General features: G+C 67.8%; 34 protein-coding genes and 1 pseudogene. 14 read left to right on the top strand and 21 right to left on the bottom strand.

Translation table 11 applies throughout. The features are described from left to right. Together QZ772_RS16550 and QZ772_RS16555 are read left to right on the top strand one after the other, a co-directional pair. Nucleotides 1–1,188 (top strand): response regulator (locus QZ772_RS16550; protein WP_295528535.1); only part of this gene is annotated, 1,188 nt, incomplete at its 5' end. Nucleotides 1,189–1,467: 279 nt separating this feature from the next. After that, a complete protein-coding gene (locus QZ772_RS16555; protein WP_295528538.1) occupies nucleotides 1,468–2,673 on the top strand; it encodes a urate hydroxylase PuuD in 1,206 nt (401 codons plus the stop codon). Between the two features lie 143 nt (nucleotides 2,674–2,816). Here the strand turns inward: QZ772_RS16555 and QZ772_RS16560 are convergent, their stop codons facing one another. After that, complete coding sequence (locus tag QZ772_RS16560) at nucleotides 2,817–4,211, bottom strand: 8-oxoguanine deaminase (RefSeq protein ID WP_295528541.1); 1,395 nt, start codon at nucleotides 4,209–4,211, stop codon at nucleotides 2,817–2,819. 65 nt (nucleotides 4,212–4,276) lie between these two features. On the opposite strand from QZ772_RS16560, the gene QZ772_RS16565 reads away from it, so the two are divergent. Next, a complete protein-coding gene (locus QZ772_RS16565; protein WP_295528544.1) occupies nucleotides 4,277–5,617 on the top strand; it encodes a glycerate kinase in 1,341 nt (446 codons plus the stop codon). A gap of 26 nt (nucleotides 5,618–5,643) precedes the next feature. Here the strand turns inward: QZ772_RS16565 and QZ772_RS16570 are convergent, their stop codons facing one another. The 5 genes from QZ772_RS16570 to QZ772_RS16590 all read right to left on the bottom strand — a co-directional run bounded on the left by QZ772_RS16570 (nucleotide 5,644) and on the right by QZ772_RS16590 (nucleotide 11,960). Further along, nucleotides 5,644–6,444 carry an EAL domain-containing protein gene (locus QZ772_RS16570; protein ID WP_295528547.1) on the bottom strand — a complete coding sequence of 267 codons (801 nt, stop codon included), beginning with the start codon at nucleotides 6,442–6,444 and terminating at the stop codon, nucleotides 5,644–5,646. 192 nt (nucleotides 6,445–6,636) lie between these two features. Beyond that, a complete protein-coding gene (locus QZ772_RS16575; RefSeq protein ID WP_295528550.1) occupies nucleotides 6,637–7,062 on the bottom strand; it encodes a thioesterase family protein in 426 nt (141 codons plus the stop codon). 28 nt (nucleotides 7,063–7,090) lie between these two features. Next, on the bottom strand, nucleotides 7,091–8,029 hold the full coding sequence (locus QZ772_RS16580) for a tripartite tricarboxylate transporter substrate binding protein (protein ID WP_295528616.1): 939 nt from the start codon (nucleotides 8,027–8,029) through the stop codon (nucleotides 7,091–7,093). Between the two features lie 107 nt (nucleotides 8,030–8,136). Next, nucleotides 8,137–9,795 carry an indolepyruvate oxidoreductase subunit beta family protein gene (locus QZ772_RS16585; protein ID WP_295528552.1) on the bottom strand — a complete coding sequence of 553 codons (1,659 nt, stop codon included), beginning with the start codon at nucleotides 9,793–9,795 and terminating at the stop codon, nucleotides 8,137–8,139. 11 nt (nucleotides 9,796–9,806) lie between these two features. Then, the gene (locus tag QZ772_RS16590) at nucleotides 9,807–11,960 is read right to left on the bottom strand and encodes an indolepyruvate ferredoxin oxidoreductase subunit alpha (protein ID WP_295528555.1); all 2,154 of its coding nucleotides are present in this window, start codon (nucleotides 11,958–11,960) and stop codon (nucleotides 9,807–9,809) included. Between the two features lie 220 nt (nucleotides 11,961–12,180). On the opposite strand from QZ772_RS16590, the gene QZ772_RS16595 reads away from it, so the two are divergent. Then, a complete protein-coding gene (locus QZ772_RS16595; protein WP_295528558.1) occupies nucleotides 12,181–13,104 on the top strand; it encodes a LysR family transcriptional regulator in 924 nt (307 codons plus the stop codon). 12 nt (nucleotides 13,105–13,116) lie between these two features. Here the strand turns inward: QZ772_RS16595 and QZ772_RS16600 are convergent, their stop codons facing one another. Next, nucleotides 13,117–15,045, bottom strand: a complete 1,929-nt coding sequence (locus tag QZ772_RS16600; protein ID WP_295528560.1) for a solute carrier family 23 protein — start codon at nucleotides 15,043–15,045, stop codon at nucleotides 13,117–13,119. A gap of 391 nt (nucleotides 15,046–15,436) precedes the next feature. Between QZ772_RS16600 and xdhA the strand changes: the two genes are divergently transcribed. The 10 genes from xdhA (at nucleotide 15,437) to QZ772_RS16650 (ending at nucleotide 28,381) form a co-directional block, all read left to right on the top strand. Next, nucleotides 15,437–17,014: a xanthine dehydrogenase small subunit gene (gene xdhA / locus QZ772_RS16605; protein WP_295528563.1), complete on the top strand. Its 1,578-nt coding sequence runs from the start codon at nucleotides 15,437–15,439 to the stop codon at nucleotides 17,012–17,014. A 3-nt stretch (nucleotides 17,015–17,017) separates the two neighbouring features. Beyond that, complete coding sequence (gene xdhB / locus QZ772_RS16610) at nucleotides 17,018–19,450, top strand: xanthine dehydrogenase molybdopterin binding subunit (RefSeq protein WP_295528566.1); 2,433 nt, start codon at nucleotides 17,018–17,020, stop codon at nucleotides 19,448–19,450. A 76-nt stretch (nucleotides 19,451–19,526) separates the two neighbouring features. After that, on the top strand, nucleotides 19,527–20,468 hold the full coding sequence (locus QZ772_RS16615; protein WP_234194633.1) for a LysR family transcriptional regulator: 942 nt from the start codon (nucleotides 19,527–19,529) through the stop codon (nucleotides 20,466–20,468). Between the two features lie 45 nt (nucleotides 20,469–20,513). Further along, nucleotides 20,514–21,815: an NCS2 family permease gene (locus QZ772_RS16620; protein ID WP_295528571.1), complete on the top strand. Its 1,302-nt coding sequence runs from the start codon at nucleotides 20,514–20,516 to the stop codon at nucleotides 21,813–21,815. 73 nt (nucleotides 21,816–21,888) lie between these two features. After that, entirely contained in the window at nucleotides 21,889–23,430 is a 1,542-nt protein-coding gene (locus QZ772_RS16625) for an ABC transporter ATP-binding protein (RefSeq protein WP_295528573.1), read from the top strand. Then, nucleotides 23,417–24,556, top strand: coding sequence for an ABC transporter permease (locus QZ772_RS16630; protein ID WP_295528577.1), 1,140 nt, complete (start codon nucleotides 23,417–23,419; stop codon nucleotides 24,554–24,556). Before QZ772_RS16625 ends, QZ772_RS16630 begins: the two co-directional genes overlap by 14 nt. A gap of 89 nt (nucleotides 24,557–24,645) precedes the next feature. Continuing rightward, entirely contained in the window at nucleotides 24,646–25,566 is a 921-nt protein-coding gene (locus tag QZ772_RS16635; protein ID WP_295528579.1) for an ABC transporter permease, read from the top strand. A gap of 56 nt (nucleotides 25,567–25,622) precedes the next feature. Then, nucleotides 25,623–26,789, top strand: coding sequence for a BMP family ABC transporter substrate-binding protein (locus QZ772_RS16640; RefSeq protein ID WP_295528581.1), 1,167 nt, complete (start codon nucleotides 25,623–25,625; stop codon nucleotides 26,787–26,789). Nucleotides 26,790–26,969: 180 nt separating this feature from the next. Continuing rightward, on the top strand, nucleotides 26,970–28,019 hold the full coding sequence (locus QZ772_RS16645; RefSeq protein ID WP_295528584.1) for an adenosine deaminase: 1,050 nt from the start codon (nucleotides 26,970–26,972) through the stop codon (nucleotides 28,017–28,019). Between the two features lie 23 nt (nucleotides 28,020–28,042). Further along, the gene (locus tag QZ772_RS16650) at nucleotides 28,043–28,381 is read left to right on the top strand and encodes a hypothetical protein (RefSeq protein WP_295528587.1); all 339 of its coding nucleotides are present in this window, start codon (nucleotides 28,043–28,045) and stop codon (nucleotides 28,379–28,381) included. A gap of 85 nt (nucleotides 28,382–28,466) precedes the next feature. Here the strand turns inward: QZ772_RS16650 and QZ772_RS16655 are convergent, their stop codons facing one another. The 14 genes and pseudogenes from QZ772_RS16655 to QZ772_RS16720 form a co-directional block, all read right to left on the bottom strand. After that, nucleotides 28,467–30,005 (bottom strand): SpoVR family protein, encoded by a 1,539-nt coding sequence (locus QZ772_RS16655; RefSeq protein ID WP_295528590.1) that lies wholly within the window; start codon nucleotides 30,003–30,005, stop codon nucleotides 28,467–28,469. A gap of 24 nt (nucleotides 30,006–30,029) precedes the next feature. After that, entirely contained in the window at nucleotides 30,030–31,310 is a 1,281-nt protein-coding gene (locus QZ772_RS16660) for a YeaH/YhbH family protein (RefSeq protein WP_295528618.1), read from the bottom strand. A gap of 40 nt (nucleotides 31,311–31,350) precedes the next feature. After that, nucleotides 31,351–33,273, bottom strand: a complete 1,923-nt coding sequence (locus tag QZ772_RS16665) for a PrkA family serine protein kinase (protein WP_295528593.1) — start codon at nucleotides 33,271–33,273, stop codon at nucleotides 31,351–31,353. A gap of 571 nt (nucleotides 33,274–33,844) precedes the next feature. Next, complete coding sequence (dnaJ, locus tag QZ772_RS16670; protein ID WP_295528595.1) at nucleotides 33,845–34,990, bottom strand: molecular chaperone DnaJ; 1,146 nt, start codon at nucleotides 34,988–34,990, stop codon at nucleotides 33,845–33,847. Between the two features lie 89 nt (nucleotides 34,991–35,079). Next, nucleotides 35,080–37,023, bottom strand: coding sequence for a molecular chaperone DnaK (gene dnaK / locus QZ772_RS16675; RefSeq protein WP_295528598.1), 1,944 nt, complete (start codon nucleotides 37,021–37,023; stop codon nucleotides 35,080–35,082). Between the two features lie 104 nt (nucleotides 37,024–37,127). Next, entirely contained in the window at nucleotides 37,128–37,685 is a 558-nt protein-coding gene (gene grpE, locus QZ772_RS16680; RefSeq protein WP_295528601.1) for a nucleotide exchange factor GrpE, read from the bottom strand. A 191-nt stretch (nucleotides 37,686–37,876) separates the two neighbouring features. Next, entirely contained in the window at nucleotides 37,877–38,233 is a 357-nt protein-coding gene (locus QZ772_RS16685; protein WP_295528620.1) for an FKBP-type peptidyl-prolyl cis-trans isomerase, read from the bottom strand. Nucleotides 38,234–38,296: 63 nt separating this feature from the next. Next, nucleotides 38,297–38,638: a winged helix-turn-helix transcriptional regulator gene (locus QZ772_RS16690; RefSeq protein ID WP_017759147.1), complete on the bottom strand. Its 342-nt coding sequence runs from the start codon at nucleotides 38,636–38,638 to the stop codon at nucleotides 38,297–38,299. An 87-nt stretch (nucleotides 38,639–38,725) separates the two neighbouring features. Then, a complete protein-coding gene (asd, locus tag QZ772_RS16695; RefSeq protein ID WP_295528603.1) occupies nucleotides 38,726–39,580 on the bottom strand; it encodes an archaetidylserine decarboxylase in 855 nt (284 codons plus the stop codon). A gap of 125 nt (nucleotides 39,581–39,705) precedes the next feature. Then, entirely contained in the window at nucleotides 39,706–40,299 is a 594-nt protein-coding gene (locus tag QZ772_RS16700) for a DUF3299 domain-containing protein (protein ID WP_295528606.1), read from the bottom strand. 16 nt (nucleotides 40,300–40,315) lie between these two features. Further along, entirely contained in the window at nucleotides 40,316–41,182 is an 867-nt protein-coding gene (locus QZ772_RS16705; RefSeq protein WP_295528608.1) for a tetratricopeptide repeat protein, read from the bottom strand. Nucleotides 41,183–41,293: 111 nt separating this feature from the next. Further along, complete coding sequence (locus tag QZ772_RS16710) at nucleotides 41,294–43,666, bottom strand: MBL fold metallo-hydrolase (protein WP_295528610.1); 2,373 nt, start codon at nucleotides 43,664–43,666, stop codon at nucleotides 41,294–41,296. A 177-nt stretch (nucleotides 43,667–43,843) separates the two neighbouring features. Continuing rightward, nucleotides 43,844–44,836, bottom strand: coding sequence for a tripartite tricarboxylate transporter substrate binding protein (locus QZ772_RS16715; RefSeq protein ID WP_295528612.1), 993 nt, complete (start codon nucleotides 44,834–44,836; stop codon nucleotides 43,844–43,846). Between the two features lie 48 nt (nucleotides 44,837–44,884). Then, a pseudogene (locus tag QZ772_RS16720) lies at nucleotides 44,885–45,389 on the bottom strand (UxaA family hydrolase); the annotation flags it as partial.

Below are 45,389 nucleotides of genomic sequence, written 5' to 3' on the forward strand. Positions count from 1 at the left end.
GCCATCCGCTTCGTCGACGACGGCAGCGGCCTGCGCGCCGACCGCATCCGCGACCGCGCCGAGGCCCAGGGCCTGATCGAGCCCGGTGCGGCGCTGGACGACAACGCACTGGCCGAGCTGGTGTTCCGACCCGGCTTCACCACCGCGGCCGAGGTGTCCGAGCTGGCAGGACGCGGCATCGGCATGGACGTGGTGCGCGCCGAGGTGACGGCGCTGGGCGGCCGCATCGAGACGCGCAGCACGGCTGGGCAGGGCACCGAGTTCCGCCTGGTGCTGCCGCTGACCACGGCGGTCACGCAGGTCCTGATGCTGCGGGCCGGAGACCTGATCTTCGGCGTGCCCGCCAGCCTGGTGGAGCTGGTGCAGCGGGCTGGCGCGGCGGAGCTGGCGCAGGCCTATGCCGACGCCCACAGCGGCTACGGTGGCGAGACGCTGCCCTTCTACTGGGCGGGCGCGCTGCTGCAGGCCACGGACGCCAGCGAGCAGCCCACCGGCCGCGCCAACACCGTCGTGGTGGTGCGCAGTGCCGCCCAGCGCGTGCTGCTGCATGTGGACGAGGTGCTAGGCAGCCAGGAAGTCGTGGTCAAGAACCTGGGGCCGCAGCTGTCGCGCGTGCCGGGCCTGGTCGGCATCACGGTGTTGGCCTCCGGCGCTGTGGTGATGATTCACAACCCCGTGGTGCTTGGCACCCTGCACGGGGGCCAGGCGCGCCGGCGGCAGCGCCTGCCCGTGGAGCGGCCTGCGCCGGACGCGACGAGCCAGGAGGGTCGCGTGTCGGCCCAGGTGCCGCTCGTGATGGTGGTGGACGATTCCATCACGGTGCGCCGCGTGACGCAGCGGCTGCTGCAGCGCGAAGGCTGGCGGGTGGCCCTGGCCGCCGATGGCCTGCAGGCGCTGGAGCTGCTGCAGGGCGAGCGTCCTGCGCTGGTGCTGTCGGATATCGAGATGCCGCGCATGGACGGCTTCGACCTCGTGCGCAACATCCGCGCCGATGCGCAGCTGGCCGACCTGCCGGTGGTGATGATCACCTCGCGCATCGCGGCCAAGCACCGCGCGCATGCGCAGTCGCTGGGCGTGGACCACTACCTCGGCAAGCCCTACGGCGAGGACGAGCTGCTGGCCCTGGTGCGCCGTTATGCCGCGCCGCTGGCGGCGGCCGAACCGGCTCTGGAAGACGCGGCAGGCTGAGGCGGCCCGCCCGCCATGGCGGGCCGGGTGGCATTCGTCCGCGACGCTTGCGGCATGCTTATTGCAGCCGTTGCCGGCATGTCAGTGATAACCCTTGCCGGCCCGCGCACGCTGCGCAGCGCAGCCGGCAAACTGTATACACTCGCGTCCACAACAAAACCGCCGCAGCGGAGCGATGAGGCGCATCGGCCCCCCGATGCCAAGCGTTCGCGGCACCTTCTGCTTACAGCGCCCGCGGTGGTGAGCAGGACAGAACTCTCATCACCTCAGGGTTGAGCGATGGAAAGCTACTACCTCGACTGGGCCAACCTGCTGCTGCGCTGGCTCCACGTCATCACCGCGATCGCCTGGATCGGTGCCTCCTTCTACTTCGTGATGCTGGACAACAGCCTCGAAAAGCCCAAGGACGCCGAGTCGCTGGACAAGGGCGTGGGCGGCGAGCAATGGGCCGTGCATGGCGGCGGCTTCTACAACATGCAGAAGTACGCGGTGGCGCCGCGCAAGATCCCCGAGCACCTGCACTGGTCCTTCTGGGAAAGCTACTCCACCTGGCTGAGCGGCTTCGCGCTCTTCACGGTGTCGTACCTGTGGAACGCCAGCACCTACCTCATCGACAAGAGCAAGATGGACTGGCAGCCCGGCGCCGCCATCGCGGTGGCCCTGGCCTTCTTCGTCGTGTTCTGGATGGTGTACGACGGCATCTGCCAGATCTTCGGCCGGCGCAAGAACGGCGACACCATCGTGGGCGTGCTCATCGCCGTCTTCATCGCTTTTGCGGCCTGGCTGGCCTGCCAGTGGTTCGCCGGCCGGGCGGCCTTCCTGCTGGTGGGCGCCATGATGGCCACGACCATGAGCGCCAACGTGTTCTTCTGGATCATCCCCGGCCAGCGCAAGAGCGTGGCGGCCCTGCGCGAGGGCAAGCCGGTCGACCCGATCCACGGCCAGCGCGGCAAGCAGCGCAGCGTGCACAACACGTATTTCACGCTGCCGGTGCTGTTCGCGATGCTGAGCAACCACTACAGCTTCACCTACACGCATCCGCAGAACTGGATCGTGCTGCTGCTGATCATGCTGGGCGGCGCCGCCATCCGCCAGTTCTTCGTGGTGCGCCACCGCTGGAAGCTGGGCAACGCGAAGAACCCGCTGCCCTACGCCATGCTCGGCATCGCCGTGCTAGGCCTGACCATCGTCTGGATGAAGCCCGCGCCGGTGGCGCCTCAGCCTGCTGCCGCGCAGGCTGCACCAGTGGCCTACGCCGAGGTGCAGAAGGTGTTCGAGCAGCGCTGCTACCTGTGCCACGGCGCCGCGGTGCAGATGAAGAACGTGCGCCTCGATTCGCCCGAGCAGGTGGCCGCGCACGCGCAGGCGGTCTACCAGCAGGTGGTGGTGACGAAGATCATGCCGATGAACAACGCCACCGGCATCACCGAGGCCGAGCGGGCGCTGATCGGGCGCTGGTTCCAGTCCGGCGGAAAGACGAACTGACCCCCAGGCTTCGCGCACTTCGTGTCGCTTCGCCCACCCCCTTGCAGGGGGCACATCCTGCGGCCCGGCCCTTCGACAGGCTCAGGACAAGCCAAAGCCGGTTCCGCGGATGTCCCCGCGTGGCCTGCTCCGCGGCCTGCCGACTACGTGGTGCGCGCTGCTTCCGCCAACTGGATCGCGAGCTTGTTGTGTCGCTCCACCAGCGGCTGCAATTCCACCGTCGCCAGCTGGCCCTCCCGCACCACCACCCGCCCGTTGACCACCGTGTACGCCGCCTGCGGGCTGGCGCACAGCAGCAGGCTGGCGACGGGGTCGTGCACCGCGCCGCCGGCGAAGCCCAGGGTGCGCAGGTCGAACAGGGCCAGGTCGGCGCACATGCCGGGCGCGAGGTGACCGATGTCGCTGCGGCCCAGTACCTGCGCGCCGCCGCGGGTGGCCATGGCCAGGGCGTCGCGCGCGGTCATCTCGGCCGGGCCATGGTCGCAGCCGAAGGCGTCGAGCGATCGCCGCACCCGCGCCAGCAGCAGCGCCTGCCGGGCCTCGCCCACCATGTGCGCGCCGTCGTTGCTGGCGCTGCCGTCCACGCCCAGGCCCACCGGTACGCCGTCGTCGAGCATGCGGCGGATGGGCGCCAGGCCCGAGGCGAGCCGCATGTTGCTGCAGGGGCAGTGGGCCACACCGGTGCGGCTGCGCGCGAACAGGCCGATGCCCGCCTCGTCCAGCTTGACGCAGTGGGCATGCCAGACGTCCTCGCCCAGCCAGCCGAGTTCCTGCGCATATTCGGCCGGCGTGCAGTTGAACTTTTCGCGGGTGAAGGCGATGTCGTGGTCGTTCTCGGCCAGGTGGGTGTGCAGGCGCACGCCATGCTGGCGGGCCAGGGCCGCGGCATCGCGCATCAGCTCGCGGCTGACCGAGAAGGGCGAGCAGGGCGCCACCGCGATGTTGACCATGGCGCCGTGGCTGCGGTCGTGCCAGGTGGTGATCAGGCGCTCGGTGTCACGCAGGATGGCCGCCTCGTCCTCCACCACGCGGTCGGGCGGCAGCCCGCCCTTGGACTGGCCCAGGCTCATGGCGCCGCGCGAGGCGACGAAGCGCATGCCGATGGCCTGCGCGGCCTCGATGCTGTCCTCCAACCGCACGCCGTTGGGATAGATGTAGAGATGGTCGCTGCTGGTGGTGCAGCCCGACATCAGCAACTCGGCCATGGCCACCTGCGTGGAGACCTGCACCATCTCGGGCGTGAGCCCGGCCCAGATCGGATAAAGCCCGCGCAGCCAGCCGAAGAGTTCCGCATCCTGCGTCGCCGGTATGGCACGCGTCAGCGACTGGTACATATGGTGATGGGTGTTGACCAGGCCCGGCATCACCAGGTGGCCGCGGGCATCGATCACCTCGTCGGCCTGCTGCGGCAGATCGGCGGCGGGGCCGATGGCCTCGATGCGGTGCCCGCGCACCAGCACCGAGGCATCGCGGAGTTCGGCCCGCGTGTCGTCGAAGGTCGCGACGCAGGTGGCGTTGCGGATCAGCAAAGTTTTCATCGGTACAGTCCTCTCGCCCAATCAAGGACCCGTGCATGGTCACGGCGTCCATGGAGACAACGAACATGATCGCATCCGACGCAGCCTCCGTGCCCGATCCGCGCCAGCAGCCGCAGGCCTTTCTGGAGCACCTCTACCGGGTGGCCGTGCGCCAGGCCCTGCCCCTGGCACGCATGGCCGAGTACCTTCCCCCGCCGCCGCGCGGCCGTACGCTGGTGCTCGGCGCAGGCAAGGCGGGCGGATCGATGGTGCAGGCGCTCGAGGCCCTGTGGCCGCAGGACGCGCCGCTGTCCGGCCTGGTGGTCACACGCTACGGTCACATCCCGCCGCGTCCCGAGGGCGTGCCGGCGCGCATCGAGCTGGTCGAGGCGGCCCACCCCGTGCCCGACGCCGCCGGCCTTCGCGCGGCCGAGCGCATGCTCGCCCTGACGCATGGGCTCACGGCGGACGATCTGGTGCTGTGCCTGATCTCCGGCGGCGGCTCGGCGCTGCTCACGCTGCCGGCAGAAGGCATGACGCTGGAGGACAAGCAGCGCATCAATCGGCAGTTGCTCGAATCGGGCGCCCACATTGGCGAGATGAACTGCGTGCGCAAGCATTTGTCGCGCATCAAGGGCGGCCGGCTGGCCGCCGCCTGTGCGCCTGCGCGGGTGGTGACGCTCACCATCAGCGATGTCCCGGGCGACGACCCGGCGGTGATCGCCAGCGGCCCCACGGTGCCCGATGGCAGCACCTGCGCGGAAGCCATCGGCATCCTGAAGCGCTATGACATCGACGTGCCCGCCCGGATCATGGAAGGGCTGCAGGGGGGCTGCTTGGAAACGCCCAAGCCGGGCGACGCCGTGTTCACCGGCCACGCGGTGCACCTGATCGCGACGCCCCGTCAGTCGCTGGAGGCAGCGGCCGAGGCGGCGCGCGCCGCCGGAATCGAGGCCCATGTGCTCAGCGACGAGATCGAAGGCGAGTCGCGGGAGGTGGGCAAGGTGCACGCCGCACTCGCCCGCGCGGTGGCCCAGCACGGGACACCCTTCGCGCGGCCCTGCGTGATCCTGTCAGGTGGCGAAACCACGGTGACCGTGCGCCAGCGCCCGCCCGGGAGTGCCAAGGGACGCGGCGGGCGCGCCGGCGAGTTCTGCATGGGACTGGCCGGCGCCTTGATGGGGCAGCCCGGCGTCTGGGCCCTGGCCGCCGACACCGATGGCATCGACGGCGTGGAGGACAACGCTGGCGCCTTCGTCGCGCCCGACACGCTGGCGCGTGCGGCGCAGCGTGGCCTGAAGCTGTCGGACCACCTGGACCGCAACGACGCCTATGGCTTCTTCGACGCGCTGGGCGATCTGCTGGTGACCGGGCCGACCCACACCAACGTCAACGACTTCCGCGCGCTGCTGGTACTGCCGGGCTGATCGGGTGCAGCGCGGTCGGGCTCAGCTCAGGCCTGGCCGAAGATCTGTGCAGCCGGGGCCAGCCCTTCGAAGCGGGGCCTGGCGAACAGGTAGCCCTGCATCAGCTGCACGCCTTCGTGCAGGAAGAAATCGCGTTCCCCGGTGGTTTCGATGCCTTCGGCGATCACGGTGATCGCCAGTTCCTCGCACATGCGCAGGATGCCGCGCGCGATGGCCTGGCGCGGCCGGCTGGTGTCCACGCCGCGTATCAGGGCCATGTCCAGCTTGACGATGTCCGGCTGGAAATCGGCCAGCAGCGTCAGGCCTGCATAGCCGGCACCGAAGTCGTCGATGGCGGTGAGGAAGCCGCAGCGCTGGTATTCCGTCAGGATGGAGGCCAGCCAGGGCCCGTCGCTGACCCGCTCGCCCTCGGTCACCTCGAACACGATGCGCTCGCGCGGAAAGCCGTACTTGTCGGCCGCCTCGAGCGTGGTGCGGATGCAGATCTCCGGCCGATAGACGGCCTGGGGCAGGAAGTTGATCGACAGCCGCGTGTCCATGCCCAGCCCCGCGGCGATGCGGATCGCGTTGACGCGGCAGGCCTGGTCGAAGCGGTAGCGGTTGTCGGCATTGACCTGGTCGAGCACCGTCATCGCGCCTTCCCCCTGCGGGCCACGCACCAGCGCCTCATGCGCCCAGATGGCACGGCCTTGCATGTCGACGATCGGCTGGTAGGCGAAGCTGAAGGGAAAGAGCGGCACTTCGCTTTCCCGGCAGCCCTTGCAGCGCCCGCTGGCGGTGGACCCGGAGCCGCCGGGGGCTGGATGGACGGCGATGGTGGGGAACATGGACACGTGGACCGCGTGTAAGGACGGCAGGGCCGGGGCGGCCATGACTTCAGGTGTCCGACCGGCTGCGAAGAAAAGGCCGCGACTGGCGGCCGTCATTCGTTACAGGATGTTGCCTCGCGATGGCCTGCCAACGTGTAGGCCGGGGTGCCGCGGCTTTGCGGTCCGGAGGCCGGGGTGTGGCCCAACACTTCACTCGCACAAGACGCGGATCTCCTGTGGGATGGGCAGCGCCCGCATCCGCCCATCCGGCCGCTTGCCACCGAAGATGCGCACTTCCTCGCATTCGAGGATCAGCGTCTCGCCCTCGGGGTCGTCCCGCGTCACGCGGTAGGCCTGCACGAAGCTCTTCTCGCGCCATTCGCGGATCTGGACGGCGAATTGCAAGGTGTCGCCATAGCTGGCGGTGCTGACGAAGCGCGCCTTGGTGTCCACCAGGGGCGTGCCGATCACACCCAGCGTGCGTGTCGTCTCCTCCCACCGCGGCACGCCGCAGCTGGCAAAGAAATGACGCGAGGCGGCATCGATCCAGCCGAAGAAGTTGGGAAACCAGACGATGCCGGCAGGGTCGCAGTCGCCGAATTCGACGCGGGCGGTGTAGAGGATGGTCTTGGACATCGCGGCAGGTTAACGGCAGCGCAGGGCTTCAATCGGCCTTGATGCCCCGCTCCTTGATGATCGCGCCGAAGCGCGTCGAATCCGCCATCGCCCGGTCGTGGAAGGCCGCCGGCGTGCCGGGTGCGGCCTCGCCGCCCAACTGCTGGATCCGATCCTTGACCATCGGCAGCGCCAGCACCTTGTTGATCTCGGTGTTGAGCCGCGCGATCACGGGCGCGGGCGTGCCGGCCGGCGCATAGAAGCCGAACACGGTGTCGGCATCGAAGCCTTTCAGGCCCGCCTCGGCCAGCGTGGGCACGTCGGGGAAGAGCGGCGAGCGCTGCGGGCTGCCCACCGCGAGCAGCCGCAACTTGCCGGCCTTGACCTGCTGCAGCGCGATGCCGGGGTCGAAGTAGTAGTCGATCTGGCCGGCCAGCAGATCCTGCAGCGCAGGCGCCGCGCCGCGGTAGGGCACATGGGTTGCGAAGGTGCCGGTCTGCGACTTGAACATCTCGCCGGCCAGATGCGGCGAGCTGCCCACGCCCGGCGAGCCGTAGGAGAGCTTGCCCGGCCGGGCCTTGAGGTAGGCGATGAACTCCTGGATGTTCTTCGGCGGCAACTCGGGCCGAATCACCAGGTAGACCAGCACGCGCGCGGCGGCGGCCACCGGCACGAGGTCCTTGGCGGGGTCGAAAGGCATCTTCTCGTACAGGTGCGGGTTCACGGACACCATGCCGCCCGAGCTCATCAGCAGCGTGTAACCGTCGGCCGGCGCGCGGGCCACCACCTCGCCGCCGATGTTGCCGTTGGCGCCGCCACGGTTCTCCACCACCACCGGCTGGCCCAGCGCCTCCGACAGCGGCTGGCCCACGAGCCGTGCCAGCTGGTCGGCCGCGCCGCCGGGCGGGAAGTTGACGACCACGCGGACGGGTTTGGTGGGCCAGGTCTGGGCGTGGGCGGCGAGTGGCGCAGCCAGTGCCGCGGCCATGCAGGCGGCACCCGCGAGGTGCAGTGCGAGGCGGCGGCGCGGGTTGCCGCGGGTGGGGTGGGGGTGAACGGCCATCGTTGTGTCTCCTTCTGGGTTTGTCTTGAATCTCAGGCGCTCTGGCCGTGAGAACGGGGCGGGCGGCGCATCCAGCGGATGGGCTGCTCGGCCACCGGCCGCGGCGGGGCGCCGTGGGCACGCAGCGTGGCGTCGAGGGCGCTGCCGGCCTCGTCGGCCAGCGCGGCTTCACGGGCACTGGCAATGGCCTGCGCGCGCTCGGCGGGTGTGCGGCCGGGGCTGCGCGCCAGGTGGTCGACGATGTGCAGCAGGTTGGCCTTGCCGCGCTCGTTGGTGCTGCCGTAGCCCTTGATCAGCCGGCCGCACAGCGCGAGTTCATGGCCCAGGGCCCAGTCCTCGCGTGCGCCGGCCTCGACGGCGGCCAGCCAGTGCTCGATCAGCCGTTGCTCTTCGGCGAAGCGGCTGCCGATGGGCCGCAGCCGGCGCAGGCTGGCCAGCAGGCGCAGCGACGCCATGCCGATGACCGAATGGCTGCCCACCTTCAGCGGCAAGGCCCATGGCGCCTGGCCACGGCGCTGGCGGGCGCGGTCCCAGTCCTGCAGCCGGCGGGCGAGCGCGGGCGGCAGGAGGGCGGCGAACTCCGGCACGCCGGGCTTGAAGTGGTCGTAGACGCGCAGCAAGTCGGCTTCTGTGGCCTTGACCTCGGTGCGCACCCGGTCGGCGCGGCTGGCGCGGGACTTGAGCACGGCCACCCGCACGATGTCGTCGAAGGCCATCCACAGGGCCAGCCAGCGGGCCATCTCACGGGTCACGGCCGCGCCGTGCGTGCCGTCGGGGTCGGACGCGCGTTCGGCCTCCAGCACGCGTGCCAGGCGGTCCGCGTAGCGGCGGGCATAGGCCGCGTCCTGGTACTCCCGCGTGCGGGCATGACCCAGGGCCAGCATCTCGTGCACGGCGGCCGGAAAGCGGGTCGCCAGTTCGACGGGCAGCGTCGGCGTTTCGGTGGCTTCCACCGCCGGGTCTTTCAGCAGTGCGTCGACGAAGGCCGCCTGCTGGCGTGGTGCGTTGACAGCTTCGTAGGCCCGGGCGAAGCCGCGCAGGCTGGCCGCCGCCGTGGCGCCGGGCTTCTTGCCCGTGGCCGGATCGTGAATGGCCGCCTCGAAGGCCGCGCGCGGCCAGGGCAGCACGCCACTGCCGGCGATGGCGCCGAACATGATGCTGCTGATCACGGTGCCGCATTCGCGGGCCATCGCCGCCATGTCCAGCACCTGGTGCGCGCGGCTGAAGCGGCGCACCACCTCCAGCAGCTGTGCCGCATCGGCCCGGCCGTCGCCCAGCGCCATGCGCTCGGCGGTGGTGAGGCTGCGGCTGGAGGAGGTGATGACCTGCGTGCGGGCCGGATCGGCCATGCCATTGGCGATCTGGCGTGTGGTCTCCAGCAGTTCGGAGGAGACGATCACGTCCAGCGCACCCGGGGCCGGCACCAGGCTGAACACCGGCTGGCGCCCCTGGAGCTGAACCAGCGGTACCGGAAACACCTCGACGTAGTAGGTGGTGGCGCCGGTGCGCTGGGCCACGCCGGGCACCGAGGTGCTCTGCGCTGGGTAGCCGGCATGGCGGGCGGCCTCGATCAGCCATTCGGTGAGCACGCCGCCGCCTTCGCCGCCCAGGGCGCACAGCAGCAGGGTGAGGGGGCGTTGGGTGTCGGCGTGGGTCATCGCGGGCGCGGCGGTGGAAGAGGGGACCGGCATGGACGGTGTGGTCAGGCAGGACGCAGCGCGCGCACCATGGCGGACTGCAGGCCGTACAGCAGCCGCTCGTGCCAGCGCGGGTTCTGCACCACCTCGGCCCGGTAGAAGCTGGGGCACAGCGTGGCCGCATGCGCATTGGCGCCGCACAGGCCGCAGCCCACGCAGCCGTCGATGACGGTGGCCACCGGGTCCACCTTGAGCGGATCGGGGTTGTCCTTGAGCGTGAGCGTGGGGCAGCCCGACAGGCGGATGCAGGCGTGGTCGCCGTTGCACACGTCCTCGTCCACGCCGTACTTGACGCGCACCACGCGCTCGCCCTTCTTGAGCAGTTGCGCGATCCAGGGCTTGATGCGGCGCTGGCGCTCCAGCTGGCATTCGCCCTCGGCGATGATGACCTTCAGGCCCTCGAAGGACGTCGTGAACGCCTCGGTCAGCGTGGCCCGCATGGTCGCCACCTCGTAGGTGTGGACGGTGCGCATCCACTTCACGCCCAGGCCGCGCAGCGTGTCCTCGATGGTGTGGTTTTTGTGCGCCAGGCTCTGCTGCTTGTCCTCGGCGCGGGCCTTGGTGTCCTCGTCGGGCGTGGAGATGATGTCCTGCGTGCCGGTGGCGCTGGTGTAGCCGTTCTTGAAGATCAGCAGCACCGCGTCGTCGCCGTTGAACAGGGCGCTCTGCACGCCCGTGAGCAGGCCGTTGTGCCAGAAGCCGCCGTCGCCCATGATCGACAGCACCCGCCGCTGCATCATGGGCGAGACGCCCGCGCGGCTCGCCAGGCTCATGCCGTAGCCCAGGATCGAGTGGCCGCCGCTGAAGGGCTCGAAGGTGCCGAAGGCATGGCAGCCGATGTCGGCCGCGATGTGCACCTGGCCCACCTCCTGCTGCGCCAGCTTGAGGGCCGAGAACACCGGCCGCTCCGGGCAGCCGATGCAGAAGCCCGGCGGCCGTCCCGGCAGCGGCTTGCCGAGCAGCTCGGCCACGGCGCGGCGGCGCGCGTCGTTGGCGGCCAGCCAGTCGGTGCCGGCCTGGCCGGCGCCTTCGGGCAGGTAGCAGGCGGCGAAGGTGACCAGGCCGCGCGTCAGCACCTCGGTGGTGTACTCGCCGGCCATCTGCAGGAGGTCCTTGCCGTGCAGTGGCGTCTGCAGGTCACGGCGGCGCAGCAGGGTGGCGATGTCCTGCTCGATGTACTCGGGCTGGCCTTCCTCCACCACCAGCAGGGCGCGCTTGCCGGCGGCGAACTGCACGATCTGGTCCGGCACGAGCGGGTAGGTGACGTTGAGCACCAGGATCGGGATCTCGCTCTGGCCGAAGGCATCAGCCAGGCCATGCTGCTGCAGCGCGCGGATGAGGGCGTTGTAGAGCCCGCCCTGCACCACGATGCCCAGGTCCTCGCGCTTTCCCGGCATCAGCTCGTTCAGGCCGTGCTCGGCGATGTAGCGCTGCGCGGCCGGAATGCGCTCGGCGCTCTTGCGCTTCTCGTGGCCGAAGGTGACCGGCGGATGGGCCAGGCGCTCGTAGTCGAAGCGGGCCGGCTCTTCCATGAGGCTGCGGGTGCTGACGGCCGGCGCGCGGTTGTCCTTGCAGTCGAAGCTGCCGCGCACATGGCAGGCGCGGATGCGCAGCTCCATCATGCAGGGCATGCTGGAGGCTTCGGAGAGGTTGAAGCCTTCCTCCACCATGCGCACCATCGTCGGCAGGTGCGGGCGCGGGTCGAGCAGGCACAGGCTGGACTTGAGCGCGTAGGCATGGGTGCGCTCCTGGATCACGCTGGCGCCTTCGCCGTAGTCCTCGCCCACCACGATCAGCACGCCGCCGGTCACGCCCGGCGAGCTGAGATTGGAGAGGGCATCGGCCGCGACGTTGGTGCCGACGATGGACTTCCAGGTCACCGCGCCGCGCAGCGGGTAGTGGATGGAGGCGCCCAGCATGGCGGCGGCCGAGGCCTCGTTGGAGCAGGCCTCCACGTGCACGCCCAGCTCCTGCATGTAGTCGCGGCCCTGCACCATCACGTCCAGAAGGTGCGACACCGGCGCACCCTGGTAGCCGCCCACGTAGGCGACCCCGGCCTGAAGCAGGCCCTTGGTGATGGCCAGGATGCCCTCGCCATGGAAGGTCTGGCCCGCGCCCAGGCGAAGCGCCTGCACTTCCTTGCTGAAGGAAACTTCCATGGTCTTGTCTCTCCGTCGTGGGGCGATGTGGCCGCGCGCGTCCTGGGGGCGGCGCCAGCGTGCGTCGTCGGGCCAGTCAACCAAAGTCCGTTCGGGCTGAGCTTGTCGAAGCCCGGGCACCCGCCCTTCGACAAGCTCAGGGCGAACGGTTGACTGGCGATCGTTGCGCAGTGTCCGGCGCCTGGGGCATGTCCTCAATGCAATGAAGGCGCTAAGTGATATGAACGGCGTGCATATGGAGAAGCTGGACCTCAACCTGCTGCGCGTCTTCGACGCCGTGCATCGCACCCGCAACGTGAGCCGCTCCGCAGAGGCGCTTGGGCTCACGCAGCCCGCCGTGAGCCATGGCCTGACCCGGCTGCGGCTGGCGCTGGGCGACGCACTGTTCACCCGGGTGGCTGGCGGCGTCGCACCTACGCCCAGAGCCGACCGCCTGGCGTCGGCGGTGCACGCCGCGCTGGCCACGCTGGACCAGGCCGTGGCCGAGCCCGAGCGCTTCGACCCCGCCCGATCGCGCAAGACCTTCCGCATCCACATGAGCGACATCGGCGAGGGACGCTTTTTGCCGCCGCTGATGCGGCACCTGCGCGCCCTGGCACCCGGCGTGCGGCTGGAGACGCTGCCCCTGCGGCCGCAGGACATCGCCCCCGCGCTCGACGAGGGCCGCATCGACCTGGCCTTCGGTTTTCTGCCCAAGGTGAAGGACACGCGGCGCCAGCACCTGCTGAACGACCGCTACATCGTGCTGGTGCGCGATGACCATCCCTTTGCGCGTCGCACCCTGCGCGGCAAGGCACTGCTGACGGCGCTGCAGGGGCTGGAGTTCGTCGCCGTGCGCTCGCATGCCGACACGCTGCGCATCCTGCAGCTGATGCAGCTGGAGGAGCGCGTGCGTCTGGTGACCGAGCATTTCATGGTGCTGCCCGCCATCGTGCGCGAGACCGACCTGGCGGTCGTCATGCCGCGCAACATCGCGCGCAGCTTCGGCGAGGGCGCCGGCTTCGCCATTGTGGAGCCCGACTTTCCGCTGCGCGACTTCGGCGTCGCCCTGCACTGGAGCCGCCGTTTCGAGGACGATGCGCCCAACCGCTGGCTGCGCGGCGAGATCGTGCGCCTGTTCGGGGAAGCGGGCGCACCGTCCTGAGGCGTGGCTGGGTCAGTGTGCCGCTGAAGGCTGCACGTCGAAGGCCCGCAGCCGTGCCGCTGCGATGGGGTTGGCATCGGCGACGAGGTCGTCGAAGCGGTAGTTGGCGATGCGCGCCACCTCGACCAGCCCCGCCGCGCGTTCCACCGCCTTCGCGTTGCCCAGCCGTTCCCAGCCCTGCGCGACGATGCGGGCGTAGTTGGCGTCGCGGGCGCTCACGATGAAGGGAAAGCCGAACTGCGCGCGGTAGGCGTGGGCCATTTCCAGCACGTCGTCCTGGGCGTTGCCGGCCATGCCTGCCTTCTCATGGTCGAGCAAGTAGGCATTGGCGGCGTCGGCCTCGCTGCCCAGGTCGGGGAAGGCGTTCATCAGCGCATCCTGATGCTCTGCCGTGGCGCTCAGCAGCGTGTCCTGGAAGGCAGTGCGCAGGTCGTGGGTGTTGCGGAAGGGGCGCATGGCGAAGGCCTGCTCCAGCACCCAGGGCATGTGCTGCACCACCGGGCCGAAGGTGGCGTCGAACTCCGGACGCGCCATGGCGTTGACCTGCTCCAGGCTCACCAGTCGGCCCGGCCGGCCGGCGACGGCCGTGTGCGGACTGCCACCCAGGTGGTTGAACACGACGTTAAGCACGATGGCGGTCAACGCACCCAGCGTGATGCCGCTGCCGAACACGATCTCGGCCCAGGCCGGAAAGGCGGTCGTGACGAAGGGCTGCGCCGTCACCAGCATGCCCAGGCCCAGGCTGGTGCCCAGGATCACGATGTTGCGGTGGTCGTTGAAGTCCACCTTCGACAGGGTCTGCACGCCCACCACGGCCACGGCCGCGAACATGGCCAGCGCCGCGCCGCCCAGCACCGGATGCGGAATGCCTTCGACGATGGCGGCGGCCTTGGGCAGCGAGCCGAGCACGATCATGATGATGCCGGCGGCCACCACCACCCAGCGGCTCTTGACCTGCGTCAGCCGCACCAGGCCCACGTTCTCGGCGAAGCAGGTGTAGGGAAAGGAATTGAACACGCCGCCCAGGAAGGTGGCGGCGCCGTCGGCGCGGATGGCGCGGGCGATGTCCTCGCTGCCGACGCGCTTGCGCACGATCTCGCCTGTGGCGTAGACGTCGCCCGTGGTCTCGACCATGGTGATGCACATCACGATCAGCATCGAGACGATGGCCGTGATGCTGAAGGTGGGCATGCCGAAGTAGAAGGGCGAGGTGTAGCCGAACCAGGCAGAGCTGGCGACCTTGTCGAAATGCGCATCGCCCAGCACCCAGGCGACCAGCGTGCCGACGACCAGACCCAGCAGCACGGCCACGGTGGCCATGAAGCCGCGGAACAGCCGCTGGATCAGCACGATCAGCGCCAGCGTGCCGAAGGCATAGAGGCAGTTCTTAAGCAGCACCGGGTTCTGGATGGCATTGGGCCCCTTGCCCACCACGATGTCGTTGGCCGCCACCGGCAGCAGCGCGATGCCGATGATCAGGATCACCGAGCCCGTGACGATGGGCGGAAAGAAGCGGATCAAGCGCGCGAAGTAGGGCGCCGCGAAGAAGGTGAACAGCCCGGCGACGAGCACCGAGCCGTAGATCTCCAGCAGACCCGTGACGCCGCCGCCGGCCGCCAGGCCGATGGCGATCATGGGGCTGACGGCCGTGAACGTGACGCCCTGGAGCAGCGGCAACCGTACGCCCACCTTGCCGATGCCCCAGGCCTGGAGGATCGACGCGATGCCGCAGGTGAACAGGTCAGCATTGATGAGGTGGATCAGTTGCTCGCTGCTGAGCCCCAGGGCCCCCGCCAGGATGATCGGCACCAGCACGGCGCCCGCATAGAACGCGAGCACATGCTGGAAGCCGTAGGCGGCAAGTTGGGGAATGGGCAGCACTTCATCGACGGGGTGGACCTGCCGGGTGGCAGAGGAAGAGGGTGTGACAGCGGTTTTCATGGTTTTGCTCTTGGAGCTTCTTGGAGGGAAAAGGACACGCCGACCTGCGCGATGAGAGGCGGCGCCACGGCTCGGCATCGGTGGCGTGCCGGAGGCCGGAGAGGGGAAGGTCAAGTCATATAAGAAATCCCTGATTGGCGTTATATGTGCTCTTATATGAAGTTAAATGTCATTAACGTCGCGATACGCCACGCAAGAGTTGTGCCTCCCAACGGTCGCGCCGTTGGCGTGAAAACTGCTGGGCATCAGGTCGTGTCTCCGGCCGCCATACGGATTGCCAGATGGGCGATATGGTTGGACCGGTATCTACGGACGCGAGACTGCGAATAACTTCACGGCCGCCCTGCGCGTTGCACCGCGGCGGCCCCGCCCGATGCCCCAAAACAGTTCCATGACCCACACCACCCAACCCATCCAGTTCTTCCACCGCGGCCGCGTGGTGGCGGTCGACGGCGTGCATCCGACCCGGTCCGTGCTGGACTGGCTGCGCGAGGACGCACGTTGCACCGGCACCAAGGAAGGCTGCAATGAAGGCGACTGCGGCGCCTGCACCGTGGTCATCGGCGAGCTGGCCGCTGACGGCGAGGCCGGTGCCGTCGGCGGGTTGAAGCTGCAGACGGTCAATGCCTGCATCCAGTTCCTGCCCACGCTGCATGGCAAGGCGCTGTTCACCGTCGAGGACCTCAAGGCGCAGACGGCCTGCGTGCACGACGGCGAGCGGCATTCCAAGCATCCGGTCCAGCAGCTGCACCCGGTGCAGCAGGCCATGGTGGACTGCCATGGCTCGCAGTGCGGCTTCTGCACGCCAGGGTTCGTGATGTCGATGTGGGCCAGCTACGAGCAGCATGGTGCCCGCGGCAGCCGGCCCACGCGCCAGCAGCTCGCCGACGAGCTGTCGGGCAATCTGTGCCGCTGCACCGGCTACCGGCCCATCCTCGATGCGGGTCAGAAGATGTTCGATCTTCCGCCGGTCAAGCTGGACACGGCGCCGGTGGTGCAGGCGCTGCAGGCACTGCGCAGCGAGGCCACCTTCGACTACACCGCGCCCCTGGGCCAGCGCACCGACCACTTCCATGCACCGGTCAGCCTCGAAGCCTTCGCCGAACTGCGGGCAGCCAAGCCGCAGGCGAGGCTGCTGGCGGGCTCCACCGACATCGGCCTGTGGGTCAACAAGCAGTTCCGCGATCTGGGCGACATCCTCTACATCGGCAACGTGCCCGAGCTCAAGCGCATCGACCTGGTGGAGCAGGACGAGCTGTGGATCGGCGCTGCGGTCTCGCTGGAGGACGCCTGGTCCGCCATCGTGCAACGCGCCCCCTCGTTGCAGGATGTGTGGCTGCGCTTCGCCTCGCCGCCGATCCGCCATGCGGGCACGCTGGGCGGCAACGTGGCCAATGGCTCGCCCATCGGCGACTCGCCGCCCATCCTCATGGCGCTCGATGCCGAGGTGGAGCTGCGCAAGGGCCACTGCGTGCGCCGCATGCCGCTGACCGATTTCTACGTGGATTACATGAAGAACCAGCTGCAGAGCGGCGAGTTCGTGCAGGGCATCGCCCTGCCGCTGATGGCCTTCCAGCGCCAGTTGCGCGGCTACAAGATCAGCAAGCGCTTCGACTGCGACATCTCGGCCCTGTGCGCCGGCTTTGCGCTGGAGCTGGATGGCGAGGTGGTGCGCAGCATCCGCCTGGCCTACGGCGGCATGGCCGCCACCGTGCGCCGTGCCACGCAGGCCGAGGCTGCGCTCGTGGGCAGGCCCTGGACGCAGCAGGCGGTGGACGCCGCCAAGGCCGCGCTGGCCCAGGACTTCAAGCCGCTGACCGACCTGCGGGCCTCTGCCGACTACCGGCTGCAGGTGGCGCAGAACCTGCTGCAGCGATTCTGGCTCGAGACGCGCACGCACGAGCCGCTGGAGGCGCAGGACACCAGCGTCTGGACGGTGATGCCCCACGCCCCTGCCTTCGGAGCCTGAACGATGAACAAGCCGATCGACCCCGCCCTGCTGCAGTCCGCCGAGGCCTTCGCCGACTACGCCGCCAACACGGCCGCCCGCATCGACACCCAGGCCGAGGCCCAGGCGCTGGCCCAGGGCGCCCGTGTGGGCATCAGCCGTCCGCACGAATCCGCCCACCTGCATGTGGCCGGCGAGGCCACCTACACCGACGATCTGCCCGAGCTGGCCGGCACCCTGCACTGTGCCCTCGGCCTGTCAGCCGTGGCGGCCGGCCGGCTGGAAGGGCTGGACCTGGACGCCATCCGCGCGATGCCCGGCGTGGTGGACGTGATCGTGGCCGAGGACATTCCGGGTGCCAACGACTGCGGCTCCATCGTGCATGACGATCCTGTTCTGTGCGACGGCGAGATCCGCTTCCTCGGCCAGCCGCTCTTCGCCGTGATCGCCCGCACCCGCACCGAGGCCCGCCGCGCCGCCGCGCGCGCCAAGGAGGTCGCGCGTGTGGTGCCCGCCGAGCCGGTACTGACGCCCCAGCAGGCCCATGCCCGCGGCCAGTACGTGGTGCCGCCCATGCACCTGGCCCGCAGCGACAAGGGGCTGGCCGTGCGCGCCGCCATCGAGGCCGCGCCGCACCGCCTCAAGGGCGAACTCGACGTCGGCGGTCAGGAACAGTTCTACCTCGAAGGCCAGATCAGCTACGCCATTCCCAAGGAAGGCGGGGCGATGCAGGTCTACTGCTCGACCCAGCATCCCACCGAGATGCAGCACCTCGTGGCGCATGCGCTGCACCTGCATTCCAACGAGGTGCACATCGAATGCCGACGCATGGGCGGGGGCTTCGGCGGCAAGGAGTCGCAGTCGGGCCTGTTCGCCTGCATCGCCGCCGTGGCGGCCAACAAGCTGCGGCGCCCGGTCAAGCTGCGTCCTGACCGCGACGACGACTTCCTGATCACCGGCCGCCGGCACTGCTTCTGGTACGAGTATGAAGTGGGCTTCGACGACGAGGGCCGCATCCTCGGCGCCGAGATCAGCATGGTCTCGCGCGCCGGCCATTCGGCCGATCTCTCGGGCCCGGTGATGACCCGCGCCCTGTGCCACTTCGACAATGCCTACTGGCTGCCCGAAGTGAGCATGCATGGCTTCTCGGGCCGCACCAACACGCAGAGCAACACCGCCTTCCGCGGCTTCGGCGGGCCGCAGGGCGCCATCGCGGTCGAATACGTGCTCGACTCCATCGCCCGTCAGCTGGGTCGCGATGCGCTGGATGTGCGCCGCGCCAATTTCTACGGCAAGACCGAGCGCAACGTCACGCCCTACGGCCAGACGGTGCGCGACAACGTGATCCACGAGCTCGTCGGCCAGCTCGAGGATTCGAGCGCCTACCGCGCGCGGCGCGATGCCATCGCGGCCTTCAATGCAAAGAGCCCGGTGCTCAAGCGCGGCATGGCGCTCACGCCGATCAAGTTCGGCATCAGCTTCAACGTGCCGCACTTCAACCAGGCGGGTGCGCTGGTGCATGTCTACACGGATGGCTCCATCCTGGTGAATCATGGTGGCACCGAAATGGGGCAGGGCCTGAACACCAAAGTGGCGCAGGTGGTGGCGCATGAGCTGGGCGTGGAATTCGAGCGCGTGCGCGCCACGGCCACGGACACCACCAAGGTGGCCAACACCTCGGCCACCGCGGCATCGACCGGCGCCGACCTCAACGGCAAGGCGGCGCAGGACGCTGCACGCCAGATCCGGCAGCGGCTGGCCGACTTCGCCGCGCGCCGGCATGGCGGCACGCCCGACGCGGTGGGCTTCGCCAACGGCAAGGTGCAGGTGGCCGGGCGCGAGATGACCTTCGCCACGCTGGTGGCCGAGGCCTACACCGACCGTGTGCAGCTGTGGTCCGACGGCTTCTACAGCACGCCCGGCCTCCACTGGAACTCGCAGACCATGCAGGGCCATCCCTTCTACTACTTCGCCTACGGTGCCGCCGTCAGCGAGGTGGTCGTCGACACCCTGACCGGCGAATGGAAGCTGCTGCGCGCCGACGTGCTGCACGACGCCGGCCGCTCGCTCAACCCGGCGGTGGACATCGGCCAGGTCGAAGGCGCCTTCATCCAGGGCATGGGCTGGCTCACCACCGAGGAGCTGGTCTGGCATCCGGGCAACGGCAAGCTGCTCACGCATGCGCCCAGCACCTACAAGATTCCGACGGCCAACGACTGCCCCCCTGTGTTCAACGTGCGGCTCTTCGATGGGCCCAATGCCGAGGATTCCATCCACCGCAGCAAGGCCGTGGGCGAGCCGCCGCTGCTGCTGCCCTTCTCGGTGTTCTTCGCCATCCGCGATGCCGTGTCGGCCGCAGGGGGTCACCGGGTCGATCCGCCGCTGCGGGCACCCGCCACCAGCGAGGCGATCCTGCGTGCCTTGAACGCGGTCCAGGCCGCGCCGTCGGCCGCCTGATCGCTGCGCCGGGGTCGTGGCCGCCGGACCCCGCCGTGGGGCCGGGCGCCGCCTGTCTCTGGCAGAGTCACGCCCCATGCGAGACCAGGCCCTCTTCGACAAGATCGATCTGCACCTCATCCGGGTGCTCTACACCGTGCTCACCGACCGCAGCGTTTCGCGCGCGGCCCTGCGGCTGGGCATGTACCAGCCGGCCGTGTCGGCCGCACTCAAGCGGCTGCGCGAGCTCTCGGGTGATCCGCTGCTGGTGCGCTCGGGCTCGGGCATGGTGCCCACGGAAGCTGGCCTGCGCATGATCGAGCCGGCGGCCAGCATCCTGCGCGCGGCCGAGATGCTGTTCTCGGACGTGCGCGGCTTCGATCCGCAGACGGCGGCCACCACCTTCCGCATCGCGGCCAACGACTACCTCGACCCGCTGTTCCTGCCGCTCGTGGTGACACAGATCAAGCGGCTGGCGCCCCTCACGCGCATCGAGATCCATCCGCTCTCGTCCGATTCCGACTACCACGCCCACCTGGCCGAAGGCACGCTGGACCTGGTGATCGGCAACTGGCTCAAGCCGCCGGAAGACCTGCACATGTCGCGCCTCTTCGGCGACGAGGTGGTGTCGATGGTGAGCCAGGAACACCCCGCCGTGCGCCGCGGCTGGGACATCGAGACCTGGCTGGAGGCCGAGCACATCGCGCCCACGCCCACGCACCCGGGCGCGCGCGGCATCATCGACCAGCTGCTCGATGCCATCGGGCGGCAGCGCAACATCACGGCGCGTTGCGCACACTTCAGCCTGATCCCGCAGATGGTGGCCAGCAGCCTGCTGGTGCTGACCACGGGGCGCCAGTTCTGCGAGCGCTTCGCGCAGCAGTTGCCGGTGCGCATCCTCGACTGCCCGGCCACGTTGCCGCGCCTGCTCTATTACCAGCTCTGGCATGAGCGCACGCATTCGTCGAGTGCGGCGCAGTGGCTGCGCGAGCAGGTCAAGAACGCGGCCGCCTCGCTGCGTCAGCCCGGCGGCCCCTGATTCCTTTCGCTTTCCTCATCCACAACAACACCGGAGACAAAACCCATGAACGCGATCGAGCGGCTGTTCAAGCTGCAGGAACACGGCACGACCGTGCGTACCGAACTGCTGGCCGGCCTGACCACCTTCCTCACGATGGCCTACATCATCTTCGTCAACCCGTCGATCCTGGGTGATGCGGGCATGCCGAAGGAGGCCGTGTTCGTCGCCACCTGCGTGATCGCCGCACTGGGCTCGGCCATCATGGGCCTGTATGCCAACTACCCGATCGCGCTGGCGCCGGGCATGGGCCTGAACGCCTACTTCGCCTACGGCGTGGTGCAGCACATGGGCTTCACCTGGCAGGCGGCGCTGGGGGCGGTGTTCGTCTCGGGTTGCCTGTTCCTGCTGGTGACGCTGTTCCGCATCCGCGAGCTGATCATCCGCGGCATTCCGCTGTCGCTGCGCTATGCCATCACGGTGGGCATCGGCCTGTTCCTGGCGCTGATCGCGCTCAAGAGCGCGGGCATCGTCGCCGCCTCGCCGGCCACCTATGTGACGCTGGGCGACCTGCACCAGCCCGCGGCCGTGCTGGCGGTGCTGGGCTTCTTCCTGATCGTGATGCTGGACCGGCTGAAGGTGCCGGGCGCCATCCTGATCGGCATCGTGGCCGTGACGCTGGCGAGCTTCTTCTTTGCCGGCAATCAGTTCAAGGGCGTGGTGTCGGCGCCGCCTTCCATCTCGCCCACGCTGCTGCAGCTGGACATCAAGGGCGCGCTGGCTGGAGGCATCCTGAACGTGATCCTGGTGTTCTTCCTGGTCGAGCTGTTCGACGCCACCGGCACGCTGATGGGCGTGGCCAAGCGCGCCGGCCTGCTGGTGCCGGGCAAGATGGACCGGCTCAACAAGGCGCTGCTGGCCGACTCGGGCGCCATCTTCGCGGGCTCGCTGCTGGGCACCTCCAGCACCACGGCCTATGTGGAGAGTGCGGCTGGCGTGCAGGCCGGCGGCCGCACGGGCCTCACGGCGCTGACGGTGGCGGTGCTCTTCCTGGCCTGTCTGTTCATTGCGCCCCTGGCCGGCGTGGTGCCGGCCTATGCGACGGCGCCCGCCCTGTTCTTCGTGGCATGTTTGATGCTGAGGGATCTGACCGAACTCGACTGGAACGAGACCACCGAGGTCATCCCCGCGGCCATCACCGCGCTGGCCATGCCCTTCACCTATTCCATCGCCAACGGCCTGGCCTTCGGCTTCATCAGCTATGCGGTGCTGAAGCTGATCACCGGCCGGGCGCGGGAGGCGCACTGGATGGTGTGGGTGATCGGCGGGATCTTCCTGTTCAAGTACATCTACCTGCCGGGTCACTGACCGGCCCGGGCCGGCCCGAGCGACTAGCATTCACCGTTTTTCTCAACAAGAGCGACCCCCGAAGGCCACCCCCATGTCCCCCCCCAGACTCCAGCTCGCGCACATCACCAAGCGCTATCCCTCGGTGGTCGCCAACAGCGACGTGTCGCTCACCGTCCTGCCCGGCGAAACTCATGCCGTGCTGGGCGAGAACGGCGCTGGCAAGTCCACGCTGATGAAGATCATCTACGGCTCGGTCAAGCCGGACGAAGGCACGGTGAGCTTCAATGGCCAGCCGGTCACCATCCGCAATCCGCAGGAGGCGCGGCAGCTGGGCATCAGCATGGTGTTCCAGCACTTCAGCCTGTTCGACACGCTGACGGTGGCCGAGAACGTCTGGCTGGGCCTGGACAAGAGCCTGGCCCTGGCCGAGGTCACGCGCCGCATCGTGGCCAAGGCCGGCGAATACGGCCTGGAGATCGACCCGCTGCGCCCGGTCCATACCCTGTCGGTGGGCGAGATGCAGCGGGTGGAAATCATCCGCGCGCTGCTCACCGACCCCAAGCTGCTGATCCTGGACGAGCCCACCTCGGTGCTGACGCCGCAGGCGGTGCAGAAGCTGTTCGTGGTCCTCAAGAAGCTGGCGTCAGAGGGCTGCTCCATCCTGTACATCAGCCACAAGCTGCATGAGATCCGCGAGCTGTGCACGGCCTGCACGGTGCTGCGCGGCGGCAAGGTCACCGGCGTGTGCAATCCGCAGCAGGAGACCAACGAGTCGCTGTCTCGCCTGATGATCGGCGCCGAGCCGCCGCCGCTGACGCACCGGCCCTCCAATGTGGGCGAGGTGGCGCTGGCGGTCGAGCGCCTCAGCCTGCCGCGCGAGGACCAGTTCGGCGTCGACCTGGAAGGCATCTCGCTGCAGGTGCGCGCGGGCGAGGTGGTGGGCATCGCTGGCGTGTCGGGCAATGGCCAGAAGGAGCTTCTGTACGCCCTGTCGGGCGAGGACGTGCGGGCCGAGTCCGGCATGGTCCGCCTCGTCGGCCAGGGCGCCGGCCGCCTGCGCCCACGAGCGCGCCGAAAGCTGGGCCTGCATTTCGTGCCGGAGGAGCGGCTGGGCCGCGGCGCCGTGCCCACGCTGGGCCTCGCCCACAACCTGCTGCTCACGCGCGACGACGCGGTGGGCAGCGGCGGCTGGCTGCGCATCGGGCAGCTGGAGCAGCAGGCCCGGGCCATCATCGAGCGCTTCAAGGTCAAGGCCGGCGGGCCGCAGTCGGCGGCCAAGTCGCTGTCGGGCGGCAACCTGCAGAAGTTCATCGTCGGCCGCGAGATCGACGCCAGGCCCAAGCTCTTCATCGTCTCGCAGCCGACCTGGGGCGTGGACGTGGGCGCCGCGGCGCTGATCCGCGCCGAAATTCTGGCGCTGCGCGACGCGGGCTGCGCCGTGCTGGTGGTCAGCGAGGAGCTGGACGAGCTGTTCGAGATCAGCGACCGGCTGCATGTGATCGCCAAGGGGCGGCTGTCGCCCTCCATCGACCGGGCGGCGGCCACCGTGCCGCAGATCGGCGAATGGATGAGTGGACTGTGGGAGGGCGCTAGCGTGCGCACGAACGAGGAGGGCATCCATGCTCAAGCTTGAGTTGCGGCCGCAGCTGTCGCGTTTCTGGAGCTACGGCTCGCCCATCCTGGCGCTGCTGATCACGGTGGTGATCGGCGTGATCCTGTTCGCCGCGCTGGGCAAGGACCCGGTGCGCGGGCTGCAGGTCTTCTTCTGGGAGCCGATCAAGAGCAGCTACGCCATCGGCGAGCTGCTGGTCAAGGCCACGCCGCTTCTGGTCATCGCGTTGGGGCTGGCGGTTTGCTTCCGCTCCAACGTATGGAACATCGGCGCCGAGGGGCAGTTCGTGCTGGGCGCCATCGCCGCGGGCGGCATGGCGCTGCTGGCCGACAAGAACACCGGCCCGTGGATCGTGCCGGCCATCCTCGTGGCGGGCATGCTGGGCGGCATGCTGTGGGCGGGCATCGTGGCGTGGCTGCGCGACGTCTGCAATGCCAACGAAATCCTCACCAGTCTGATGCTGGTCTACGTGGCCACGCTGCTGCTGCTGTGGCTGGTGGGCGGCCCCTGGAAGGACCCGATGGGCTATAACTTCCCGCAGACCAAGACCTTCGAGGCGGTCACGCAGATACCGCGGCTGATGAAGGGCTCGCGCGTGACCATCGGCGTGGTGATTGCGCTGGTGGGCGTGGCGGCGCTGTGGGTCTTCCTGTTCCGCACGCGGCTGGGCTTCGCGCAGCAGGTGGGTGGGCTGGCACCGGCGGCGGCGCGTTATGCAGGCTTCTCGGCCCGGCGCGCGGTGTGGATCGCGCTGCTGACCTCGGGCGCCGCGGCCGGCCTGGCCGGGGCGCTCGAAGTGGCCGGTCCCATCGGCCAGCTCACGCCCTACGTGCCGGCGGGCTACGGCTTCGCGGCCATCATCGTGGCCTTCGTGGGACGGCTGCATCCGGTGGGCATGGTGTTCTCGGCCATCCTGATGAGCATGTTCTACATCGGCGGCGAGTTGGCGCAGTCCCGTCTGGGCCTGCCCAAGTCGCTGACGGCGGTGTTCCAGGGCCTGCTGCTATTCACGCTGCTGGCCTGCGACACGCTGGTGGCCTACCGCGTGCGCATGAAGACCGCGGCGCGGCCGTTGTCGCCCGCGGCAGGCACCTCGTCGCTGCAGGTATCGACGCCCGATGTCGTCCCCCAAGTCAAGGAGGCCTGAACATGAACCCCCACGCTCATCACTTCGCGTATTCGCAGCCCCCCGAGGGGGCGCAGGCCTCCCTCGGGGCGGCCCGGCGGGAGGCCTGAATGGAAAGCTACGCACTCCTCCTGGGCGCCATGCTCAGCGCCGGCACGGTGCTGGCCATCGCCGCGCTCGGCCTGCTCATCAACGAGAAGGCCGGCATCGTCAACCTGGGCGCCGAGGGCATGATGCTGTGCGCTGCCATCGGCGGCTTCGCGGCCTATGTGCACACGCACAATGCCTGGATCGGCTTCGCGGCCGGCATGGCCGTGGGCGCGCTGCTGGCGGGCCTGTTCGGCGTGCTGGTCATCTGGCTCAACACCAACCAGTACGCCACCGGCCTGGCCCTGTCGCTCTTCGGCGTGGGCTTCTCGGCCTTCGTCGGCATCAACTACGTGCAGGCCAAGGCGCCCGGCGGCATGGCCTTCGCCGTTCCCGTGCTGGGCGACATCCCCTTCATCGGGCCGGCCTTGTTCCGCCACCATCCGCTGGTGTACTTCGCGGTGGCGCTCACCTTCGCGCTGATCTGGTTCCTCTACCGCACGCGGGCTGGGCTGGTGCTGCGCTCGGTGGGCGAGTCGCCCGAGTCGGCGCATGCGCTGGGCTATCCGGTCCGGCGCATCCGCTTGATGGCCGTCATGGCCGGCGGCGCGCTGTGCGGCCTGGCGGGCGCCTACCTGTCGGTGGTCTACACCGGCCTGTGGGTGGAGAACATGGTGGCCGGCCGCGGCTGGATCGCGCTGGCCCTGACCACCTTCGCCACCTGGCGGCCAATGCGCGTGCTGCTGGGCGCCTACCTGTTCGGCGGCGTGACGCAACTGGGCTTCCACCTGCAGAGCGTGGGTGTCGACGTGCCCAGCCAGTTCCTGGCCATGATGCCCTACGTGGCCACCATCGTGGTGCTGGCGCTCATCTCGCGCAACCCCGCCTTCATCCGCGTCAACATGCCGGCGTCGATCGGGAAACCTTTCTACCCCGGCTCATAATGCGCGCTGCATTTTTTCCGTTCCCTCAACGTCTTGCTGCCAAGGACCTTTAGACAATGACCGATCTGAACAAGCGCTCGCTGCTCAAGCTCGCCGCCATCTCCACCGCGGCCGCTGCCGTCCTGATGGGCTGCGGCAAGAAGGAAGAGGCCCCGGCCGCAGCCGCCCCCGCGGCGCCTGCGCCCACCGCCGCTGCCCCGGCCCCGGCTTCAACGGCGCCGCTGGAGATCGCCTTCGCCTATGTCGGCCCGGTCGGCGACGGTGGCTGGACATTCGCCCACGACAACGGCCGCAAGGCGCTGGAGAAGGAATTCGGCGACAAGATCAAGACCACCTTCGTCGAGAGCGTGCCCGAGTCGGCGGACGCCGAGCGCGTGTTCCGCGACTTCGTGGGCCAGGGCAAGAAGCTGATCTTCGGCACCACCTTCGGCTACATGGAGCCCATGCTCAAGGTCGCCGGCGACGCCAAGGAGGTGAAGTTCGAGCATGCCACCGGCTACAAGACGGCCGAGAACATGCGCACCTACGACAGCCGCACCTACGAAGGCGCGTACATGGCCGGCATCATCGCCGGCGCCATGACCAAGTCGAACAAGCTGGGCGTGGTGGGTTCGGTGCCGATTCCCGAGGTGCTGCGCAACATCAACAGCTTCACGCTGGGCGCCCAGTCGGTGAACCCCAAGATCACCACTAACGTGGTGTGGGTCAACGAATGGTTCAGCCCGCCCAAGGAAACCGAGGCAGCCACCGCTTTGATCAACGGCGGTGCCGACGTGCTGTTCCAGAACACCGATTCGCCGGCCGTGCTCAAGACCGCGCAAGAGAAGGGCAAGCGCGCCTTCGGCTGGGACAGCGACATGACCGCCTATGGTCCCAAGGCCCACCTGGCTTCGGCCGTGATCAACTGGGGCCCGTACTACATCAAGGCCACGAAGGACGTGCTGGACGGCACCTGGACCACCGGCCAGACCTGGTGGGGCGTGAAGGAAGGCGCGATCGACCTGGTTTCCGTGGCCGACGACGTGCCAGCCGACATCAAGGCCAAGGTCGAGGAGGTCAAGAAGGGCCTGAAGGATGGCACCTTCCAGATCTGGAAGGGCCCGATCGTCGGCCAGGACGGCAAGGAGCTCATCGCCGCCGGCGCAGCCGCTGACGACAAGTTCCTGTCGGGCGTGAACTTCTACGTCAAGGGCGTTGAGGGCAAGGTGCCCGGCAAGAACTGACCACCCCGTTTCTTGCTCACAACGCGCAAGCCGAATCCCCCTCAAGGGGCGCACCCGGCGGCCCGGCAGAGCCGGTTCCGCGGGGGCACCGGCAACACCTACGGCCGCTTTCGAGCGGCCGTTTTCCATTTCGCCGTGCCTTTATTCTTGAGCATCGTCTTTGCACCACCGGACGCCACCATGAGCCTGCCCTTCGACCCCGCCGCCATCCCCGCCGAGCGCCTGCCCGAATTGCTGCGCACCATGCCCAAAGCGGAACTGCACATGCACATCGAGGGCTCACTGGAGCCTGAACTGATCTTCGCGCTGGCGCAGCGCAATGGCGTGGCCATCCCCTATGCCAGCGTGGAAGAGCTTCGCCAGGCCTATGCCTTCACCAATCTGCAGAGCTTTCTGGACATCTACTACGCCGGCGCCAGCGTGCTGCTGACCGCGCAGGACTTCTACGACATGGCCTGGGCCTACCTGCAGCGCGCCGCGGCCGATCACGTGCGCCGCACCGAGATGTTCTTCGACCCGCAGACGCACACCGAGCGCGGCGTACCGATGGCCACGGTGATCGGCGGCCTGCACCGCGCCTGTGTCGATGCGAAGTCGGCGCTTGGGGTGGATGCCGTGTTGATCCTGTGCTTCCTGCGCCACCTGAGCGAGGAGGCGGCCTTCGAGACGCTGGAGCAGGCGCTGCCCTTCCGGGACCGGTTCATCGGTGTGGGCCTCGATTCGAGCGAGGTCGGCCATCCGCCCGAGAAGTTCGCCCGCGTCTTCGCGCGCTGCCGGGAACTGGGCTTCCACCTCGTGGCCCATGCTGGCGAGGAGGGCCCGCCAGCCTATGTGTGGAGCGCGCTGGACGTGCTCAAGGTCGAGCGCATCGACCACGGCGTACAGAGCACCAAGGATCCGGCGCTGATGAAGCGCCTGGCCGCCGACCGCATTCCTCTGACGGTCTGCCCGCTGTCCAACCTCAAGCTGTGCGTGTTCCCGCAACTGTCGCAGCACAACCTGGGGCAGTTGCTCGACGCGGGCCTGGTCGCCACGGTGAACTCGGACGACCCGGCCTACTTCGGCGGTTACATGAACGAGAACTTCCTGCAGACCTTCGCGGCCACCGGTTTGACAGCGCAGCATGCCTGGCAGCTGGCGCGCAATGGTTTCGAAGGCAGCTTCGCGGATGCTTCTGCCAAGCGGGCATGGCTGGACGAAGTGGACGCGCATTTCGCGTCATTCGCCTGAGCGCCGCAGAACCGGAATCCACCGTGCACCACCGTGCGCTTAGACATTGGCTGCTTCCAATCCTGTTCTGCGTGCTCGCAGGTTGTGCAAGTCGCCATGAGGACGAGATCGACATCGCTTACACCGGCTATTCAGACGAGCGCGTCGTTCAGGAGATCCGGCGGCTGGAAGCAAATCCATCCGCCAAGCCCACGCTGCCCCTACATCGCGTGCAGTACCTCGGCAGGCGGGCGTATCTGCTAACGTCGCCCTGCTGCGACCAGTTCAACTATCTCTACAGCGCCGAGGGCGTTCTACTGTGTGCGCCCTCGGGTGGCCTGACCGGGCGCGGCGATGGGAAATGCCTTGGCGAGGTGAAGTAGCGCGCCAGCGGCCGCTCGCCTGTCCGCGGCCTCAAGGTACACGCCAGCCTTTGCGCGCGTTGTACTCAGCAGCGTCTCTGAAGCGCTAACCGCGCTTCGGGCTGACCGTCTTGCGATAGCCCACCCGCCCCTTGTCGTCCACACTTTCCAGGTGGACATCGAAGCCCCATAGCCGCGCAACGTGCTTGAGCACCTCGGGCGTCTCTTCGTGCAGCGGCCGGTTGTTGCGCTGGGTGTGGCGCAGCGTCAGCGAGCGGTCGCCGCGCAGGTCCACGTTCCAGACCTGGATGTCGGGCTCGCGGCTGCCCAGGTCGTACTGCCGCGCGAGCGATTCGCGCAGGGCCCGGTAGCCGGCTTCGTCGTGGATCGCGGCTACTTCCAGTTCCGGATCGGCCTCATGGTCGCGGATGGCGAAGAAGCGGAAGTCGCGCATCACCTTTGGGCTCAGGAACTGGCCGACGAAACTCTCGTCCTTGAAGTTGCGCATGGCATAGTCCAGCGTCGTCAGCCAGTTGGAGCCGGCGATGTCCGGAAACCACTGCCGGTCTTCCTCGGTGGGCTTCTCGCAGATGCGCTTCAAGTCGCTGTACATCGCGAAGCCGAGCGCATAGGGATTGATGCCGCTGTAGGCCCGGTGGCCCACGGGCGGTTGGTACACCACCGCCGTGTGCGAGCTGAGCCACTCGATCATGAAGCCGTCGGCCAGCAGGCCGCGGTCGTACATGGTGTTGAGCAGGGTGTAGTGCCAGAAGGTGGCCCAGCCCTCGTTCATGACCTGCGTCTGGCGCTGCGGATAGAAGTACTGCGCCACCTTGCGCACGATCCGCACCACCTCGCGCTGCCAGGGTTCCAGCAGGGCGGCGTTCTTCTCGATGAAGTACAGCAGGTTCTCCTGCGGTTCCTCGGGGAAGCGGCGTGCGGACTGCGGGTCCTGAGTAGCCGCAGCACCGCGCGGCACGGTGCGCCACAGGTCATTGAGCTGGCGCTGGATGTAGGCCTCGCGTTCAGCCCGGCGTTCCTTCTCCTGCGCCAGCGAACGCTTCTGCGGCCGGCGATAGCGGTCCACGCCGTAGTTCATCAGCGCGTGGCAGGAGTCGAGAAGGTCTTCCACGGCCTCGACGCCGTTGCGCTCTTCGCACTCGGCGATGTAGTTCTTGGCGTAGACCAGGTAGTCGATGATGGACGAGGCATCCGTCCACATCCGGAAGAGGTAGTTGCCCTTGAAGAAGCTGTTGTGGCCATAGGCCGCGTGGGCGATCACCAGCGACTGCATGGCCATCGTGTTCTCCTCCATCAGGTAGGAGATGCACGGGTCGGAGTTGATGACGATCTCGTAGGCCAGGCCCATGTGGCCGCGGCGGTAGTTCTTCTCGGTGGCAATGAACTGCTTGCCGTAGGACCAGTGACGGTAGAGCACCGGCATGCCCACGCTGGCGTAGGCATCCATCATCTGCTCGGCCGAGATGATCTCCAGCTGGTTCGGGTAGGTGTCAAGGCCGAAGGCGCGCGCGGTCTTCGCGATCTCGTCGTGATAGGTCTCGATGAGTTCGAAGGTCCAGTCGGACGGGCTGGGCAGGCGCTCGGGCGCGCGCTCGAAGAGGGGGGGCAGGCGGGACGGGGTCATCGTGTCCTTGGCTCCTGACGGCGCTCAGGCGGCGGCCGCCGCGCCTTCTTTCTTGAACAGCTCGCGGAACACCGGGTATATGTCCTGCGCGCTCGACACCTTGCGCATCGCGAAGTGGCCGAAACGCTCTTCGAGCTGCGTGTACTCCTGCCACAGGTTCTGCTCGGCCTCGGCCACCTGCACATAAGCGTAATAGCGCACCAGCGGCAGGATCGAATCGGCCAGCAGCTCGCGGCAGCGCCCGCTGTCCTGGTGCCAGTTGTCGCCGTCGCTGGCCTGCGCGCCGTAGATGTTCCACTCGCTGCTGGGATAGCGCGCGCGGATGATGTCGCGCATCAACACCAGCGCGCTCGAGACCACCGTGCCGCCGGTCTCGGTGGCATGGAAGAAGTCGTCCTCGCTCACCTCCTGTGCCTGCGTGTGGTGGCGGATGAAGACGAGCTCGATCTTCTCGTAGTGCTTGGTGAGGAAGAGGTACAGCAGCATGAAGAAGCGCTTGGACATGTCCTTGCGCGCCTCGTCCATGGAGCCGGAGATGTCCATGAGGCAGAACATCACCGCCTTGGCGCTGGGCACCGGCGTGCGAACCCGGCTACGGTAGCGCAGGTCGATGGGGTCGATGTAGGGCACGTGCCGCGCGCGGCGGCGGATGCCGTCCAGCTCGTCCTGCAGCGACTTCATCAACTCCGCATCGGACTCGGGCTCTCGTGCCAGGTCCGCGATGCGGGCCTCGAGCGCGCGGATGTCCTTGCGGTCCTGCCCGCCCAGCGCGATGCGCCGCGCCAGCGCGCCGCGCATGGAGCGCACCACGTGCAGGTTGTTAGGTGTGCCGTCGCTGGTGAAGCCGGCCCGGTGGCTCTTCCACTCGGGCACCTCGGCCAGCTGCGTGCGGATCAGGTGGGGCAGGGCGAGGTCCTCGAAGAAGACCTGCATGAATTCCTCGCGCGTGAGGCGGAAGACGAAATCGTCCTCGCCTTCGCCACTGTCGCTGGCCTGCCCACTGCCCGAGCCGCCACCGCCCTGGCCCTTGGGCCGCTCGATGCGGTCGCCGCGCACGTACTCCTGGTTGCCCGGGTGCACGTATTCGCGGTTGCCGCCCTGCGCATGGCCGAAGGTGGGTTCAGACACATCGCGCCGGGGCAGGGTGATGTCTTCGCCCGCCTCCAGGTTGCGGATGCCCCGGCCGCTGACCGCCTTGCGCACCGCGTCGCGGATCTGCGTGCGGTAGCGGCGCAGGAAGCGCTCGCGGTTGCCGACCGACTTGTTCTTGCCCGACAGTCGCCGGTCAATGATCTGCTGGAACATCGCCAAGGTGCAGCACCTCCATGGTGGCGGAGAGGATCGGTCAGGACGACTTGCGCACGCGCAGGTACCACTCGCAGAGCAGGCGCACCTGCTTGGGCGTGTAGCCCTTCTCGACCATGCGCGTGACGAAGTCCTCGTGCTTCTTCTGCTCGTCGGCGCTGCTCTTGGCGTTGAAGCTGATCACGGGCAGCAGCTCTTCGGTGTTCGAGAACATCTTCTTCTCGATCACCGTGCGCAGCTTCTCGTAGCTGGTCCATGTCGGGTTGCGGCCGTTGTTGCTGGCCCGGGCCCGCAGCACGAAGTTGACGATCTCGTTGCGGAAGTCCTTGGGGTTGGAGATGCCCGCGGGCTTCTCGATCTTCTCCAGCTCGGCATTGAGCGCCGCACGGTCGAAGACCTCACCGGTGTCCACGTCGCGGTACTCCTGGTCCTGGATCCAGTAGTCGGCATAGGTCACGTAGCGGTCGAAGATGTTCTGGCCATACTCCGAGTAGCTCTCGAGGTACGCCGTCTGGATCTCCTTGCCGATGAACTCCGCATAGCGCGGCGCCAGCATCTCCTTGATGTAGCCGATGTACTTCTGCTCGGTCTCGGGCGGGAACTGCTCGCGCTCGATCTGCTGCTCCAGCACGTACATCAGGTGCACCGGGTTGGCAGCGACCTCGGTGCTGTCGAAGTTGAAGACCTTGGAGATGATCTTGAAGGCGAAGCGGGTGGACACGCCGCTCATGCCCTCGTCGACGCCCGCGTAGTCGCGGTACTCCTGCAGCGACTTGGCCTTGGGATCGGTGTCCTTCAGGTTCTCACCGTCGTAGATCTGCATCTTGCTGAAGACGTTGGAGTTCTCCGGCTCTTTCAGGCGCGTGAGCACCGAGAACTGGGCCATCATCTTCAGCGTGCCCGGGGCGCAGGGCGCCTCGGCGAGCGAGGAGTTGCGCACCAGCTTGTCGTAGATGCGGATCTCTTCCGACACGCGCAGGCAGTACGGCACCTTGACGATGTAGATGCGGTCGAGGAAGGCCTCGTTGTTCTTGTTGTTGCGAAAGGCCTTCCACTCGCTTTCGTTGCTGTGGGCCAGCACTACGCCGTCGAAGGGAATGGCGCCGAAGCCTTCGGTGCCCTTGAAGTTGCCTTCCTGCGTGGCGGTGAGCAGCGGATGCAGCACCTTGATCGGCGCCTTGAACATTTCCACGAATTCCAGCAGGCCCTGGTTGGCCAGGCAGAGGCCGCCGGAGTAGCTGTACGCATCGGGGTCATCCTGGGCATAGGTTTCGAGCTTGCGGATGTCGACCTTGCCGACCAGCGAGCTGATGTCCTGGTTGTTCTCGTCGCCCGGCTCGGTCTTGGCCACGGCGATCTGCTTGAGCACCGAGGGGTAGCGCTTGACGACCTTGAACTGGCGGATGTCGCCGCCGTATTCCTCCAGGCGCTTGACGGCCCAGGGCGAAAGGATGCGCTGCAGGTAGCGCCGGGGGATGCCGTATTCCTTCTCGAGGATCTCGCCGTCCTCGGCCGCATCGAAGAGGCCCAGCGGCGACTCGTTCACCGGCGAGCCCTGGATGGCATAGAAAGGCACCTGTTCCATCAGCTGCTTGAGCCGTTCGGCGATGGAGCTCTTGCCGCCGCCCACCGGGCCCAGCAGGTAAAGGATCTGCTTCTTCTCTTCGAGGCCCTGGGCCGCATGGCGGAAGTACGAGACCACCTGTTCGATGGCGTCTTCCATGCCGTAGAACTCGCGGAAGGCCGGGTAGATCTTGATGACCTTGTTCGCAAAGATCCGCGACAGGCGCGGGTCGTTGCGGGTGTCGACCACCTCCGGATCCCCGATGGCCTTCAGCATCCGCTCGGCGGCGGTCGCGTAGGCCGTGGCGTCGCGCTTGCAGACGTTCAGGTAGTCCTGCAGCGACATGACCTCTTCGCGCGTGCGCTCGTACCGGGCGGTGAAATTGCTGATGACGTCCATGGGTGCACACCTCCAATGGGTCGGCAGGATTCAACAACGAGCCACAGCGGATGACCAGGCCGCCAGGCTCCGGAAACTCCTCAGACGCGGTTCCAGCATACGGCAATACCTCTGTGAGCGTGCACCTGGATTAAAGGGGCGGAAGCCGCTTAATTCTTGGGGCCACACGCTGCTGCGAAGTTCCGCTTCGCCGTTGCGCATACGACAGTACGCAAAAGACGTGCCGATGGATGCCAGTCCGGGAGGGACGCGCGTTGTCGCCCCTCAAAAGACCTACAGGCGTCAGCCCAGGCGCACGGCTTCGTAGGCTTGGGCCCTCAGGCAATAGCGCGGATGCGGCGTGGCGGTCGGGCAACAGTCTGCATGAGCGGCCCCAGTTGCAACGCGGTCTCGAGCGCGCATGTCCCACGCCAACGTGCAGTTGCCGGAATTCCCAATGATTTGCGGTGAGACCGATATTTCAGTATTTGCTCTGCGTCATCCGCGCGGGCAATAAAAAAGGCGCCGCGCGTCCTGGAACGCGCAGCGCCCTATTCCGGCGACCCGAGTTGGATCGTGCCGCGTCGGCCTGTCAGCTGAAGAATTCCTTGGCCTTGTCCAGCCAACCCTTCTCCTGCGGGCTGTGCTTGTCGCCACCCTTCTTGAGCGACTCGTCCAGGTCCTTGAGCAGCTTGCGCTGGTACTCGGTGAGCTTGACCGGCGTCTCGACGCGGATGTGGCAGTACAGGTCGCCCGGATAGCTGGAGCGCACGCCCTTGATGCCCTTGCCGCGCAGGCGGAACTGCTTGCCGCTCTGCGTGCCTTCGGGAATATCGATGGCGGCGGGACCCTTCAACGTGGGCACCTCGATCTCGCCGCCGAGCGCAGCGGTGGTCATGCTGACCGACACCATGCAGTGCAGGTCGTCGCCGTCACGCTCGAAGACCTCGTTCTTCTTCAGACGGATCTCGATGTAGAGGTCGCCCGGCGGGCCGCCGTTGGTGCCCGGCTCGCCATTGCCGGTGCTGCGGATGCGCATGCCGTCGTCGATGCCGGCGGGGATCTTCACCTCCAGCGTCTTGTTGTTCTTGACCTTGCCCTGGCCATGGCAGGTGGGGCAGGGCTCGGGAATGATCTTGCCCGTGCCGCGGCATTGCGGGCAGGTCTGCTGCACGCTGAAGAAGCCCTGGCGCATCTGAACGGCGCCAGATCCGTGGCAGGTGGTGCAGGTGATCGGCTTGGTGCCGGGCTTGGCGCCGTTGCCGTGGCAGGTGCCGCATTCGTCCCAGCTGGGAATGCGGATCTGCGCGTCCTTGCCGTCGGCCGCCTCTTCCAGCGTGATCTCCATCGCATAGCTGAGGTCACTGCCGCGGAACACCTGGCGGCCACCACCACGACGGGCGCCCGCACCGCCGCCGAAGACGTCGCCGAAGATGTCGCCAAAGGCCTCGGCGAAGCCGCCGAAGCCCTCGGGGCCTCCGCCCATGCCGCCGCGCATGTTGGGGTCGACGCCGGCGTGGCCATACTGGTCGTAGGCCGCACGCTTGTCGGCGTCCGACAGCATCTCGTAGGCCTCCTTGGCCTCCTTGAACTTCGCCTCGGCCTCGGTGGCGGCATCGCCCTGATTGCGGTCAGGGTGGTACTTCATCGCCAGCTTGCGATAGGCCTTCTTGATCTCGTCCTCGCCCGCGTTCTTGGGAACGCCGAGGACCTCGTAGTAGTCGCGTTTGCTTGCCATGGGACTCGCGCGGAAGCGGTTCGGTGGAAAACGAAAAGAGGCTGGACCACCCTTGGACAGGTGACCAGCCCCGCGTCAGCTCAAGGCATTCAGCCCTTCTTGACTTCCTTGACCTCGGCGTCGACCACGTTGTCGTCGGCCGGCTTGGCGCTCGCATTTTCTGCGCCAGCGCTACCCGTGCCCGCCGCACCCGCGGCGGCTTCGGCGGCCTGCGCGTCGGCGTACATCTTCTCGCCCAGCTTCTGGCTGGCGGTCATCAGCGCCGTGGTCTTGGCCTCGATGGCGTCCTTGTCGTCGGACTTCAGGACTTCCTCGAGCTCCTTGATGGCGGCCTCGATCTTGTCCTTTTCGCCGGCGTCCAGCTTGTCGCCGTGCTCGCCCAGCGACTTGCGCACGCTGTGCACCATGGCCTCGCCCTGGTTGCGCGACTGCACCAGCTCGACCTTCTTCTTGTCCTCGGCGGCGTTCAGCTCGGCGTCCTTCACCATCTTCTGGATCTCGTCCTCGGACAGGCCCGAGTTCGCCTTGATGGTGATCTTGTTTTCCTTGCCGGTGCCCTTGTCCTTGGCACCGACGTGCAGGATGCCGTTGGCATCGATGTCGAAGCTCACCTCGATCTGCGGCGTGCCGCGCGGTGCCGGCGGAATGCCTTCCAGGTTGAACTCGCCCAGCAGCTTGTTGCCCGAGGCGATCTCGCGCTCGCCCTGGAACACCTTGATCGTCACGGCCGGCTGGTTGTCGTCGGCCGTCGAGAAGGTCTGCGCGAACTTCGTCGGGATCGTGGTGTTCTTGGTGATCATCTTGGTCATCACGCCGCCCATCGTCTCGATGCCGAGCGACAGCGGGGTCACGTCCAGCAGCAGCACGTCCTTGCGGTCGCCGGAGAGCACCTGGCCCTGGATGGCGGCACCGACGGCCACGGCCTCGTCGGGGTTGACGTCCTTGCGCGGCTCCTTGCCGAAGAACTCCTTGACCTTCTCCTGCACCTTGGGCATGCGGGTCTGGCCGCCCACCAGGATCACGTCGCTGATGTCGTTCACGCTGATGCCGGCGTCCTTGATGGCCGTACGGCAGGGCGCGATGGTGCGCTCGACCAGATCCTCGACCAGGCTCTCCAGCTTGGCGCGAGTCAGCTTGATGTTCAGGTGCTTCGGGCCGGTGGCGTCGGCGGTGATGTAGGGCAGGTTGACGTCGGTCTGCGAGGAGTTCGACAGCTCGATCTTGGCCTTCTCGGCCGCTTCCTTCAGGCGCTGCAGCGCCAGCACGTCCTTCGACAGATCGACGCCCTGTTCCTTTTTGAACTCGGTGATGATGTAGTCGATGATGCGCTGGTCGAAGTCCTCGCCGCCCAGGAAGGTGTCGCCGTTGGTAGACAGCACCTCGAACTGCTTCTCGCCGTCGACGTCGGCGATCTCGATGATCGACACGTCGAAGGTGCCGCCGCCCAGGTCATACACGGCGATCTTGCGGTCGCCCTTGTCCTGCTTGTCCAGGCCGAAGGCCAGCGCGGCCGCGGTGGGCTCGTTGATGATGCGCTTGACTTCCAGGCCGGCGATACGGCCGGCGTCCTTGGTGGCCTGGCGCTGGCTGTCGTTGAAGTAGGCCGGCACCGTGATCACGGCCTCGGTCACCGGCTCGCCCAGGTAGTCCTCGGCGGTCTTCTTCATCTTGCGCAGCACCTCGGCGCTGATCTGGGGAGGCGCCATCTTCTTGCCGCGCACTTCCACCCAGGCGTCGCCGTTGTCGGCCTTGGAGATGGTGTAGGGCATCAGGTCGATGTCCTTCTGCACTTCCTTCTCTTCGAACTTGCGGCCGATCAGGCGCTTGACCGCATAGAGAGTGTTGCGCGGGTTGGTGACCGCCTGGCGCTTGGCCGAGGCGCCGACCAGCACCTCGCCGTCTTCCTGATACGCAATGATGGACGGCGTGGTGCGCGCGCCTTCCGAGTTCTCGATCACGCGGGTGTTGTTGCCCTCCATGATCGCCACGCACGAATTGGTCGTGCCCAGGTCGATGCCGATGATCTTGGCCATGGTGTTGTTACTCCTGAATCTGAAGAATCTGTTGTGCTGAACTTGTGGATAACCCGGCCGGATTCAAGGGATGCGCCGGGGATTTCCTGTGGAGCAATGACGAATTACTTGGGCGCCGCGACGGTGACCAGGGCCGGCCGCAGCACGCGCTCGGCGATGGTGTAGCCCTTCTGCAGCACGCTCACGATGGTGTTGGCTTCCTGCTCGGCGGGCACCATCGAGATGGCCTGGTGCTGGTGCGGGTCGAATTTGGTGCCGGCGGGCGGCGCAATCTCGATCACCTTGTTGCGTTCCAGCGCACTCTTGAGCTGGCGCAAGGTGGCCTCGGCGCCCTCGCGGATCTGCTCGGGCGTCGCTTCCTTGATGGCGAGGCCGGCTTCCAGGCTGTCGAGCACCGGCAGCATGCTCTCGGCGAAGGACTCCACCGCGAACTTGCGGGCCTTGGAGATTTCCTCGTCGGCGCGGCGACGGGCGTTCTGCACATCGGCCTGGGCGCGCAGGTACTGGTCGGCCAACTCGGCCGACTTGGCCTTCAGCTCGGCCAGTTCGGCTTCCAGGTTCTGCTCGGGCATGGCGGCTTCGGCATGCCCGGCGTCGTGCTGGGCGTCGGCTGCGGGCTGCTGGCCTTCTGGGGCGGGCGAATGGGGGGTGTTCTCCGTCATGGTCGATGGAACGTTGGGGTTCGAAACTGCCCAGCAGCTAGGGACCCCAAAGCCCTTTTCAAGGTGGGGATGCTGCGCAAAGGCTAAGAAATTTCCAATGACAGCCGTCCGGGCCATCAAGGAAGCCGATCAGGGCGAAGAAAAAGGCGGCCGCCATGGCGGGGCCGCCTTGGGACGCGAGGGGCCGGATCTCAGTGGGCGTCGAGCAGTTCGACGTCGAACTTCAGCGTGGCGTTGGGCGGAATCACGCCGCCAGCGCCGCGTGCGCCGTAGCCCAGGCTCGGCGGGATGATGAGCGTGCGCTTGCCGCCGATCTTCATTCCAGCGACGCCTTCGTCCCAGCCCTTGATCACGTGGCCGGCGCCCAGCGGGAAGGCGAAGGGGTCATTGCGGTCCAGGCTGGAATCGAACTTGGCGCCCTGCTGGCCGTCGTTGTAGAGCCAGCCGGTGTAGTGCACATGCACGTGTTGTCCAGGGGTGGCTTCGGCGCCTTCGCCGACGACGGTGTCTTCGTACTGCAGGCCGGATGCGGTGGTGGGCATGGAGATTCCTTTGGGATGGACGGGCCGCGCCGGCAGCGGGGGGCCGGGCGGAGGGGCAAACGCGCGAGTTTAGGCGGAGGGCGATGCCTCGGCCGGCGTCGCGGGTGTCTTCTTGACGAGACCGACCTGCCAGCGGCCGGCAAAGGCCTGCAGGTCGGACAGGCGCTTGAGCAGGTCCTGCCCGCTGGTGGTAAGGCAGTAGCCGTCGCCGCCATGGCACAGCAGGCCGGCTTCGCGCAGTTCCTTGATACGGGTGTTGAGGGTGTTGGGCGTGATGCCGCCCACGCTGTCCTGCAGCAGGCGGAAGGTCTGCGGGTGGCCGTCCCTCAGGGCCCACAGCACGCGCAGCGCATAACGCGCTTCGAGCAGCGCCAGCAGTTGCCGCACGGCGGCCTGGTCTTTGGAGCTCATCGGCAAACCCTCCTCGTCGTGGGCCGGGGGTGGCCCGGTAGGTCGTGTCGGGGCTGGGGCCGGCCGTGCAGCCGGTCGTGCCGCAGTCTATCGGTGCGCACCCGCGCCGGCCATCGGCTCACCCAGGCGCACGGCGCGCCCCGGTGCCCAGTCTGGGTTGAACGACAGGGCGGGCGACGGAAACAGCATCACCACCGTCGAGCCCAGCAGGAAGCGCCCCATCTCCTGGCCCTTGGCGAAACGCAGGGCCGGATCGTCGTAGCGCCATTCGCGGATCTCGCCGCCGCGCGGTGGATTGACCACGCCATGCCAGACGGTCGCCATGCTGCCGACGATGGTGGCACCCACCAGCACCAGCACGAAAGGACCGTGGTCGCCCTCGAAGACGCAGACCACCCGCTCGTTGCGGGCGAAGAGCCCCGGCACGCCGCGCGCCGTGGTCGGATTGACCGAGAACAGCGCCCCCGGCACATAGATCATGCGCATGAGCCGCCCGTCGCAGGGCATGTGGATGCGGTGGTAGTCGCGCGGACTCAGGTAGAGCGTGGCAAAGCTGCCGTCCTGGAACTGCGCCGCCAGGCCGGCATCGCCGCCGACCAGGGCCGTGGTCGTGTAGCGATGGCCCTTGGCCTGGAAGATCTGGTCGCCCGCGATGGGGCCGAACTGGCTGATGGCGCCATCCACCGGGCAGACCAGCGGCGCGTCGGCGATCGGCCGCGCGCCGGGCTTGAGGGCGCGGGTGAAGAACTCGTTGAAGCTGGGATAGCGCGCGATGTCGCTCTCGATCGCCTCGCTCATGTCGACACCGTACTTGGCGACGAAGTTGCGGATGATCCAGGTCGTCAGTGCGCCGCGCTCCTTGCCGGCCACCCAGCCTGCGAAGGAGGTCAATGCCTGCTTGGGATAGAGGTACTGGGGGAGAACGGCGAAGCGGTCGGACAAGGGGACACCGGCGATCGTGGGCGTTCGATTCTATCGAGGGGGTCCCCGCCAGCCGCCCCGGGATTTGTACGGTGCAGGCGCCTTGCGCTGCCAGCGCCGCATCCTGCGAAGCAAGGAGAAGCCCGTCAGCGTGAGCGACTCGAGTAGGGCTGCGCGGTCGCCAGCGCCATCGCGTAGCCGGCCACGCCCATGTCCGTGCGCTCACGCGTCACGGCCAGGCTGCCGCTGACCCACACGGTGTCCATGTTCGCCAGCGTCTTCGACGGCGTCTTCAGCCTGACGTGCACGATCTGGTTCGCCGGCGGTGGCGGCGTATGGATGCAGGCGCCGAAGTGCGGCACCAGCAGGAATTCCCGCAGGCCCTCCGGCCCCGACTCCAGCGCCACGACATAGCCCGCCAGGCGGATGCGTGCACCGTCCATCGCCGTGTTGGCGGGCGCTGCATCCCAGGCCTCGCGAAGGCGGCGCAGGGCGCTCTGCGCGCGGGGGTCGCCGTCGGTCAGTCGGCTGACATCCAGCCCCTTGAACTCCGCCATGGGTTGCCAGTCCTTGGGCACGAGGTCGTCCCAGCCGATGGTGCGCAGCGTCGACCCGGCCGCTTGAGGGGGCCTGGCGTCCACTGGCAGTGGCGCCTTCGGCTGCGCCTGTACGGCGCCAGCGGCGAGGAACGCGCCCGCCACAAGCGCAAGCGTGATGCTGCGGCATGAGAGTCGATGCATCGGAGGCCTTCTCACTTCAATTGATCAGGCCGAACTGCTGCTGGAAGCGCGGTCCGGCAAAACTGGGCAGGAAATGGTCATGGTCGTCGTGGGCGGAAACCCCCTCGCGGGATTTCTTGAACCACCACGTGGCCAGTTCGGCGTCCCGAGGCACGCCATCGCCAAGGCGGTAGGCCTCGGCCAGGGCACGTTGCGCATCGGGATTGCCGCTGTCGGCCGAGGCGTTGAGCCATCGCAGTGCTTGCTTGCGGTCCTGCTGGATCCCGAGTCCCGAGCGGTAGAGCTTGGCGAGTTCGTACTGCGCTGCGGGGGCGCAGCGATCGCTGGACACGGCTGCATTCCGGTAGAGGGCGGCCGCACGCGAGGGCCGCACGGGCAGGCCGCCGAGTCCATCGCGGTGGTAGGCGGCCAGGATGCACTGGGCGGGTATCGAGCCTTGCGCGGCGGCCTTGACCAGCCAGTGGGCGGCGCGGTGCGCGTCCTTGGCCAGTTGCGCCGAGCCGTTGTGGTGGAGCATGCCGAGCTCGTACTGGGCCTGTGCGTGGCCGCCCTGCGCCGCCTGCGTCATGAGCGCCGCCGCGGCGGCCGCATCCTGTCGGCCGCCGCTTAGGCCGGCGAGGTGTCGTGCCGCCCGGTAGGCCGCACGCGGATCGCCCATGCGTGCAGATTCGAGAAAGAGGGTGCGCGCTGCTTCGCGGTCCATGGACTGGCCGTGGCCTTCGTCCAGGCGCACGGCCTGTTCGTAGAGTTGTGCGGCCTGCCGGGCCGTGGCGGGCGTCGCGGCGCCTGCCGACGGGTGCGAAGGTGGCACGCCGCTCGCAATGGCGGGCATGGCTGCGGCGCACATCCCGAGCAGCATGGCGGCGATGAGGGTCGTGTTCATGGGCGGGGCTTCCTGGGTGAGCAAACTGCGCCGACCGGTCCGGCATGGAGCGCGTCCACCGCCGTGCCGGTCTAGAGCGAAGGCCGCCCGGCAGGCGGCGGCCTGCCGGCATCAGCGGAAGGTGTCGGCCACGTTGGTGGGCACCACGATCTCGCTGGCCGGCGTGAGTCCCAGCGTCACCGACTTGCCGGCCGATATCTTGGCCAGCACCGTCTGTGCATCCTGCAGGCTGGACAGCCGCTGCGTGCGCAGGTATTCCCAGCCGTTGGCGTGCGTGGTCTCGACGGGACCGCCCTGGTAGACGATGGTCGCGTTCATGCCGGGGCTGAACTGCGAGTAGTTGTTGGGCAGGAAGCCCTGGTAGGCATCGTTGACCTTGACGGCCACCTGCACGTAGTAACCCGTGGGATCGGCGACATACGGATCCAGGGTGGTCGGAATGCCCGTTGCCAGCAGGGGCAGCGCGGGGTTCTTGTTCTGCGGAGCGACGAAGCCCTGGATGATGCGGCCGCCATCCATGAGGGTCGCCGTCACCGATGGCACGCCGTTCTCGCGCCCAGGCTTGAAGGGCCCCGAGGTCTCGAGGCTGCGACGGGTGGGCGTGTTGATGTCAGTGGACTTGTAGCTGACCACCGAGCGGCGCTTTTCCAGCTGGTTCGAGAACTCGCTCGCAATGCTCTGACCATTGACGACCGGCGCATCGAAGACCTTGGAGCGCAGCGCGTCGAGCATCGTCAACTGGCGCGCGGCATTGGAGGGATCGCGGTTGTAGGCCTTCAGTGCCTGATAGACCTCGACGATGGGGAAATGGTTGGTGTGCTGCGGCGCCACGAAGTCCACGTCGAACGCGTTCTGCATGTAGCTGAAGCCCGACTGCCAGGCCAGCCGCATCCAGCCGTTGGCGCTGGTGGGCCTCTCCAGACCGTTGAAGCCGTAGCCGCCGTGGTAGCCGAAGGTGTAGAACTTGCCGTCGGTCGGGTTCTTCACCTTGAACAGCATGTTGGTGGCACCGGTAGTGTGGCCGGGCGACCAGATCACCATGATCTGCACGTTGCCGAAGTCGTACCACTTGTCGTACTGGTAGAAGTCGGTGGTGCGCGCACGCAGCACGGTTTCGCTGGCCGGCAGCGTGCCGGCGATGGTCCAGGCATTGCCCTTCAGGTCGGAGGTGATGCCGAGGGTGTCTTCCTTTGAGCCCCACAGCTTCATCGGCTTGCCGGCGTTGTCCATCATCTTCAGCTCTTCCACCGCGGTGCCGTAGTGGTCAGCATGGGCGTGGGTGAGCCAAAGATCGGTGACCGACCGCGGGTCGATGCCCACGAGCTCCATGTTCTTCCAGTACTGGTAGCCGCTGTTGGGCCAGCCGGCATCGACCTTGATCACCTTGTCGTCCGACGGATCGTTGGGCGTGCCCATGTCGGCCTTGAAGACGTACGAGGCGACTTCGTTGTCGCCGATGTAGTACATGGTGTTCTTCACCATCTCGAAGGGCTCGGTGCTGCGCGTGTAGGGCGCGGCGCTGACGCCGGTGGCGTTGATCGAGACGTAGGTTTGACCCGAAACCGGGTCGTTGCCCTTGTCCGCGAGCAGAGGGCTGAGCGTCGGTACGTCCCACACCGGCTTGCCGTCGGAGGTGGACTTGGGCGTGAAGTACCAGATCGCCACGACCTTGGCGTCGGCGGCGTTGCGGTGGTTCTTGTCGAAGACGAGGTAGGCCGCCTGCCGCGACGTCGTACCGTGGTAATAGTCGGCCGTCACCGGAATGGCGGCGAAGGTCGACGGTGCACTCTTGGCGTAGTCGGCCGTGTTTACCTCGTAGACCTTCACGGTGGGCGATACGGCGAAGGTTTCCTCGTAGCGCTTGATCGGATCGTTGTAAGGCCGCCCGGCCTGATCTGCCCGTACGACTGTCCCGTCGCCGACGGTGATGGACGTGCCTGTCTTGTTGTAGACCCAACCGGCCGCCACCATGGCGCCGGGCACGCCGGCGTTGGCGGTCACTTCGGGGCCATAGCGGGACATGTCGAACTGGGCCGCCGTCGAATTCCCCTTGGACAGAATCACGTTGAACGTGGTGGCGACATCGGTGGCCACCAGGGCGTCGGATGTCGTGGCGCCGGGCAGCCAGTCGATCAGATCGCCCGGCTTGACCGCAGCGGCCAGGGCCTTGGCGGCATCCGCCGAGGCGATCGCACCGGTCGATACCGTCTGTGGCCCCTCTTGGGTCAGAACCTTGAGCCGCACGACCGTCCCCTGGCCGGCCGCCACCGCTTCCGGCGCCGCGTACACCATGCCGGCGGTGCGCTGCGGCACCGGAGCGGGTGCAGGCGCAGGCGCGGAGGGGGTGGAGGGCGTACCGGCGCTCGGCGGGCTGGCCGGGAAAGCGATAAAGCTACCGCTGGAGCCGCCGCCACCGCAGGCGGACACGGCTGCGACAGCCAGGGTGACGGCGGCCAGGCGGCCGGGGAAACTGGGGTTTTTCATGGTTGGTCTCCTGCTTCGGTCAATCGTTTTTCATGCGCACCTCATGCCTGATGGTGCGGCGTCCAGACACTCCGGCCGCGAAGCGGCCGATCCGCCGACCTGTGCCGACGGACTGGCGGTGCTTGCAAAGGACAGCGGGCTGCCGGCCTCCACGCCGTTAGGCCCGCTTCGTTGGAATTACTCGGCCTTGATGTTGGCCGCCTTGATGACCTGTGCCCATTTCTGGACCTCGGCTTTCTGGAAGTCGGCGATCTGGGCGGTAGTCATGTCGGCCGGCTCCATGCCCAGGCTCTTCAGCCGCTCCTGCATCTCGGGCTCGGCCAGGATGGTGCGGATCTCCTTGTGCAGGCGGTCCACGATGGGCGTCGGTGTGCCGGCTGGTACGAAGATGGCCTGCCACGAGACGACTTCGAAGTCCTTCAGGCCCTGGACGCCCGACTCGGCCACGGTGGGCACGTCAGGCATGGAGCCAAGGCGCTTGGCCGAGGTGACGGCGATGGCGCGCAGCTTGCCGCTCTGGATGTGGGGGCCGGCCACCACCGTGGTGTCGAACATCATGTCGACCTGGCCGCCGATCACGTCCTGTATGGCGGGGCCGCTGCCCTTGTAAGGCACATGGGTGAACTTCACCCCCGACTTGTAGGCCAGCAGTTCCAGCGCCAGGTGCTGCGAGGTGCCGGTGCCGGCGGAGGCCGACGACAGGCCGCCGCTCTTGGCCTTGCTGGCATTCAGGACGTCCTGCAGGTTCTTGTAGGGGCTGTTGGCCGGCACCACCAGCACCACGGGATTGGTGCCGATCAGGGTGACCGGCGCGAAGGACTTGATCGGGTCGTAGCCGATGCGCGGGTACAGGCTCACATTGATCGCGTGCGAGCTGATGGTCCCGCCGAGCAGCATGTAGCCGTCGGCGGGTGCCCGCGCCGCGATCTCGGAGCCGATGCTGCCACCGGCACCGCCCCGGTTGTCGATGACCACGCTGGTGCCCAGCACCGGGCCGAGCTTCTGCGCGATCAGGCGGCCGACCGTGTCGGTGGTCCCGCCCGCAGGGAAGGGAACGAGATAGGTGATGGCTTTGCCGGAGGGCCAGTTGCCCTGCGCCAGGGCGGGAAGACCGCACGCAGCCAGGGCAGCGGCTGCGGCGGTGGTGTGGATGAAGTGGCGTCGTCGCACTCGTGTGTCTCCGTTTCTTGCTTGATCGAATGGAAGGGGAAAAGAGGGTCAGGTCACCGGCGCGGGGTTGAACAGCACCAGCTGGTTGTGCAGCTTCCACTGCTCGGCCCAGGTCCTCCTGCGGCCCGAGGCCACGTCCAGCATCAGACGGAACAGCTCCCAGCCCATGTCCTCGATGCTGGCATCGCCGTCGGCGATGCGGCCGGCGTTGACGTCCATCAGGTCGTGCCAGCGGCGCGCCAGGTCGCTGCGAGTGGCGACCTTGATGACCGGCGCCTCGGCCAGGCCGTAGGGCGTGCCCCGGCCGGTGGTGAAGACATGCAGGTTCATGCCCGCGGCCAGCTGCAAGGTGCCGCAGATGAAGTCCGAGGCCGGTGTGGCGGCATAGAGCAGGCCCTTCTGCCGCGCCTTCTCCCCGGGCGCCACGACACCGCTGATGGGTGCGGTGCCACTCTTGACGATGGAGCCCATCGCCTTCTCGACGATGTTGGACAGGCCGCCCTTCTTGTTCCCCGGCGTGGTGTTGGCGCTGCGGTCCACCTGGCCGCGTTGC

Origin of the sequence: uncultured Pseudacidovorax sp. (assembly GCF_913773995.1) — a bacterium.
Classification (GTDB): Bacteria; Pseudomonadota; Gammaproteobacteria; order Burkholderiales; family Burkholderiaceae_C; genus Xenophilus.

Bases quoted from the DNA above. Each gene is read 5' to 3' on its own strand.
- QZ772_RS16555 (WP_295528538.1), top strand. From the start codon at position 1,468: ATGGAAAGCTACTACCTCGACTGGGCCAACCTGCTGCTGCGCTGGCTC.
- QZ772_RS16560 (WP_295528541.1), bottom strand. From the start codon at position 4,211: ATGAAAACTTTGCTGATCCGCAACGCCACCTGCGTCGCGACCTTCGAC.
- QZ772_RS16565 (WP_295528544.1), top strand. From the start codon at position 4,277: ATGATCGCATCCGACGCAGCCTCCGTGCCCGATCCGCGCCAGCAGCCG.
- QZ772_RS16570 (WP_295528547.1), bottom strand. From the start codon at position 6,444: ATGTTCCCCACCATCGCCGTCCATCCAGCCCCCGGCGGCTCCGGGTCC.
- QZ772_RS16575 (WP_295528550.1), bottom strand. From the start codon at position 7,062: ATGTCCAAGACCATCCTCTACACCGCCCGCGTCGAATTCGGCGACTGC.
- QZ772_RS16580 (WP_295528616.1), bottom strand. From the start codon at position 8,029: ATGGCCGCGGCACTGGCTGCGCCACTCGCCGCCCACGCCCAGACCTGG.
- QZ772_RS16585 (WP_295528552.1), bottom strand. From the start codon at position 9,795: ATGCCGGTCCCCTCTTCCACCGCCGCGCCCGCGATGACCCACGCCGAC.
- QZ772_RS16590 (WP_295528555.1), bottom strand. From the start codon at position 11,960: ATGGAAGTTTCCTTCAGCAAGGAAGTGCAGGCGCTTCGCCTGGGCGCG.
- QZ772_RS16595 (WP_295528558.1), top strand. From the start codon at position 12,181: ATGAACGGCGTGCATATGGAGAAGCTGGACCTCAACCTGCTGCGCGTC.
- QZ772_RS16600 (WP_295528560.1), bottom strand. From the start codon at position 15,045: ATGAAAACCGCTGTCACACCCTCTTCCTCTGCCACCCGGCAGGTCCAC.
- xdhA (WP_295528563.1), top strand. From the start codon at position 15,437: ATGACCCACACCACCCAACCCATCCAGTTCTTCCACCGCGGCCGCGTG.
- xdhB (WP_295528566.1), top strand. From the start codon at position 17,018: ATGAACAAGCCGATCGACCCCGCCCTGCTGCAGTCCGCCGAGGCCTTC.
- QZ772_RS16615 (WP_234194633.1), top strand. From the start codon at position 19,527: ATGCGAGACCAGGCCCTCTTCGACAAGATCGATCTGCACCTCATCCGG.
- QZ772_RS16620 (WP_295528571.1), top strand. From the start codon at position 20,514: ATGAACGCGATCGAGCGGCTGTTCAAGCTGCAGGAACACGGCACGACC.
- QZ772_RS16625 (WP_295528573.1), top strand. From the start codon at position 21,889: ATGTCCCCCCCCAGACTCCAGCTCGCGCACATCACCAAGCGCTATCCC.
- QZ772_RS16630 (WP_295528577.1), top strand. From the start codon at position 23,417: ATGCTCAAGCTTGAGTTGCGGCCGCAGCTGTCGCGTTTCTGGAGCTAC.
- QZ772_RS16635 (WP_295528579.1), top strand. From the start codon at position 24,646: ATGGAAAGCTACGCACTCCTCCTGGGCGCCATGCTCAGCGCCGGCACG.
- QZ772_RS16640 (WP_295528581.1), top strand. From the start codon at position 25,623: ATGACCGATCTGAACAAGCGCTCGCTGCTCAAGCTCGCCGCCATCTCC.
- QZ772_RS16645 (WP_295528584.1), top strand. From the start codon at position 26,970: ATGAGCCTGCCCTTCGACCCCGCCGCCATCCCCGCCGAGCGCCTGCCC.
- QZ772_RS16655 (WP_295528590.1), bottom strand. From the start codon at position 30,005: ATGACCCCGTCCCGCCTGCCCCCCCTCTTCGAGCGCGCGCCCGAGCGC.
- QZ772_RS16660 (WP_295528618.1), bottom strand. From the start codon at position 31,310: ATGTTCCAGCAGATCATTGACCGGCGACTGTCGGGCAAGAACAAGTCG.
- QZ772_RS16665 (WP_295528593.1), bottom strand. From the start codon at position 33,273: ATGGACGTCATCAGCAATTTCACCGCCCGGTACGAGCGCACGCGCGAA.
- dnaJ (WP_295528595.1), bottom strand. From the start codon at position 34,990: ATGGCAAGCAAACGCGACTACTACGAGGTCCTCGGCGTTCCCAAGAAC.
- dnaK (WP_295528598.1), bottom strand. From the start codon at position 37,023: ATGGCCAAGATCATCGGCATCGACCTGGGCACGACCAATTCGTGCGTG.
- grpE (WP_295528601.1), bottom strand. From the start codon at position 37,685: ATGACGGAGAACACCCCCCATTCGCCCGCCCCAGAAGGCCAGCAGCCC.
- QZ772_RS16690 (WP_017759147.1), bottom strand. From the start codon at position 38,638: ATGAGCTCCAAAGACCAGGCCGCCGTGCGGCAACTGCTGGCGCTGCTC.
- QZ772_RS16700 (WP_295528606.1), bottom strand. From the start codon at position 40,299: ATGCATCGACTCTCATGCCGCAGCATCACGCTTGCGCTTGTGGCGGGC.
- QZ772_RS16705 (WP_295528608.1), bottom strand. From the start codon at position 41,182: ATGAACACGACCCTCATCGCCGCCATGCTGCTCGGGATGTGCGCCGCA.
- QZ772_RS16710 (WP_295528610.1), bottom strand. From the start codon at position 43,666: ATGAAAAACCCCAGTTTCCCCGGCCGCCTGGCCGCCGTCACCCTGGCT.